The sequence below is a fragment of the Pseudomonas sp. P7779 genome, assembly GCF_013386315.1.
Taxonomy (GTDB): Bacteria; Pseudomonadota; Gammaproteobacteria; order Pseudomonadales; family Pseudomonadaceae; genus Aquipseudomonas.
The window spans coordinates 1-55,963 of sequence record NZ_JACARZ010000058.1; the positions used below are offsets into that span (position 1 = coordinate 1).

Sequence of the window (55,963 nt, forward strand, 5' to 3'; positions counted from 1 at the left end):
GTTCCAGATGTGTTAACTGATACACCGCATTCGCGAGCAAGCCCGCTCCCACATTTGAGCTGCGGTGTCTTGGGAATCGTCGTTTACTGGGCCAGCCAGCCACCGTCGATATTCCACGCCGCGCCCCGCACCTGGCTGCCGGCTTCGCTGCACAGGAACAGCACCAGCTCCCCCAATTGCGGCGGTGTCACGAACTCCAGCGAAGGCTGCTTCTCCGCCAGCAAATCCTGCTGCGCCTGCTGCGGGTCAACCCCGCTGGCAATGCGGTCATCAATCTGCTTCTGCACCAGCGGCGTCAGCACCCAGCCCGGGCAGATGGCATTGCAGGTGACATTACTCTGGGCGGTCTCCAGGCCCACCACCTTGGTCAGCCCGATCACCCCGTGCTTGGCAGCGACGTAAGCCGCCTTGCCCACCGAACCCACCAGCCCATGCACCGAGGCGATATTGACGATCCGCCCCCAACCCTTGGCTTTCATGCCCGGCAGGCTCAACCGCGTGCTGTGGAACACCGACGACAGGTTGATTGCAATGATCGAATCCCAGCGCTCCACCGGGAATTCGTCCACCGGCGCCACATGCTGGATCCCGGCGTTGTTCACCAGAATGTCGATGCCGCCAAACTCGCGCTCGGCGTAGGCGATCATCTCGGCGATCTGCGCCGGGTCGCTGACGTCAGCCGGATGATGCCCGACCTTGCCGCCGAAGGCCTGCACCTGGGCGATCACCGCGCTGGCATCGCCGAAGCCGTTGAGGATCAGGTTGGCGCCGGCCTTGGCCAGGCTCAGGGCGATGCCCAGGCCGATGCCGCTGGTGGAACCGGTGACCAGGGCGGTCTTGCCGTTCAATGTCGTCATATCAACCTCACACAATGCCGGTGGCGTAGAAAGTACCAATCACCACGAACACCGCGAGGGTCTTGATGATCGTGATGCCGAAAATATCTTTATAGGCTTCGCGGTGGGTCAGCCCGGTGACCGCCAGCAGCGTGATCACGGCGCCGTTGTGGGGCAGGGTGTCCATGCCGCCGCTGGCCATCGCCGCGACCCGGTGCAGTACTTCAAGGGGGATATTGGCCGCATGGGCCGCTGAAATAAAGCTCTCCGACATGGCCGCCAGCGCGATGCTCATGCCGCCCGAGGCGGAACCGGTGATGCCGGCCAGCAGGGTCACGGTAATCGCTTCGTTGACCAGTGGGTTGGGAATGCCCTTGAGCCAGTCCGCCAGCACCAGGAAGCCCGGCAGCGAGGCGATCACCGCACCAAAACCGTATTCCGAAGCGGTGTTCATCGCCGCCAGCAGCGCGCCGCTGACCGCGCTCTTGCTGCCCTCGGCGAGCTTGCTGCGAATCGCCGAGAAGCCGAACACCAGCACCACGATAATCCCCACCAGCAACGCCGCCTGCACCGCCCAGATTGCCGTGAGCTTGGCGACTTCGGTCTGCACCGGCGCGCTCATGCCCGGCAGGCTGAGGATGTGGGTCTTGCCGTACCACAGCGGAATCCAGTGGGTGAACAGCAGGTTCATGATGCCCACCAGTAACAGCGGCGACAGCGCGATCCAAGGGTTGGGCAGCTTGATGTCTTCGGCGGTTTCCGGCTCGTTGCGCAGCTCGGTCCCATAGCCTTCACCGGCGCGCTGGGCCTTGTTGCGCTGGCGGGCCAGGTACAGCATGCCGGCGCAGAACACGAAGATCGTGCCGATCAGCCCCAGCCATGGCGCGGCCCAGGCGGTGGTGTTGAAGAAGGTGCTGGGGATGATGTTCTGGATCTGCGGCGTGCCGGGCAGGGCGTCCATGGTGAACGAGAACGCGCCGAGGGCGATGGTCGCCGGCAGCAAGCGCTTGGGGATATTGCTCTGGCGGAACATCTCGGCCGCAAACGGGTACACCGCGAACACCACCACGAACAGCGACACGCCGCCGTAGGTCAGCAGGGCGCACACCAGCACGATCACCAGCATCGCCTGGCGCGTGCCGAGCAACTGGATCGCGGCGGCGACGATGGAGCGCGAGAAGCCGGAGATTTCAATCAGCTTGCCGAACACCGCGCCGAGCAGGAATACCGGGAAATACAGCTTGAGGAAGCCGACCATTTTCTCCATGAACACCCCGGTGAACGCGGGAGCGACGGCGGAAGGGTCGGTGAGCAGCACGGCGCCGAGGGCGGCGATGGGGGCGAACAGGATGACGCTGTAGCCACGGTAGGCGGCCAGCATCAGCAGCGCCAGGGCCGCTAGGGCAATGATCACACTCATGGTGTGTCTCCATCTGATTGTTATTTTTGTGGGGGTGAGGCGGTGGGGAGGGGCTTTAGCGAGATGTGTGCCAAGTTATTAACTTATTGAAATATATAGATAAATTCTTGATTTGTGAGAGCGTTCTCAAGTTTTGTCCCGAATTTGAGACTGTTGGAGATCAAATGTGGGAGCGGGCTTGCTCGCGAATGCGGTGTATCAGGCAGTAATTCAGGCACTGACACACCGCATTCGCGAGTAAGCCCGCTCCCACATTGGATTTTCTCTGTATTTGGAATTGTGTCTCTGTTTTGAGATTATGCGATGCCCAGCGCAACCATTTTCTTGTACAAGGTCGACCGACCCAGCCCAAGCCGCTTCGCCGCCTCCACCACATTCCCCTCACAGTGCTTCAACGCCGCCCCAATCACCTGCCGATCAAACCGCTCCCGGGCCGCGCTGAAACTCTCGCCCTCAACGGTCTCTACCGAACTCTGCTCAACCGGGCTGAATGTACCAATTGCTGCGCGAATTTCACTGGCATCCAGCACCAGGTCATCACTCAACAGTGCCGCCCGCTCCAGCACATTGCGCAGCTCGCGGATATTCCCCGGCCACGCATGCTGCGCCAATAACGCCAAGGCCTCGCGGTCCAGCTCATGCTGGCTGCGCAACTCCTCCAGAATCGCCTCGCTCAACGCCGGCAAATCATCCAGCCGCGCGCGCAGCGGCGGTACCTGGATCGGCAGCACATTCAGCCGGTAATACAGGTCCGCCCGAAACTCGCCGCGCTTGATTGCCGCTTCCAGGTCCATGGACGTGGCCGCAATCACCCGCACATCACTGTGGATCATCTCGTTGGAGCCCACCGGCTCGAACTCTTTCTCCTGCAACACCCGCAGCAATTTGCTTTGCAGTGGTAGCGGCATGTCGCCGATCTCATCCAGAAACAGCGTGCCGCCCTGGGCAATCTGCAACTTGCCGGGTCGGCCCTTGCGGTCGGCACCGGTAAATGCGCCGGGCGCGGTGCCGAAGAATTCCGCCTCCAGCAAATCATGCGGGATGGCTGCGCTGTTGATGCTGACGAAAGCTTTATGGGCGCGAGGCGATGCACCATGAATCGCCTGGGCCAGCAGCTCCTTGCCGGTCCCGGTTTCCCCCAGCAGCAACACTGGCGACTCCGCGCTCGCACTGCGCCGCGCCCGACGTTTGACTTCCAGGCTGGCCGCGCTGGTGCCGATAAAGTGCGCGAAGTTGTATTTACTCTGCCGCGACCTCAGCAGCGACCGAGTGGAAGCCAGTTCCTGCTGCATGCTCAGGTAACGCTCGATCAGCGGCGACAGGTTGCGCAGCTCATCAAACAACGCAAACCCGATGGCGCCGATCACCTTGCCGGCGTCGTCATGGATCGGCAGGCGCATCACCACCAGCGGGCCTTTGGGCGTGTCCTGGATATCCAGCAATATCGGCTGGTCGTTACGCACCACCTGGCGCAACAGGCTGTTGGAAATCACCTGCTCGCAGGGTTGCCCGATGGCTTCGTCGGCGCTTTTCAGGCCGAAGCGCTTCGCGTAGCGCTCGTTCATCCAGACGATGTTCGCGTCACCGTCGACAATCACCGTGCCTTCGCTGGACTGCTCGATGATCTCGAACAGCGACTGGATCGCCAGGCCGCGAACGTATTGGTAATCCTTGAGGCTGCCAGTGGTGCTCATGGGTGCGCCGCCGCGAGGAGTTCCCGGGTGTAAGGGTGTTGAGGCGCGGCAAACACTTCATCGCTGGGCCCGCGTTCCACCACCTTACCGTCCTTGATCACGATCATGTCGTGGGCCAGGGCCCGCACCACCGCGAGGTCATGGCTGATAAACAGGTACGTCAGGCCGTACTTTTCCTGCAGCTCAAGCAGCAGGGCGACCACCTGTTTCTGCACGGTACGGTCCAGTGCAGAAGTGGGTTCGTCCAGCAGGATCAGCGCCGGCTTGAGCACCAGCGCACGGGCGATGGCGATGCGCTGGCGCTGGCCGCCGGAGAATTCATGGGGGTAGCGATGGCGGCTGGCAGGGTCCAGGCCCACGTCTTCCAGCACGCGAATCACTTGGGCTTCGCGGTCCTTGAGGCTGCACGGCGCATGCACTTCCAGGCCTTCGCTGATGATCTGCGCCACCGACATCCGCGGGCTGAGGCTGCCGAACGGGTCCTGGAACACCACCTGCATCTGCTTGCGCCACGGTTGCATCTGCTTTTGCGTCAGGCCGTCGAGGGCCTCGCCCTGGAAGCGAATCGCGCCGCTGGAATCCAGCAGCCGCAGAATCGCCTGGCCCAGGGTGGATTTGCCCGAGCCGGACTCGCCGACAATCCCCAGTGTCTTGCCGCGCTGTACCTCCAGGCTGATGCCATCCACCGCTTGCAGGTACTGCTTGCGCCGGAACAGTCCGCCGCCCAGCGGGAACTGCACACTCAGGTTATCCACCTGCAACACCGTCTCCCGCGCCTCGTGATTCAAGACGATGCCTGCCGGTTCAGCATCCAGCAGCAGGCGGCTGTAAGGGTGCTGCGGGGCGCAGAACAGGGTTTCGCAATCCGCCTGTTCGACAATTTCCCCGGCCTTCATCACGCACACCCGCTGGGCAATGCTGCGCACCAGGTTGAGGTCGTGGCTGATCAGCAGCAGCGACATGCCCAGGCGTTGTTGCAGGGACTTGAGCAGCAGTAGGATCTTGCGCTGCACCGTCACATCCAGTGCAGTCGTCGGCTCATCGGCAATCAGCAGTTCCGGTTCACAGGCCAGGGCCATGGCGATCATCACCCGCTGGCGCTGGCCGCCGGAGAGTTGGTGGGGGTAGGCCTTGAGGCGTTCCCGGGGCTTCTGGATGCCCACCAGTTCGAGCAATTCGAGGATCCGCGCCTGGGCCTGTTTGCCGCCCAGGCCCTTGTGCAACAGCAGGGTTTCGCCGATCTGCTTCTCGATGCTGTGCAGCGGATTCAGGGACGTCATCGGCTCCTGGAAGATCATCGCAATCCGGTTGCCCCGCAGTTTTTGCAGGGTGGCGGGCGAGGCGCCGAGCAGTTCCTGGCCGCGATAGCGCACCGAGCCGGTGGTTTCGGTGCCGGCTTCGGGCAGCAGTTGCAGGATCGAATGGGCGGTCACCGATTTGCCCGAACCCGACTCGCCCACCAGCGCCAGGCACTCGCCGGGGCGCACGTCCAGGCACAGCTTGCGCACCACGGTCTGGCCGTTGAAGGCGACACTCAGGTCGCGAATCTCGATCAGGTTTTCAGTCATCTCAACGGCCTTCATGAGCGTGGGTCGAAGGCGTCACGCAACGCCTCGCCGATAAACACCAGCAACGACAGGATCAGCGCCAGGGTGAAAAACGCGGTCAGTCCCAGCCACGGCGCTTGCAGGTTCTGCTTGCCCTGGGCGATCAGCTCACCCAGTGACGCGCTGCCGGCGGGCATGCCGAAACCGAGGAAATCCAGGGCGCTCAGGGTAGAAATCGCCCCGGTCAAAATGAACGGCAAGTAGCTCAGGGTGGCGGTCATCGCATTCGGCAGGATATGCCGGCGGATGATCTTGCCGTCCCCCAGGCCCAACGCCCGCGCGGCCTTGACGTACTCCAGGTTGCGCCCCCGCAGGAACTCGGCGCGCACCACGTCCACCAGGGCCAGCCAGGAAAACAGCGCCATGATCCCCAGCAGCCACCAGAAATTCGGTTCGACAAAGCCTGACAGGATGATCAACAGATACAGCACCGGCAGCCCGGACCACACTTCCAATATTCGTTGCCCGAGCAAGTCGACCCAGCCGCCGTAATATCCCTGCAAGGCACCGGCGGCGATGCCGATGGCGGCGCTGATGGCGGTGAGGGCCAGGGCAAACAGGATCGACACCCGGGCGCCGAAGATCACCCGCGCCAGCACGTCGCGGGATTGGTCATCGGTGCCCAGCCAGTTCACGCTCGATGGCGGGCTGGGGGCAGGGCGGGTCAGCTCATAGTTGGGGGTGTCGTCGCTGAACGGGATTGGCGGGAACAGCATCCAGCCGCCGTCCTTCTTGATCAGGTTCTGCACGTATTCACTGCGGTAATCCGCCTGGAACGGCAGTTGCCCGCCGAACTCCTGCTCGGTGTAGCGCTTGAACACCGGGAAATACAGTTCGTTCTGGTAGCTGAGCACCAGGGGTTTGTCATTGGCGATCAACTCGCCGCCGAGGGTCAGGATAAACAGGCCGATAAACAGCCACAGCGACCACCAGCCGCGGCGGTTTTTCTTGAAGCGTTCAAAGCGCCGACGGGCCACGGGAGAGAGCTTGAGCATCAGGCGTTCCTCGCGGCGAAGTCGATACGCGGGTCCACCAGGGTGTAGCAGAGGTCACCGATAAGTTTTATCAAGAGGCCAAACAGCGTGAAGATAAACAACGAACCGAACACCACCGGATAATCCCGTGAAACCGCAGCTTCGTAGCTCATGCGACCGAGGCCGTCGAGGGAGAAGATCACCTCGATCAGCAGCGAACCGGCAAAGAACACCGCGATAAATGCCTGGGGAATCCCCGAGATCACCAGCAGCATGGCATTGCGGAACACATGCCCGTAAAGCACCCGGCGTTCACTCAAGCCTTTGGCCCGGGCGGTGACCACGTACTGGCGGGTGATTTCATTGAGGAACGAGTTTTTCGTGAGGATGGTCAAGGTGGCGAAGCCGCCGATCACCAGGGCGCTGACCGGCAGTACCAGGTGCCAGAAGTAATCGGCGATCTTGCCGACGGTGCTCAACTGGTCGAAGTTTTCCGAGACCAGCCCGCGCACCGGAAACCAGTTCAACGAAGTGCCGCCGGCGAACACCACGATCAGGAACATTGCAAACAGGAACGCCGGCATCGCATAGCCAATCACGATCGCGGTGCTGCTCCACACATCAAAACTGCTGCCATGGCGCACCGCCTTGCGAATCCCCAGCGGGATCGACACCAGGTAGGTGATCAAGGTGGCCCACAGGCCGAGGGAAATGGTCACCGGCATCTTTTCGAGGATCAGGTCGGTCACGCTTTTGCCACGGAAGAAACTGTTGCCGAAGTCCAGCTGGGCGTAGCTCTTGAGCATCAGCCACAGGCGTTCCGGCGCGGGCCTGTCGAAGCCGTATTGTTTTTCGATGTCCTTGATCAGTTTCGGGTCCAGGCCACGGCTGGCCCGGGAGCCGCTGCTGAGGCTTTCGGCAGACGAGCCGCCGACGCCACCGCCGCCGATGCCTTGCAGGTGGGCGATGGCCTGTTCCACCGGCCCGCCGGGCGCGGCCTGCACGATAACGAAATTCACCAGCAGGATAATCACCAGGGTGGGAATGATCAGCAGCAAGCGCCGCACGATATAGGCAAACATCAGCGGGCTCCCGGGCGTTTGGTCAGTTCGGCTTTCATCTGCTCGTTAGTGAGCGGTGTGGGGCTGATTTCCCACCAGGTTTCCAGGGCCTCATCGGTCTTGGCTTCCACGGCCGGGCGGCCGAAGCGGTTCCACCACGCGGCGGAGGTGCCCGGCGGGTAGTAGTTGGGGATCCACAGGTAATTCCATTGCAGCACGCGGTCCAGGGCGTGGGCGTAACTGAGCATCAGCGACTGGGTATCGGCCTTGACCAGGCCGTTGATCAGGCTGTCGACGGCCGGGTCTTTCAGCACCATGTAGTTGTTGGCGCCGGTATCAAACGCGGCGGCCGAACCGAAGTAGTTGTACAGCTCCATCCCCGGCGAGGTGGTAACCGGGAAGCCGGTGACGATCATGTCGTAGTCCCGGGCCATCAGGCGGTTGACGTATTGCGAGGAGTCAATGCGGCGGATGTTGAGGGTGATGCCGATCTGCGCCAGGTTGCGCTTGTACGGCAACAACAGGCGCTCAAGGCCGTTCTGGGCGTTGAGGAAGGTGAACTCCAGCGGCTCGCCCTCGGCATTCACCAGCTTGTCACCGTCGGGCTTCCAGCCGGCCTGTTCCAGCAGGGCCAGGGCTTGCAGCTGCTTGTCGCGGATCATCCCGGTACCGTCGGTGGTGGGGGCCTTGAACACCTGGGTGAAGACTTCGTCGGGAATCTGCCCGCGCAAAGGTTCCAGAATCGCCAGTTCCTGGGCATCCGGCAGTTGGGTCGCCGCCAGCGGGCTGTTGGAGAAGAAGCTCTGCTGGCGGATGTACATGTTGCGCATCATCTGCCGGTTGGCCCACTCGAAGTCCCACAGCATGGCCAGGGCCTGGCGCACGCGGCGGTCCTTGAACATCGGTTTTTGCACGTTGAACACGTAGCCCTGGGCCGGCTGCGGTGCCTCTTTGGCCAGGTGCGCGCGTTGCAGGCGGCCATCATCGAGGGCCGGGCCGTTGTAGCCGATGGAGTAGCCGGTGGCAGAGAATTCGCGGTTGAAGTCATAGGCGCCCCCCCGCAGGACCTGGCGCGCCACTTCGGTGTCGCCGAAGTATTCCAGGCTCAGGTGATCGAAGTTGTACAGGCCGCGGCTGATGGGCAGGTCCTTGCCCCACCAGTTCGGGTCACGCTTGAACGTGATGGTGTTGCCGGCATCCACCTTGCTGATGGTGTAGGGGCCGCTGCCGAGGGGAATCTCGTAGCCGCCGCCGTCGGCGAAGTTGCGGGTCTTCCACCAATGCTCGGGGAACACCGGCAGGGTCGCGACATCCAGGGGCAGGGTGCGGTTTTCATTGCTTGCGAAATCGAAGCGCACCTGGCGCGGGCCTTCGACTTCGACGTGTTTGACGTCGGCGAACAGCGTGCGGTAGCGCAGGCTGCCTTGGGTCATCAGCAGGTCAAAGGAGTAACGCACGTCTTCGGCGGTGATCGGTTGGCCATCGGCGAAACGCGCCTTGGGGTTCAGGTAGAAACGCAGGGACAGACCGTCGTCTGACCGCTCCATCTTTTCCGCCACCAGGCCGTAGACCGTGTAGGGCTCGTCCAGCGAACGCAGGGCCAGGGGCGAATACAGCCAGCCGTCGACCTGGCTGACCCCGATGCCTTTGTCGCCATAAGGCAGTACATGGTCGTAGCGCCCGATTTCGATCGCCGAACGCCGCAGGCTGCCGCCCTTGGGGGCATTGGGGTTGGCGTAGTCGAAATGGGTGAAGCCGGGTTGGTATTTGGCCGGCTCGCCGTACACGGTCAATGCCGATTGCGGCGCGGCGATCACGGCGGTGCTGGCCAGCAACAGGGCCAGGGTGGAGCAAAACAGGGTAGAAAAAGCGACTCGCATTATCAGCCTTGGGCGCCGGGTGAAGAGGTAAAGGGATTTGTACGCTATGCGCGTACGCCTCGCCAGTCATCACACTGTCACAGATGCACAACGGCCCACCAAAGGGTGGGCCGTTGTTTAAACATTAGCGCGGACTGATCAGTCCTGACGGCTGGTTACTTCCAGCAGGTGATAACCGAACTGGGTTTTCACTGGGCCTTGCACGGTGTTGACCGGGGCGCTGAATACGACGGTGTCGAATTCCTTGACCATTTGGCCCGGGCCGAACGAACCGAGGTCGCCGCCTTGACGGCTGGACGGGCAGGACGAGTTGGCTTTGGCAACTTCGGCGAAGTCGGCGCCGCCTTCGATTTGCGCTTTCAGTTCGTTGCACTTGTCTTCGGTGGCAACGAGGATGTGACGGGCGGTGGCTTTGGCCATGAGGGATATCTCCTTGGGTAAAAATGCTGAGCGTACCGGATTCAGGTGGTTATTTCCTGGCAAAGTTCCCCTGGGTTGCCTGGACGGTCAGGATCGGGCCATTACGCCGCTGTGGGTCAGCCAATCGATAAACAGCGCAAACAGCTCCGCCTGGGAGTTGATTTCAAGCTTGGTATACAAATGCTTGCGGTGCATGCGCACGGTTTCCGGGGAAATGCCCAGCACCTGCGCGGTGGATTTCACCGAGTGCCCGCGCAATATCAGGTGGGCGATTTCCCGTTCGCGCACGGTCAATACGCCGCTGCCAAAATGCATGAACGCCGCTTCAATCTGCTGATGCACCTGGGTCTGGGTGAAGGCCTCGTCGCTGATCACCTTGCACAGCCCGCCCGTGGTGCCGAAGCGGCGCAGCAGTTCGCGCACGATGGGTTGGGCGGTTCGTTGCAGTGCCAGTTGTTCGTCGCTGAACTGGCCGGCACTCAGCCCCTGGAACATGCACAACGAAATCTTGCTGTTGGGGCACAGGTCGACGATGTAGTAGCTCTCCTGGGCGCCGCCGCTGCGCAGGTAGTAGGTTTTGTAGTACTCGCTGTTGAAGAAATCGTCCGGGGCGATCTGCGCCAGGTGGTAGAAACCTTCGGCCAGGCCCTTGTCTACCGCGAGGCAGAACGGGTCCAGCAGGTAGCCCCGGGAGAAGTAACGGTTGATGATCTCTTCGTAGTGCGGCCGGGGGATGCCTTGCTGGTAGAGCAAGTGTGGCGCCTGGCCCTGGCGCTCCAGGCTGATCATCATCGATTCGATAGGGGTCAGCGCACTGAGGGCGCAGGCCAGGTGTTCAAGGAATGACGCTTCGTCGACGCTGGCGAAGGCGTGGGCCAACGCACCATTCCAGGCGTCAAGCACCTGGAAGGACGGGGCAGGGCAGTGATCGGCATGCTCGTTCATGCCGGCCAGTCTACCCGCCGGCCAGGGCCCCGGCAAAAGCACCGGGGCGCCCAGGCTCATCGGCCTTGATACTCGCCGCTCTGGCGCAGCTCTTCGGCGGTGTCGAGGATGCACTGGCGCAGGATTTCCACCACTTGATCCACCTGGGCATGGGTGATGATCAGCGGCGGCGACATCACATTCAGGTGGCCAATGGGCCGTACCAGCAAGCCTTTGGCCTGGGCCCGCAGGTGGATCTTCTCGCCGATGTTCACCGCGTCCGGCAGCAGCGCCTTGGTGTGTTTGTCGGCGACGAACTCAATGCAGGCCATCAGCCGCTGGCAGCGCACATCGCCCACCAGCGGCAGGTTGGCCAGGGTTTGCAGGCGCTGTTCGAGGTACACACCGACGTCTTCGACATGGGCCAGCAGGTTTTCCCGCTCGATGATCTCGATGTTCTTCAGCGCCGCCACACAACTCACCGGGTGGCCGCTGTAGGTGAACCCGTGGGTAAAGCAGCGGCCCTTGCCCGGCTCGCCGATCACTTGCCAGATGCGCTCCGAGAAAATACACGCGCCCAACGGCAGGTAGCCGGACGTCAGGCCCTTGGCGGTGGTGATGATGTCCGGTTGCATGTCGAACACTTCCTGGGAGGCAAAGAATTTTCCCAGCCGGCCGAAGGACGTCACCACTTCATCCGCCACGTAGAGCAGGTCATAACGTTGGCAGACTTCCCACATGCGCCGGTGGTAACCCTTGGGCGGAATGATCACGCCGCCCGAGCCCATGATCGGTTCGGCAAAGAACGCGGCCACTTTGTCGGCGCCGATGGTCAGGATCTTGTCTTCGAACTCATCCACCAGGAAATCGAGGAACTGCGCCTCGCTCATGCCCTGCGGCGCCCGGTAGTAGTTGGGGCACGAAATGTGGTGGAACAAGTCGCTCATGAAATCGAATTCCGGCGCGCGGTCGGCGGCCTTGTTGCCGATGGACATCGTGAGGAACGTCGAGCCGTGATACGCACTGAAGCGCGAGATGATGTGTTTCTTCTCATGCTTGCCGCGACTGTTCTGATAGAACTGCACCAGACGATAGGCGGTATCGACAGCCGTGGAACCGCCGGTGGTCAGGAACACATGATCAAGATCGCCGGGAGCCAGGCTGGCAAGCTTGGCGCACAGTTCGATGGCGGTGACGTTGGCCATGTCGCAGAACGGGTTGGAATACGCCAGCTGGCGAACCTGGTTGGCGATGGCGTCTGCCATTTCCTCGCGGCCCAGACCAATATTCGTACACCACATGCCGCCGACCGCATCCAGGTAGCGGTTGCCGGCGGTGTCGTAGATGTAGGCGCCGTCACCCGCCGCGATATTCAGTGAGCCTTGTTCACGGTGTTCGTCGAACATATGAAAACCGTGCATGTAATGGGCCTTGTCGGCGGCGTCCAGTTGGTCGTGGTCGAACTGGGCGAAAAAGTCAGGATTTGGCAGGGTCATGGCGTTTACCTTCAATGGCTGGGTTTCACTTGCCGGTCTTCACGGCGTTCCAGGTACGGGTGATCAGGCGCACGGCAGCTTGGGACTGGCTTTTCTGGGTGAACAAGCGCTGCATCGTCGCCGGGTCCGGGTAGATGGCCGGGTTGTCGCGTATATCGGCATTTACGAAGGGCTTGGAGGCCAGGTTGCTGTTGGCGTAGTGAATGGTGTTGCTGACGCCGGCGATAACCTCGGGTTGCAGGAGGAACTCGATGAACTTGTGGGCATTCGCCACATGGGGTGCGTCGGCCGGGATGTAGAAGTTATCGAACCAGATCAGCGAGCCTTCCCTGGGGATGAAGTAACTCAGGTTGACCTTGGCCCCGGCTTCCGCCGCCCGGGCCTGGGACGTGGCGTAGTCGCCGGACCAGGTGGTGGCCATGCACAGCTCGCCATTGGCCAGGCCGTTGATAAAGCCGCTGGAGTCGAATTTGCGGATGTACGGGCGCACGGCCATCAGCACGTCCTGAGCGGCCTTGAGGTCTTTGGGCGCCACGCTGTTGGGGTCCAGGCCGAGGTAGGTCAGGGCCAGCGGGATCATGTCGGTAGGGGAGTCCATGAAGGTGATGCCACAGTCGGCGAAGCGCGAAACGATCTTGGGATCGAAGATCATCGCCAGGGAGCCGATGGGCGCATCCGGCATGCGTTCCTTGATCTTGTCGATGTTGTAGGTCACGCCATTGCTGCCCCAGGTGTAAGGCGCGGAATAGGTCACGCCCGGATCATGGGTTTCCAGGCTTTTCAGCACTTGCGGGTCGAGGTTGTTCCAGTCCGGCAGCAGCGCTTTGTTGAGGGGCTGGAAGGCCTTGGCCTTGATCAGCAGCGGCACCAGGGACGCGTTGAGCACCACCAGGTCATAACCCGAGCGCCCGGAGAGCAGCTTGCCCTGCACGGTTTCGTAGGAGTCGTAGGTGTCGTAGATCACCTTGATACCAGTGGTTTTCTCGAAGTCGGCGAGAGTGTGTTCCCCGATGTAATCGGCCCAGTTGTAGATGCGCAAGGTGTTGCCCGGGTCGTCAGCGGCCTGGCTGACGGACGTTGATGCAAGCAAGACAGCGCTGAACAGGGCGATAACGGCTTTATGCATGGCGAACCCACCTTGATGTTGTGCTTGTTGTCAGGCCGAGGGGCTGATCGCACTTTCAGGCAGGTGGCGGGTGGGGCGCCATACCCCGTTCGGGTAGGAGGCGGTCAGGGCAGTACGATGTAGTCGTTTCGCGTGATGACCGGGCGGTGTACGCCGGGTTCCAGGTGGATGTAGCGCCCGTCTACCAGGTCGATGGGCAGGCAGTCGTCGATATCCAGTACGCCGTCGGTGTGGGATTGCGTCCAGTGCGTGAGCATCTGCTGTTTGCCTTGGGCTGCCGCCTCCCTGGCCGTGCGCGCAACCACCAGCAGGTAGTGGTGTGCCTCGCCAAAGACGTTCGATTCATACCCGCCCAGGTTGATGAAGTACAGGCGCGGCGCCCCGGCGTTCGGCGCCAGGTGGCTGAGCTGGACTTTCCAGCCGTCAACGCCATCCACCGTCATCCAGGAGTCGATATGCACACCTTTCTGGCTGCCAAACCAGCCCTCGCGCAGTTGCGGGTAGGCGGCTTCCAGGGTGTCGGCGACGGCGAACACCACATCATGCACTTCGATTTTCGCCCGGGGGTGCTTACCCCCCAACATGACCACAAACAGCATTGCAGGCCCTTTCTATGGCTGGGATGGAAAGGGCCACCTTCCTTCGATTGAACCCTTTTGTCCAGTCGGTGCCACACTGTTAATTCGCAAATTCATCAGGAGGTTGTCATGCGCACCATTGATCTGGCCGGCGTACCCGTCCCTGTCATCGGCCAGGGGACCTGGCGCATGGGCGAGGATCCCGGCAAGCGCAGCGCCGAAGTGGCCGCGTTGCAACTGGGTATCGATGAGGGCATGACCCTGATCGATACCGCTGAAATGTATGGCGAAGGCGGTGCCGAAGAAGTCGTCGGCGAGGCGATTCGCGGCAAGCGCGACCAGGTGTTCCTGGTCAGCAAGGTGTACCCGCACAATGCCAGCCACAAGGGCATTCCACGTGCATGTGAGGCCAGCCTCCAGCGCCTGGGCACCGACTACATTGATCTGTATCTGTTGCATTGGCGTGGGCAATACCCCCTTGAAGAAACGGTAGAAGCCTTCGAGCGCTTGCGTGAGGCAGGCAAGATCGGTCGTTGGGGTGTGTCCAACTTTGATGTGGCAGACCTGCAGGAGCTGGCTTCCCCGGCCTGTGCCACCAATCAGGTGCTCTACAACATCGAGGAGCGCGGCATCGAGTTCGACCTGCTGCCATGGTGGCAGCAACACAATTTACCGTTGATGGCCTACTGTCCCATCGCCCAGGGTGGCGAGCTGTTGGCCAGCCCGACCCTCAAGCAAATTGCCCGTCGCCACGAGGTCACACCCGCCCAGGTTTCCCTGGCCTGGGTCTTGCGCCAGGACGGTGTGATCGCGATTCCCAAGGCGGTTACGCCAGAGCATGTCCGGCTCAATGCCGCAGCGGCGAAGCTGGTGCTGGATGAACACGACCTGGACGCGATTGACCGGGTTTTTGGGGCGCCGAAGCGCAAGCATCCGCTGGCGATGGTCTAGTGGCCGACAGAAACGGTGCCGTCCATGGCGATGCCGTTTCTGTTTCGGTGGCTGCTTAGCCGGCTACCGGGCTGCGCCAGTCATCAGAGCCAGAGGTACCGGAGACCTCATGGGTCCAGACGATTTTCCGGTAAGTGAAATACACATCCTCCAGGTGCGTGAAGTGTGCGTTGTTCGGGTCCTGGCAATTGGGCATCCGTGACTGGATGTCCACCAGGATCGCGTCTTCCAACTCGATGGTGAAATAGTGTTCCTGGGTGCCGGCTGAAGAGGTTCGGTACCACTCAAGGCGGCACTTGACCATTTCCCCGGAGGTCAATGCGCTGAACAGCAATGGCGACGATTTATCGAATACCTTGCTGATCATCAGGGGCTTGTGCACACGCTGGCCGGTGGGCTGGCCGGATTGCGGGTCACGGGGAATGATCACCTGATGCTGGAATGCTTCCACCAGGATCTGGTCTTCATGGCCTTCCTGGTAAATGTTGCCGACCGAGTCCTGGGTGAACGTGCCTGCCGTGATCAAGCCTTGCTTGGTGCCGGTGATGGATAGATACGCGGGTGTTGGCATGACGGTTTTCCTTGCCTGATAAATGAGGTCGTCCCGGCCGACGGACTTGCCGGCCGGGTAATGCTCGATATCAAGAAGCGTGCCGGAAAGTTCGAGCGTCAATGAAAGCAGGGGGTTAAGGTTTTATTGGTTTTAATTTTGAACGGCATTAAAGGTTTTAATTCGATTTAGTTGTATTTGTTTGCGCAGGGGTGTGCAGTTAGTTGCTCATGTTGATGGGCGTTGTTATTCGCAGAGTTCACCTCATTCATGATGATGCCTGGCGCCTTGGCTGCGCAAATTCTTGCGCGTCGGCGATTTTTCTATTCTTGTAGGAAACTCCTTAACTGCTATTTGGTGGCTTGAACAATGCTTTTTGCATGGATAAGGTTCGTGCTCTTCTCGTAGGGAAGGCAAACTTTAATCAATGTCCTGATGTGCGCTTGAATGGCCATTAGTTCACTGAACATGCTCAGGAAAGTAAAGTGCGGCCCATAATGGTTTACTCAGACAGGCTTTCCGATTATTACCTCGAACTTGCGCAGGCACCCAACTCGAAAACGAGTTATGCGGGGGCCGATATGCGTTTTTCGACCGAGTATGAGGCGCTTGAAACTGAACTGGGCAAGGCGCACTCCATTCACGGAAACAGTCAGCCTGACTGGCAATGGGTCGTGGAAAAAAGCGAGGCGCTGTTACGCCACCAGTCCAAGGACTTGCGGGTCGCTGTCTGGTTGACCTGGGCCTTGCATCAGCGCGAATCCTTCCCCGGGCTACTCGCAGGCCTCGGATTGCTGCGCTACCTCTGTGAGCATCATTGGGCGGTCGTTTATCCGGGCAAGCTGCGTACCCGCAGTGCCGCCTTTGGCTGGCTGGTCCCGCGCCTCGAGCAGGTGCTTGCACAACCTGTTTCGCTCAAGGATCAGCGGCCCTTGTTCCACTGCATGCTCGAACACCTGGCGCGGCTGGACGAGTTGTGGACCGAACACCTTCTCGAAGATGCGCCACTGTTACTGCCGGTTCGCAGGCAGCTGTCGGACCGATTGCAACAGTCCACCGAAAGCGAACCTCCAGCAGGCGGTAGCACAGGGGTGATCGCCCATATCAGACAGGTCGCGATTCAGTTGATGGCGCCCGAGCCCATTGTGGAAAACGAAAAGGACGCCCACAAGCTGCTGCGCACGCTGCAGGAACATGCCCGGCCCTTGTCGGCCTGGTGGCAGCGCCAGAATGCCACTGACCTGCGCGCACTGCGTCTGAACCGAACGTTGACCTGGCTGACGATCACCAGTCTTCCGGACTGTGACAGCGAACAGGTAACGCCTTTGCGCGGGCCGGCGCCCGACAAGCTCAAGCGGTACCAGGAGCGCTTTGCCCAAGGGCAGCATACCGACCTGCTGCTGGAGCTTGAGGGCAGCCTGGCCGGAGCACCTTTCTGGTTCGACGGCTTGTACCGGGTGTGGGAGTGCCTGCAGGCACTCCAGGCCGACCTGGCCATGACCGAGCTGGAAGTGCACTTCGCGCTGTTGCTCCAGCGCTTGCCGGGGCTTGCACAGCTGCGCTTCCACGACGGAACCCCCTTCGCCGACGACGTCACCCGTGGCTGGATCAACACCCAGGTTGCCCGCCATTTGCAAGCCCCGGTTCCACTCAGGTCGGCACCTGATGCCCCGGCTGCGCCTTGGGACAAAGCGTTGCACGACGTCATGCCCGTGCTGCGCAAGGACGGGTTCAAGGTGGCTGTGCGGTCCCTCAAGCAGGGCATGCAAACCGCAACAGGTGATCGTGCCCGGTTTCATTGGCGGCTTGGCCTGGCCAGGTTGTGTTTGCTGGCAGGCAAGCATGACCTGGCCAAAGTCCAGCTCGATCACCTGGACCACGAGCTGCAGCAATCAGGCCTGCAGCGCTGGGAGCCCGAGTTGGCGGTTGAAGTGCTGCAGCTCTTGCATGGCTGCTGTGACGTATTGCCCCAGAGCCATTCCGTGCGTGAGCGCAAGGAAGATGTCCATCGCAGGCTGTGCCACTTCGATCTCGAAGCGGTACTTGAATAGGCTTTCGAGCCCCCCCGAAAAAGGAGAAACACCATGGCGAAAGAAGGTTCGGTAGCCCCCAGGGAACGCATCAATATCACGTTCAAACCCGCCGTCGGCACTGCGCAGGAAGAGGTCGAGCTGCCGTTGAAATTGCTGGTGCTTGGTGACTTCACCCAGCGTGAAGACCTGCGCAAGCTCGAAGACCGCAAGCCCGTCGGCATCGACAAGAACAGCCTCGACGAGGTGCTGGCCAAGCAGGCCTTGGGCCTGGCCTTGAGCGTCCCCAACCGGCTGCAGGATTCAGCCGAACCTGATGAGTTGGCGATCCGGGTCAGGATCAATTCGATGAAGGACTTCAATCCTGCACAGCTGGTTGAGCAGATACCCGAGCTGAAAACGCTCATGGACCTGCGCGATGCACTTGTGGCGCTCAAGGGGCCGCTGGGCAACACGCCGAGCTTTCGAAAGGCCATTGAAAATGCCCTCGCCGATGACGATTCGCGCAAGCGGGTATTGGCTGAATTGGGGCTGGACAGCTCCGCCGTATGACTCTCTCAGTTAAAAGGACACTGACACCATGACTACCAGCCAAAGCCCGTCGCATGCGCCCGTCACGGACGAGTACAGCATTCTCGACAACATCATTGCCCAGACCCGCCTCAGCGCCGACGACGAGGCCTACAGCATTGCAAAGCGTGGAGTCTCGGCATTTATCGAGGAGCTGATCAAGCCGCAAAACAAGGGCGAGCCGGTCAAGAAGCGCCTGGTTGACCGGATGATTGCCGAGATTGACGCAAGGCTCAGCCAGCAAATGGATGAAATCCTGCACCATCCCGACTTCCAGGCGCTGGAGTCTTCCTGGCGTGGCCTGCAGTTGCTGGTTGATCGCACCAATTTTCGTGAAAACATCAAGATCGAACTGCTCAGCGTCTCCCGCCAGGATCTGCTGGATGACTTCGAGGACTCACCGGAGGTGACTCAGTCCGGACTCTACAAGCACATCTACAGTGCCGAATACGGTCAGTTCGGCGGCCAGCCCGTAGGGGCAATCATCGCCAATTATTTCCTTTCCCCCAGTGCTCCCGATGTCAGGCTGATGCAGTACGTTTCCAGCGTGGCCTGCATGGCTCATGCACCGTTCATTGCGGCGGCCGGCCCTGGCTTCTTCGGCCTGGAGAGCTTTACCGGCCTGCCTGACCTCAAGGACCTGAAGGACCATTTTGAAGGGCCGCAGTTTGCCAAATGGCAGAGTTTTCGCCAGAGCGAAGATGCCCGCTACATCGGCCTCACCGTACCGCGCTTTCTATTGCGTGTGCCGTACGATCCCGTTGATTGTCCGGTCAAGACGTTCGCCTACCAGGAACATGTGGCCAGCAGCCACGAACACTATCTGTGGGGTAATACGGCCTATGCCTTTGCTACCCGCTTGACGGACAGTTTCGCCCGGTATCGCTGGTGCCCGAACATTATCGGCCCGCAGAGTGGTGGTGCAGTGGAGGACTTGCCGCTGCATCACTTTCACAGCATGGGCGAGATCGAAACCAAGATTCCTACCGAGGTGCTGGTATCCGACCGACGCGAATACGAGCTGGCGCAAGAGGGCTTCATTGCCCTGACCATGCGCAAGGGCAGTGACAATGCAGCGTTCTTTTCCGCCAGTTCGGTGCAAAAACCCAAGTCTTTTGGAATCAGTGCCGAAGGCAAGGCTGCCGAGCTGAATTACCGGCTCGGTACCCAATTGCCGTACATGATGATCGTCAATCGCCTGGCCCACTATCTCAAGGTCCTGCAGCGAGAACAGCTGGGGTCGTGGAAGGAGCGCACCGACCTTGAGCTGGAACTCAACAAATGGATTCGCCAATACGTAGCCGACCAGGACAACCCCAGCACTGAAGTGCGTGGACGGCGCCCGCTTCGGGCTGCGCGCATTGTTGTCAGTGATGTCGACGGGGAGCCCGGCTGGTATCGCGTCAACCTGAGCGTTCGCCCGCACTTCAAGTACATGGGGGCAGACTTCACTCTGTCGCTCGTCGGCAAGCTCGATAAAGAATGAGCCGCCGCCACGTGATTACCCAAAACCGCAGCCTTTTCGAGCGCCTGGAGTCCGGCGTGGGGCGCAGCCCGCAAGGTTGCGTCGTGGAATCCGTGGCGGGGCATCTGGCGAAAATGCTCAGCACCCGTGCGGGCAGTGTCCAGACGCTACCTGATTACGGGTTACCTGATCTGAATGACATGCGCCTCAGCCTGCATGACGCGTTGAGCCAGGCTCGGTTCCTGATTGAGCGCTTTATCCAGGCCTACGAACCCCGTCTGAAGGATGTCCGTGTCAGGGCATTGCCACAGGGCCGTGACCCGATGGTGCTGGCTTTTTCCATCGAGGGGGCCATGGAAGTCAATGGCATGACGCAAGCGGTCGCCTTTTGCGCCAGCCTGGCTCACGGTGCACGGGTCGAGGTCAAACCGAATGTCGTTTAACCGCTACTACCAGGGCGAGCTGAGCGCACTGCGACAGTTGGGGCGACGCTTCTGCGAGCGCAACCCGGCACTCGCGCCATTTCTCGGGGACGCTGGCCAGGACCCGGACGTAGAACGGTTGCTTGAGGGTTTTGCATTCCTCACCGGTCGCCTGCGGCAGAAGCTTGATGATCAATTGCCGGAGTTGAGTCACTCGTTGATGCATCTGCTGTGGCCCAACTATATGCGGCCGCTGCCGTCGTTCAGCATGCTGCAGTTTGATCCGCTCAAGCGCACAGGGCCGGCCATCAGGGTCGAGCGGGATACACCGGTGGAAAGCATTGCGATCGACGGTGAACGCTGCCGTTTTCGTACCTGTTACCCGACGCAGGTCTTGCCGCTGCAACTGGCCGCCATGGAGTACTCGGTACAGGGTGAGGGCGCTTTGCTCTGCCTGCGTCTGGAGATGACGGCCGAGGGCAACTTCAGTGAGCTGGAACTGAACTGCCTGCGTTTGCATCTCGCGGGGGAGCAGCCCGTCAGCCAGGCGCTTTACCTGGGGCTTTTGCGTCACCTGGACGGGTTCGAGTTGCAGCCTTTCGGGCGCGACGGGCTGCCGGTCATCGGCGCCGACGGCGAGCCTGTTTCATTGCGTCTGTCCAGCAACGATATCAGTCCTGTGGGCTTTTCCGAGGATGAGGCACTGATCCCTTATCCGTTGAATACCTTTCGTGGCTATCGCCATTTGCAGGAGTACTTCGCCTTTCCCGACAAATACCTGTTTGTCGATGTGAGTGGCCTTGGCGCGCTGAGCAGGTTGCCTATTGACGTACTCAAGCAGGTACATGGCGTGACGTTACGCTTCGACATGCGTGGTCGCGGTATTGAGCGAATGGCGCCTACCCTGGACAACGTGAAGCTGTACTGCACGCCCATCGTCAATCTGTTCAAGCACGACGGCGTACCGATTCGCCTGGACGGCAAGCAGGACGAATACCTGTTGTTGCCTGGCGAATACGCCAGGGGGAACTGCGGTGTATTTTCCGTCGACAAGGTCACGGGATGGCGGCCGGGAGGCCTCGGGTACCAGGAATATGTTCCGTTCGAATCGTTTGAGCACGATTTTGGCAGCGCCGCGCCCAGCTATGGCGTTCGCCAGCGGCCATCCCTGCAACATGCCGGCCTGGATACCTGGCTGAGTTTCGACCGGTGTCCAGTGCATGAACAGGAAACCCTGTCGATTGAACTGACCTGCACCAACCACAACCTGCCATGCCTGCTGCAGGTGGGCGATATCAATCAGGCGTGCGAACAGACGCCCGAGTTTCTCTCGTTTCGCAACATCACCGCGGCAACCCCCAGCTTTGCGCCACCCCTGGACAGTGACTTCCTGTGGCGACTGATCAGCAATATGTCGCTCAACTATCTGTCATTGACCGATATCAACGCCTTGAGGGTGATCCTCGAAACCTACGACCTGCCGCGTTATCACGACCGCCAGGTGGAAAAGGTCAGCAGGCGAAGGCTGGGCGCCCTCCGTTCGATCAGTCACCAGCCCGTAGACCGGCTGCACCGAGGCCTGCCATTTCGCGGCTTACGGGTTGACCTCACCATCGATCCTGAAGGCTACCTGGGGGAGGGCGACGTGTTCGTCTTTGCCTCGGTGCTCAACGAGTTCTTCGCGCTTTACGCCAGCCTCAACTCGTACCACGAACTGCGAGTCATCAGCACACAAGGAGACGTGTACCTATGGCCACCCCGGATGGGCCAGCAGCCCCTGCTTTAACCGCACTGTCCCGAGTGATTCGCGAGTACTCGGTGTTTCAGGCGGTTGCGCAGATTATCGAGCGCCTGCGCGAGGCGCATCCCTCGCTGGACGATGATGCGCTCTACGATCAATTGGAGTTCCAGGCCAACCCAGGCTTTGGCTTTCCCGGCAACGACATTGATCGTGTGGAGTTTTTTGTCGAGCACGGCCATTTGCGGGCACGGCTTCGCCTCAATGTGCTGGGCCTGTTTGGTACAGGGTCACCGCTGCCGGCGTTCTATGGCGAGCAAGCCTTTGCCGAGGTAGCGGGCGGTAATCCGACGCGGGAATTTCTTGATCTTTTTCACCATCGCCTGCACCGGCTGATAGTGCCGATCTGGCGAAAATATCGTTATCAGGCGAGTTTTCAAACGGGCGCCCGCGATCCCTTTTCCGAGCAGATGTTTGCATGGGTGGGCCTGGGTGGCAGCGCGATTCGCAGCGCGGCTCAACTGAACTGGAAACGCCTGTTGCCCTACCTGGGGCTGCTGAGCCTGCGCGTGCACTCCGCCGCGCTGATCGAGACCGTGCTGCGTTATTACTTCAAGCACAACCGGCTGGTCATCGAGCAGTGGGTCGAGCGCAGGGTAGTGATCGACCAGGAGCAGCGCAATGACCTTGGTCGCGCCTATAGCTCGTTGGGGTCGGACCTGGTGCTGGGGGAGTGCCTTATCGACCGCAGTGGCATGTTCAGGGTTCATGTATTGGCACTCGATTGGCAGCGTTTTCACGAGTTTTTGCCCACCGGGGCGGGTTACGAGCCGCTGTGTGCGCTGGTGCGTTTTGCCGCCCGGGACCCCTTGGAATACGACGTGCGACTGGTGTTGGCGGCGGGCGAGGTCCGGCCGTTGCACCTTGGCGAGCACAACGTCTGCCGCCTGGGCTGGACCAGTTGGCTGGGGCATGAGCGGGCAGACGGCGTGGTCATCCTGGCCAGTAAAAATCATTAGGGATTGATGGATATGATGAATGTGGATCTGCAACAACTTATCCAGGCATTGACGGCGTCCACACGGCGCGACCTGGAACGCAGCGCCGAGCGTTGTGTCACCCGGGGCGGCGGCGAGGTCCTGGTGGAAGACTTGCTGCTGACGCTCCTGGAGCATCCCGAGGGTGTGCTGATGCGAGCGCTGCAGGATGCGGGCGTGGATGCCGGGGAATTGCAGGCCGTGCTGCAACCTCGGGTCGACCAGAGTGCGTCCCGCAATCCGGTGTTTTCGCCCGCCCTGGTGCAATGGCTGCAGCAGGCGTTGCTGGTTGCCCATCTGGAGCTGGGCCGACGGGAAGTGGACCATGGCGCCTTGCTGCTCGCCTTGTTGCGCAACCCGATGCAGCACGCTGGCAGCCGTTACCAGGCGGTGATGAGCACGCTTGATGCACCGCGTGTGCTCGGATTTCTCTTGAGTGAAAACGCGCAGGCGGCTCCCGCTGAGGCGGGGAGTTCCTTGCTGGAGCGCTTTACCCATGACCTGACTCGCCAGGCCCGGGACGGGAAACTCGACCCCGTGCTCTGTCGCGATAACGAAGTCCGGCAAATGATCGATACGCTCGCGCGGCGGCGCAAGAACAACCCCATTCTGGTGGGCGAGGCGGGTGTCGGGAAAACCGCGATAGTCGAGGGCCTGGCCCTGCAGATCGTCAGCGCGCAAGTGCCAGAGGTGCTCAGGAAGGTGCGCCTGCTGACCCTGGACATGGGCCTGCTGCAAGCCGGTGCCAGTATCAAGGGTGAGTTCGAGCGCCGCCTCAAAGGCTTGATCGATGAGGTCAACGCCTCGCCGCAACCGGTCATCCTGTTCATCGATGAGGCCCATACCCTGGTCGGCGCAGGCGGCTCGGCCGGCAGCTCCGATGCCGCCAACCTGCTCAAGCCAGCGCTGGCACGAGGTGAGTCGCGTACCATCGCCGCGACGACCTGGTCGGAGTACAAGAAGTACTTCGAGAAAGACCCGGCGTTGGCGCGGCGTTTCCAGCCGGTGCAAGTGCACGAGCCGACGGTTGACGATGCCGTGACGATTTTGCGTGGGTTGGTCCCGGTGTATGAGGCCAGCCACGGAGTCTACGTGCGCGATGACGCCGTGGTCGCCGCCGCGCAGTTGAGTGCCCGCTACCTGGCCGGCCGCCAGTTGCCGGACAAGGCTGTGGACGTGCTGGACACCGCTTGTGCCCGGGTGCGGATCAGCCTGGTCACGGCGCCGGACGAACTGCAGCAGTTGCGCGCCGAACTGGCCGAGGGCACGCGCCAGCAACGTGCCGTGCGCAGGGATGCCGACGCGGGGTTGGCCATCGATGAACAGGTGCTGCAGCACCTCACCCGGAGACTGGAAGAAGTAGAAGTCGCACAGTTACAGCTTGAACAACGCTGGACCCACCAGCGCGAACTGGCCGAGAAGGTGCTCTCGCTGCGCCAGCAACTGGCCGACGCCGGTAACCTTGGCGAAAGCACTGAGGCTCTCGCTCCGCTCCTGGCCCAGAACCATCAGGCGTTGCAGGCCATACAGCACGAACAGCGATTGCTCAGCTTCGAAGTATGCCCACGGTTGGTGGCACAGGTTATCAGCGCCTGGACGGGTATTCCCCTGGAGCAGCTTGCCCGCGAACACAGCGCGAAGGTCCTGAACTTTGCGGATGATCTGCGTGGTCGCATCCTCGGCCAGGAAGGTGCCGTGCAGGTCCTGGACCGTTGCCTGCGGGCTGTCGCGGCCGGCGTGAACAAGCCTGATGCCCCCGTGGGGGTATTTCTGTTGGTGGGCCCCAGTGGTGTCGGCAAAACTGAAACAGCCCACGCCCTGGCCGACCTGTTGTATGGCGGCGAGCGCTTTGTCACCACGATCAACATGTCTGAATACCAGGAGAAACACTCACTGTCCCGGCTGATCGGCGCACCACCGGGTTATGTCGGTTACGGGGAGGGCGGGGTGCTGACTGAGGCGGTGCGGCAAAAGCCCTATTCAGTGGTGCTGCTCGATGAGGTGGAAAAGGCCGATCCGGATGTCCTGAACCTGTTTTACCAGGTGTTCGACAAAGGGGTAGCCAATGATGGAGAAGGGCGTGAAATCGACTTTCGCAATACCCTGATCCTGATGACTTCCAACCTGGGCAGCGATCTTGTCACCGGGCTGTGCGCCGACAGTCAACGACCGGCTGTCGAAGTACTGCACGCCGCAATCCGGCCGGTACTGACAGCTCATTTCAAGCCGGCGCTGCTGGCCCGTATGCGAGTCGTGCCGTATTACCCGGTGGCAGGCGCGGTGCTGCACCAACTGATTGAACACAAACTTCAGCGCCTGGGCCAGCGTCTGCTTCAGCGCAAGCTCGCATTCAGTCACGCAGGGGATCTTGTCGCACACATGGCCGAGCACTGTAGCCACAGTGGGAGTGGCGCGCGGTTTGTCGACCAATGGATCGAGGAAAACCTGTTGCCGCAGGTGGTGGATCGCCTGCTGGATGCGATGGCCGTTGGCAAGTCCCTGCAGTTCGTCCATGCCAGGCTGGATGCCAACGGCACCGTAATCTGTGAGTTCAGCTGATGGCGGACAATCCGTTTACCCAGTTGCCAAGCCCGCTGGACTACGCCGCTGCCTTGTTGGGATGGTTTACCCGGTTGGGCATCAATAGTGACGAATCGACATTGGCCGATGACTTTGCGGCAGGCGCCGCGCAATTGAGCGGCTGCGAGCTTGGCCAGTTGTACTTGCTCGACCAGGCCACCGGCCGCCTCGAACTGGCTGCCCAGTATTTGCCGGGCCTGTCGCCGCCAGGGGCGGTTGTGAGCTCGGGCGCGGATTTTCGGAACGAGCAACTGTTGCAGTACGTGCTGCAACAGAACCGGGTGTTTAACCTCACCGAGGCAGGCAGCAGTGTGTATGACACGGGGTTTCTGCCAGCGGGCCCGGCGTCCTGGCAATCACTCCTGTGCGTGCCGTTACCGGGGCCGAGCAAGCAGGTATCCGGGATGGTGTTGTGTGCCAGCCTGCGAGCGACGGAGCTGGCTGGCTACGGTGCGTCCCTGGGCCAATTGGGCAGTTTTGTCTTGAGCCAGTTGGCCCTGTTGCGGCGAATGCGCCGGGCTCCCGGTGCGTTGAAGGTGGTTCGCAGCACCCGCAGCACCAGCGCCTACGGCTTGATCGGAAACAGCACGGCCATGGACGAGACGTGCCGCCTGATCGGCAAGGTGGTGCATAGCCCCTACACCGTGCTGCTCCGGGGCGAGACCGGCACCGGTAAAGAGGTGGTCGCCCGGGCCATTCATGCTGCCGGCCCGCGCAGCAGCAAGGCATTTGTGGTGCAAAACTGCGCAGCGTTTCCCGAAGGCTTGCTCGAAAGTGAGTTGTTCGGTTACCGCAAAGGCGCGTTCACCGGGGCCGAAAGAGACCACGCCGGCCTGTTTGACACCGCCCACGGCGGCACGCTGCTGCTCGACGAAATCGGTGATATGCCGCTGTCACTGCAGGCCAAGTTGTTGCGGGTCCTGCAGGAGGGCGAGATTCGGCCGTTGGGTGCCAACACGTCCCACAAGGTCGACGTGCGAATCGTCGCGGCGACCCACCGGGACCTCACCAGCATGGTGGCTGAAGGAAGCTTTCGCGAGGACCTTTATTACCGGCTGGCGCAGTTTCCTATCGAGTTGCCGGCGCTGCGCCAGCGGGACGGGGACGTGCTGCAACTGGCCCGGCATTTCGCCGACAAGGCCTGTGCACTGTTGGGGCGAGCCACGGTGGGCTGGTCGAGTGCGGCCCTGGATCAACTGTCCAGCCACCACTTTCCCGGCAACGTTCGTGAGCTCAAATGCATGGTGGAGCGGGCGGTGCTGCTGTGCGACGACGAGGTGATCCTGCCTGCGCATTTATCGCTGCCATCAACCCTGTCCGCGCCCGCTGTCGACGCAACGCTGCGCCAGCGCATGGAGCGAGTCGAGCGGGTAGTGCTGATCGACTGCCTGCGCAAGAACCGTGGCAATCGAACCCGCACCGCCCGTGAACTGGGCCTCGCCCGGCGCACGTTGTTGTACCGCCTTGCTCGCCTGGACATTCCGTTTGGCGAAGTCCAGGGAGAGTGCTGAATGGCACACCCTTTCAATTCCGGGAGATACCTGATGCCTGTTAGTCAGTGGCAAGCCCTGGTGCTTGTGTTGTTTTTGCTGAGTGGCTGTAACACCAATCATGTCTTTGACGACGATGACTACCGTCCGCTGGGTGATCCACGGTCCACCGGTCGTGGCCTGTGAGCGCGGAGGAGTCCTGCCATGCAGCTAGTGTTTGAGGTGTGCCCTGCGGGGCCAGCAGAGTCCGCGCCGGCGCTGCGCAAAGTCTTTGACGGAGTGGGGGGCGTCATCGGCCGGGGGGCCGGTTGCGACTGGACCCTGCCTGACACCAGTCGCCAGGTTTCCGGTCGTCACGCGGTGATCAGTTATCGTGACGGCCGGTATTTCCTGATGGATATCAGCAGCAATGGAACCCGCCTGGCAGGCCGCAGTGAGCGTCTGCATGAGGGGCAGCAGCAACCGATAGATGACGGCGCGGTATTTCAGCTGGGGCCGCTGAGTATTCGCGCACGACTGGTCAGCCCACCGCAGGGACAGGGCCAGGACGGATTACACAGGCTGATTCCCGATGATGCATTCCTTGAGCTGGACCCACTGCGGGCACTGGCCAGCGAACTGCAGCGCGAGGACGGGTCGCAAGAGCTGGCGGCCCTGAACATGACCACCTACGAGACATTGCGCTGGACGGACCACGCGGCGGCGGACCGGGATCACCTGACGGTTCCCGAACTTGTGAAGCCTGCGCGCCAGGTTGCCCTAAGTCCGCAATCGCCCGTTCCAGGTCACGGCTCAGGGCCATTCTGGTTGGGGTTTGCGCAGGCACTCGGTGTTGATCTGGGCGACCTCGATGAGTCGGCAAGAGAAGTCCTGGCGATCAAGGCCGCGAGCTTGCTCCGGCAAATGACTGAAGGGTTGCAACAGAGCCTGGGCACCCGTAACGAGCTCAGGCAAGAGCTGAAACTGGCACTCAACCAGACACCGCTCCAAAGCCCCAACCCACTTAGAGACAGCGCAGACGCCAGTGCGGCCTTGGGGTCGCTGCTGGGTGTCGGGCAGTTGGGGCAGGTTTCCGCCGAGATGCTTGTCATGCGGGCGTACCGCGACATGCAGGCTCACGAGGTGGCCTTGCTGGCGGCCTGCCGCGCGGCAGTACGCGGCGCTCTGGCAGCCTTTGCGCCCGGCCATTTGCTGCTGTGCTTCGAACGCCAGGCAAGGCCGCCGCTGATCCCCCGGTGTGGCGCCCGCTGGCGCGCGTATCAGCGCCATTACCAGACACTGATCGAGGACGAGCACTTGAGCGAGCGCCTGCTGGGCAGCGACTTCGCCAAGGCGTACGAGGAACAGATTCGTCTGATCTCAACCCTTCACCGTTATCCAGGATGATCTTCATGTCCCGAGTCACCGTTGCATTGTTGTGCGCTGTAATGGGTTTGCTGGGTGGTTGCTCCCTGTCGCCCTTTTCGAAGTTGACCAAGCTGGACCTGACACTGACCGCCAGCGAACGGGTCAACCCTGATCTCCATGGTCGCCCGTCGCCGATCGTGGTGCACCTGATGGAGCTTCGACACCCCGTGGCTTTTGAAAATGCGGACTTTTTCAGCCTTTATGCTCATGCCGAGCACACGTTGCCCAAGGACCTGGTGAACCTCGAAGAGCTGGAGTTGCGCCCCGGCGATCACTCCGCGCTCAAACTCAGTCTCGAGCCAGGCAGTCGTTATGTCGGCGTGCTGGCGGCGTACCGTGATTTGCATCACTCGCAATGGCGCTATGTGTTGCCGGTGACCGCGCAGCGATTGACCGGCGCTGAACTGATCCTTGATCAGGCCGGCATTCGGTTGGTCAACCCGCAACCCGCGAAGGTGGGCGACTGACATGTACAGCCAAAAAGTCATCTGGCAGGAAGGCATGTTGCTGCGCCCTCAGCATTTCCAGCAAAACGATCGGTACCACGATCAGCAACTCACGCGCCGCACCCAGCTGTTGTGCCGTCACGCCTGGGGCTTCCTGGCCCTGGAAATCGATGTGCAATACCTCAATATGGGCAAGGTCGTTATCAGCCAGGCCAGCGGCATATTGCCGGATGGCAGCCTGTTCGAGCTGGGCGGCGCGATGGAGTCGCTGGTGCTGGAGGTTCCGGTAAATACCGGGAAGCAGTCGATCTACCTGGCCTTGCCGCTGGCCACAGGTAACTGTGTTGAAGCCCGTCGACCCGAGCAGATTGATGTGTTGGCGCGCTACAAGACTCTTGCGGTAGACGTCAGCGACTCCAACGCCGGGGAAGAAGCTCGTCGTCAGGTCAATTGCGGGCAGCTGGATTTTCGCCTGTTGCTGGGGGAGCAACACAGCGACCCGCATTACGTGAAGCTCAAGGTTGCCCAGGTGCTCAGTTGCACCGAGGAGGGCGTCAGCCTGGACCCCGATTTTATCCCGAGCTTCATTCACCTGCATGGCTCCGGTTACCTGCTGTCTTGCCTCAAGGAAGTGATCAGCCTGCTCGCTTACCGGGGGGATGCCATCGCCGAGCGGATTCGCGCCAACGGTACCGCCGCCGGCGCGGAGGTTGGCGACTTCCTGATGTTGCAATTGATCAATCGCACCGAACTGGTCTTGCGTCACTACCTGGGCCTGAGCCAGGTCAGCCCTGAAACGCTGTATCGAACATTGCTGTCGATCCTGGGTGAACTCGCGACGTTTGCCAGCGACAGCAAGCGTGCGCACTTCGAGGGGCATTACCGGCACAGCGACCAGGGCGCCAGCTTTCGTGGATTGATGGAGCCGATTCGCAGCCTGCTGTCGATGGTGCTTGAGCAGCATGCCATTGAGCTGGCGCTGCAGCCTCGCCAGTACGGGGTGCTGGTGTGCCCGGTGAGCGATCTCAACCTGCTGGGTTCGGCGACCTTCATTCTGGCCGCCAGCGCCCATTGTGACGCCGAGGAGCTTCGACACCGGCTTCCGGCGCACCTCAAGGTCGGCCCCGTGGAGCGGATTCGCGAGTTGGTCAACCTGCAGTTGGCGGGCATCAAGGTCAAGCCGCTGCCGGTGGCTCCCCGGCAGATACCGTTTCATGCCGCCAACACCTATTTCATGCTTGAACTCGGTGCCCGGGACATTGAGCAGTTGAAGCAGTCGGGAGGATTTGCCTTCCACGTCAGCGGTGAATTTGCCGAACTGGAACTGAAATTCTGGGCCATCAGGAACTGAGACCATGGACAGGGAATACCCGCAGGACGAGAAAACCGTCCTGCTTGATCGACAGGGACGCGGACCGGCGCAGGGACCGATGACCGACTTCGCATCGCCGCCGCGTTTCGAACAACTGGAAGACCGGATGATCTACGCGGCCCGCTTGCAGGGCGCGGAGCATTTCGACATTGGCCTGAACAGTTTGGTGGCGCCTGCCTGGGAGCTGTTGTCCGAGGTGGTCCGCCTCAAGCGCAGTACCGCCGAGGAAAGCCTGCGCGCCCTGAATGAACGACTCTCGGCTGCAGTCACGCTGTTCGAGACGCGGGCCCGGCATGACGGGGCCCAAGGCAGCGAGGTCATGGCGGCGCGGTATGTGCTGTGCAGCGTGATCGACGAGGCAGTGGTCACCACCTCATGGGGCAGCCAGAGCGATTGGTCGAAGATGAGCCTGCTGAGCAGTTTTCACAACGAAACCTTCGGCGGCGAGAAGTTTTTCCAGTTGCTTGAGCGCATGTCGAGGGACCCCTTCAAGCACCTGGCGATGCTGGAGTTGATGTACCTGTGCCTGTCCCTCGGGTTTGAGGGCAAGTACCGGGTCATGGAGCGTGGGTTGTTGCAGCTTGAACAGGTTCGGGACGCGCTGTATCGGCAGATCCGGCATGTGCGGGGTGATACGCCTGCGGCGTGCGCGCCGTCGCCCAGGCCGGAACAGCCGCGCCGGAAACGGCTGAGGGTCGTGTCGCTCACCTGGATTGCAGTGTTTGTCGCCGCCAGCCTGTTGAGCCTGTATGCAGGATTTGCCTGGGTGCTGGGCCAGCAGCGTGAAGCGGTGTTGCAACCGTATCAACTCGTGGCGCCGGATATGTTCCGGGCGCCGCTCTAACGCAGGGAGCAACGCATGAACGCATTCTTCAGGAGCGCGGGCGCCGTGCTGGGCAGGGTTTGGGTCTGGAGCCTGCTGCTGGTGCTCGCGGTCGCAATGGCCGTGTGGTTCTTCGGGCCACTGCTGGCTGTCGACGACTATCGATTCTGGCAAGCGGCGGCATCGCGCTTGCTGACAATCAGCGGGCTGTTTTTGTTGTGGGGCCTGGCGATGGTGTATGCCAATTGGCGCAGTATGGCCCGGCAATCAACCGTCGATGACGGCGAACCACGCCCGCGCAAAGGCCAGGTTGAAAACGAGCAGCGGCACCTGCGCGGTCGCTTCAAGGACGCTTTGTACACCCTGAAACACTCCCGGATTTATGGTGAGCGCAGCCCGCGTTGGCGTAATGCATTGCCCTGGTATTTGCTGATCGGCAAGGAAGGCAGTGGCAAGTCCCGGATGTTGGCCGCCAGTGGCTTGCAGTTGCTCCAGGATCAGGGCGCGTCGGTAGCGACGCAGGGCGGTGCCACGCGGGACTGTGACTGGCATTTCGCCGAGGACGGCGTGTTGCTCGACATCGCCGGCCGCTACCTTACCCAGCCTGACAGCCAGGTGGATGGCGCGGGTTGGTCGACGCTGCTGGAGCTGCTCAAGGTGCGGCGCCGGACACGCCCGCTCAATGGTGTGGTGGTGGCGCTGTCCACGGACACATTGCTCCATGGCAGCGAGCGTCAGCTGGAGAATGAGGCGCGGGCAGTCCAGAGTCGGTTGCTGGAGATCCGCCAGACGTTGCATGTGGAGGTGCCGGTCTACCTGGTGGTGACCCAGGCCGACCGCCTGCCGGGGTTTGCGGAGTTCTTCGAGCGGCCGTTGGGCGAAGGCAGTGATGCGGTGTTGGGCGAATCTATCGTCCCAGGCAAAGCGGGTATTGGCATTGCCCAGGTACGACAGGCGTTTGAAGCACTGCTGCAGCGCTTGAGCGGTGAGCTTGTGCAGCGCCTGCACCAGGAACGCAACAGTGATCTGCGCGGACGGATGCTCGACTTCCCCCATCAGGCGGCCCGGATTGGCGAGCGCCTGAGCCTCTATATCGACGTTGCTTTTTGCGGCCCGCGTTATCAGCACACCAACGGCTTTCGTGGTTTCTACTTGACCAGCGCCGACGGTGGCCCACAGGCACTTGAACCACGTGCGTACTTTATCCAGGGCTTGTTCAGCCGGGTGATTCTGGCGCAAGCCGACCTGGCGGACCTCGATAGCCAGGAACGCCGTCGAATCCGCCGGCACCAGGGGGGGCTGGCCCTGGGCGCGCTAGTGGTCGTCGTGGCGGCGGGCTTGCTGTGGACCCACAGTTACTCCTCCAATCATCAACGTCTGGAGCAACTGCAGGCGCTGGCACGACAGCCCGCACCCGTGCAGCCTGGGTCAGACGCTACCCAGGCACTCCTGCCGCTGCTGGACAGCCGCCTGGCGGCCACGCGGATTTTCCCCTTGCCGGGCGAAGCCAGGCTGGTTGAGCGGATGGGGTTGTATCAGGGCAGTATCAGCCGTCCGGTGCTGGAGCAGGCCTACGAGCGTGCCTTGGGGCGGCTGTTGCTGTCCCAGGTCAGCGAGATGCTGCAGGAGCAGGTTCGCGGCAGCCTGGAAGATCGTGAACGGCTGCTGGATAACCTCCGGGCATACCTGATGCTCAACCTGCGGGAGCGGCGGGATGTCGGCTGGCTGCGTGAGCGGGTGGCGGGGCATTGGTCTGTACGGTTTGCCGGTGAGCCCTCCGTGCAAAACCGGTTGAATGAACATTTCGCGCGCTTGCTTGAGCAACCGTTCGTGCAGCCGCTCGATGACGAGCTGGTGGCCCGCGCGCGCCACGTGTTGCGCGGCGAATCGCTGGTTGACGTGGTGTACCGGGTGCTGCGCGAACAAGCTCGCGGCCTTGAACCGTTGCGCCTTGCACACGGGCGGGTGTTTGAGGGGGGCGAGCGTTCCATTCCGGGGTTTTATACCCGCACGTACCAGCGGCATTTTGAAGCGCAGGGCGCGCGGCTGGTGAACACCATCGTCCAGGACAACTGGGTGCTGGGAGAGGGCGCCGACCTGAGCGCCATGGATTTGCAACGGTTGATGGTGGAGCTTGAACAACGCTACTTCAGCGAGTATGCCGATGCCTGGAGCGAGGCGCTTGGGCAGGTTGGCCTGCGTGAAACTGAAAACTCCAGGCAAGGCGCCGAGCAGCTCGCCAGCTTGACGTCGGCCCAGTCGCCGTTGTTGCAGTTGTTGCAGCAGGTTCGTGACCACACGCGCCTGCCGTCGGCCAGTGAGCGCCTCGACGAGCTGGCTGCCAAGCTGCCTGGGCCTGCGGCAGAGCGGTTGCCGACCGCCGCCGGGCTGGTCAATGCCTTGCCCGACAGCGCACGGCGAGCCATGCAGCGCCGCTTCGAGCCCTTGCACCAGTTGCTGGACAACCATGAGAACCCGGGAGTCGAGTTGACCGGCGTGTTACAGGCGCTCAACGACTTGCACCTGCAGTTGGCGAGCTTGAATCGCGAAGGCGCGCCGGAGCCGGTCGCGTTCGAGATGGTCAAGCGGCGGATCCAGGGGCAACAGGATGCGCTGAGTAACCTGCGCAACGTGGCCGCTCGTTTGCCGCTGCCGCTGGCGGGCTGGTTCGAAAGCCTGGCCGACGAGCATTGGCGCCGCCTGCTCGACCAGGCCTATCGGCATGTGAACCAGCGTTATCAGAGCGAGGTATATGGTTTCTACAGCAGGGCGATCAAGCTGCGTTTCCCGTTCAATGCCCACGCCAGCAGCGACGTTTCCCTCAACGACTTCCAGGAGTTTTTCAAGCCTGAGGGGATCATGGCGCGATTCTTTGACAGCTATCTGAAGCCTTTTGTCAGCGGTGATTCCGGGCGCTACAGGCTGCGTAGCCTGGATGGGCGCAGCTTGCCGATGTCTCGGGCGTTGCTCGACCAGCAGGCGAAGGTGCAGGTGATCAGGCGCGGTTTTTTTGCGGATGAGCCGGGGGACTTGCAGGTTCGTTTCACGCTCGCACCCTATAGCCTGGACCCGTCGGTGAGTCGCGCGGTCTTGCGTTTGGGTGGCCAGCAGATGGAGTACCGGCACGGGCCGATTGTCCCCATGGCGATGCAATGGCCAGCCGAGGCTGAGAATGGTCGCAGCAGCCTGGTACTGGAGCGTGGCAGCGAGCGGGCGCTGGGGCTCGAAAAAAATACCGGGGCCTGGTCCCTGTTTCGCTTGTTCGACTTGATGCAGAGCGAACCCTCCAGCGGGCAGGATGAGCTGATCCTCAAGGCTGACCTGGCAGGCTTGCGCGCCAACTACCTGCTGACCAGCCGACGCACCCCCAATCCATTCCAGATGGCGCAGTGGCGAACTTTTCGCCTGCCGGAGCAGTTGTGAGCCAACCTCGCGACCGCTGGCACAGCGCCGGTCGCACAGACCGTGGAAAGGTCCGTTTACGCAACGAGGATGCCTTTCTCGATTGCCCCGGGACGGGCTGCTGGGCCGTGGCGGACGGGATGGGCGGGCATCAGGCGGGGGATATCGCCAGCCAGCTGGTGGTCGATGGCCTGGCGTCATTGCCCGGCCAGGGCAGCCTGGATGAACGCGTCGAGGCGACCCGTCGTTGCCTGCAATGGCTCAACCGGCGGCTGGGCGATGAATTGACGCTGGCCTCCCATGGCGCCGAGGCCATCATGGGAAGCACGGTCGTGGCGTTGTTGCTTCAGGGCGATCGCGCTGCGTGTGTCTGGGCCGGTGACAGTCGTTGCTATCTGTGGCGCGGGCAGACGCTGTACCAGCTGTCGCGAGACCATTCGCTGTGTGAGCAATTGATTGACCAGCAGGTGAGCCCGGAACAGGCCAGGGCCCATCCAGACGCACGGGCCTTGACCCGGGCCATCGGCTCGCGGGCACCACTGAGCCCGCAGGTCCTGGAACTCGGTACCTTGGCAGGGGATGTGTTTCTGTTGTGCAGCGACGGCCTGTACCAGGCGCTTAGCCACTCTGAGTTGGGCCAGGCCTTGAGCCAGGGAAACCCGCAACGTGTCCTGGACCAGCTGTTTGCAGGTGTCTTGCGCGGCACGGCCGGCGACAACCTGACCGCTGTGGTGGTGCAGTCATGCGTGACCTGACCCACTTTGCCTTTGCCAAGGCCCCGGTAAACCCACCGCGCGACGGAGCCCCCGAGTTGCTGGCCGGGCGATACCTGATCGAGCGCGTGTTGGGCGCAGGCGGCATGGGCGTGGTCTATCGTGCGCGGGACCTGCTGCACGAACAGTTTGGCGAGCCCTGTTCCAGTGTCGCGATCAAGGTGTTGGGCGAAGCCATTCGCGAATCTGCGGATGCCCACGTGTTGCTGTACAACGAGTTTGCCCTGACCCGCAGCCTGCGGCATGAGCAGGTGGTGCGTGTGTATTCATTTGAAGTGGATGCTCCCGGCCAGATCGCATTCTTTACCATGGAACTGCTCCAGGGCATGACCCTGGACCGGTTGCTGCTGGAGTGCCCCGGCGGTTTACCCTGGCAAGCGCTGCAAGGCATCGCCGTGCAATTGCTCGACGCGTTGCGCCATAGCCATCAGCAGGGTGTGCTGCACGGGGATGTGAAACCCGCCAATGTCATGGTGGGAGACGACGGCTTGCGCTTGTTCGATTTCGGTCTGGGCGAGGCTTGCGGACAGGCCCCGGCGGGTTCTCCAGGCTTGAGTCGCAGCCGCTTCAATGCCTGGACGCCCGCGTACGCCGCGCCGGAGTTGTTGGCTGGCGGAGCACTGTCGGCCAGCGCCGACCTGTATGCAGTGGCCTGTGTGTTGTACGAATTGGCACAAGGCCGGCGCCACGCCAGTGACAGGCCGGCCCGGCCCCGGCAACTGCCTCGCCATTGCTGGCCTGTATTGCGTACGGCGTTGACGGCTGACCCTGAACGCAGGGCCGTTACTCTTGATGAATTACGCGCGGTGCTCGCTGATCGCAGGAAGGGCCTGGGCCGCTGGTTCTAGACGGGCAAGTCGTGCAGCTGGCAATACTCGAACCAACTCAGGCCTGCCATTTGCGCCACCTCCTTGTGCACCTCAAGGCGTTGCGCCTCGAACTCCGCCGGGGAATGCGCCGTCAATTTCAGCGTCAGTTCCCAGGCGAACAAGCCCTGTTGCTCGGCTTCTGCCTCGAAGGCTTCATGCAGGCGCTCGGCGCGGTACTGCTCCATGGTTTCCCCTTTGGCCTGGGCCGCCAGGGGGTTCAATGTATTCAGTTCCGCGGCCAGGGCCGGGTGTTCACTCAAGAATCGGTCCAGGGCTAGCTGGTGGTTTTCGCCGGGTTGGGACAAAGGTTTACTCCACGGTAAGAGAGACGGTCAGTCTGGCTTGGACATTAAAAAAGCCGCCATGGCTGCATAGGCGGGCAAGGTCACCCCATCATTGGCGGCGTTGCCGGCCACCGGGTGGGAGGCATAGCGAACAATCACCATTTCAGCCTTGGGGTCGATGTAGATGCTCTGGCCATGCACCCCACGCGCCATGAACGCCCCGTCGGGATTGTGGGTTACCCACCACATGTTGCGATAGCTCCAGCCTTTCAATTGAGCGTAGCCGGCCTGGGCGAACGCCTGCTTGTCGCCGCCCTGGCGAATATCCGTCACCACGCTTTCGGGCACGATCTGCTGGCCATTGAAGCGCCCGCCGTTGCGCAGCATCTCGGCAAACCGGGCCAGGTCCCGCAGCCCGGTGTTCAGGCCGCCACCGGCGAAGGGTGTGCCGATGGAGTCGACGGTGAAGTAGGCGTCCTGTTCGGCGCCAAGCCGACTCCAGATGCGTTCGCTGAGCAGTTGCGCGACATTGCGTCCGGTCGCGCGGGCAATCACCCAGCCGAGTACGTCGGTATTGACGGTCTTGTAGCCGAAGGCACGCCCGTGTTCGCCACGCTGCTTAACCGTTTGCAGGAACTCGTAGTAGCTGCGCGGCCCGGTGTAGTCCTTGGGTTTGGGCAGCGGGTTGCCGGCCTGGGCGTGGGCCCAGACTTCGGCGTTGGGGTCGGCATAGTCTTCGCTGTAGTCTAGGGCGGTGGTCATGTCCAGCACCTGGCGCAAGGTGGCGCTGCCAAAGGCCGAGCGGCCGAGTTCGGGCACATAGTCGACGATCTTTTTCTGTGGGTCCAGGGTGCCATCGGCCACCAGCATCGCGCCCAGGGTACCGATCACCGATTTGGTGACCGACATGGCCGCGTGTTGCCCATCCTCCTTGAGCACCCCGAAATAACGCTCATAAACCACCGTGCCGCGATGCATCACCACGATGCCATCGGTGTAGGTGGCGTCCAGGGCCTGGCGCCAGGTCAGCGGCTGGGCTGCACCCACTGGCTGCACGGGGATTGCATCGAGTGCCGGGTCGAGTTTGCGTGGCAATGCCAGCGGTGCGCCAAGCCCGCGGGAGACCTTAACCGTGGGCATCAATTGGCGAAAGTTGGCGACACTCCAGCGCATGGCCGGGAAGCGGAAATAGCTGCCGTCTTCAAAGCGTACGGTGCGGTCGGCCGGCGGCGGTGCGCCGACCATCCATTGCAGCCTGGCCGGGTCGCTGGCCTGGGCATCGGCGAAGGTCGGGGTGGCGGCGCCGGCCAACGGGCTGGTCAGCCCAAGCAGCGCACAGGCCATGAGGGGAGTGAATCGCAGCATCAGTCGAGTCCGTTCGAGGGGTGCGTCGTTTTTTACGACAACCAGTGCGCCAAAGGATGGGCCAACCCGAGCCAATCGACAAGCAGCAAGCCCCTGCGGTGATTCTGAATAAATGCGCCAGGGGCGGCAAAAGCCTTTCGCTTGCGGTGTCAGGGCGTGTAGCGTTACCCCGTGATAAGGCGACAGCCAGGTGTTATTTTGCGACCCTGGCATCAGGGACCGAGGGACAGGTGATGGCGCAAACGCTGTTCAAGCTTTTCTTCACCCAGCGGCTGGCGGCCCTCGCCAGTACCGAGTCGTTGCGGGCCATACGCGAGGGGCTGTTGTGGATCCTGCCGTGCCTGCTGGTATCGGCCGGTTTCCTGATCCTGTCCGAATGCGCCCGAGTGCTGGGTTTCGACCCTCAGGTGGTGGCCTTCCTGGCGGGGTTGCACAACCAGATCAGCTCGGTGATCCCGCTGCTGGTGGCAGCCTCCATCGGTTACATGCTCGCGATCCAGCACCGCCTGCCGCAACTCCCGGTAGCGTTCCTGTGCCTGGCCCATGTAGTGATCGCCACGTTTGTGCTGCGGGATTTTCCCCGAGCCTCGGCGACCTTCGTGTTGTTCATCGCCATCGCCTCACCGCTGATCAATGTGCCCGCCATCGCCTGGCTGCATCGGCGTCGCTGGACGCGGTTGATCAACGAAGACCTGGTGGGGCACAACCTCAAGGGCACCCTCAATATGGTGGTGCCGGGGGCAATCACGGCGCTCGGGCTGGTGCTCGTGCTGTCGTTGCTGTTGCAGATTCCGCAGGTGGCACAGCTTCAGGGGCCGCAGGTACTCGATGCATTGGAGACGCCCTATGGCAGCGGCCTGTTTGTGACCCTGATGAATTCGCTGCTGTGGTTTTTCGGGATCCATGGGGTCTACGCCATGCAGCCGTTTTTTGATGTGCTGGACCAGGCGGTCGGGCTCAATAATGCGGCGGTGGCCGCGGGCGAGCCGGTCAAATATCTACTGAATGGCGGCTTGCTGGGCAGTTTCGCGTTTATCGGCGGTTCGGGTGGTGCCCTGTGCCTGCTGCTGGCGATCCTGCTGTTTTCCAAAAGCCGGTCCATGCGATTGGTGGCGATGGCGAGCCTGCCGTTGTCATTGTTCAATGTCAGTGAAGTGCTGTTGTTTGGCTTGCCGATCATTCTTAACCCGCGGCTGTTCATTCCCTTTCTGGTGGTCCCGGCGTTCAACGTGATACTGGCGTTGATGGTGGTGCAGATTGGCTGGGTGTCGCCTGCGGTGGTGAGCGTGCCATTTACCGCGCCGGTGTTGCTCAACGCCTACCTGAGCACCCACGGCGATCTCGCGGCAGTGTTGCTGCAGGTGGTGTTGCTGGGGGTTGGCATGCTGATCTATGCGCCCTATGTGCGCGCGATCAACCGCCAGGCCACGGAGGGCGGCACGGTGTATTTGAAGTCGCTGGACATGACCTTTCGCGGCCTGGAAGAAAAAGGCCGCTTGCTGGAGCTGGACCCGGTGATGGCGTCCCACAAGGCCCAGGCGCGACAGGTCAGCGAGTTGAGTCATATCCAGCAGATCAGCGACTACGAGTTCTACCTCGAATTCCAGCCGCAGATTTCCACCCGGACCGGGCTATGCACCGGTTGCGAAGCGTTGATGCGGGCCCGGGACGCCGAAGGTACGGTGCATTCACCCTGGGAGTTCCTGCAATGGCTGGCCCATGCCAGGTTGATGCCCGACGTGGATGTGTGGGTGGCATCCCAGGCTGTGCGCCAGTACCAGAAGTGGCAGAAGGTCGGGTTTACGTTGCCGATGACGATCAATATCTCCAGTGCCACGCTGACTACCCCGGCGTATGGTGATCGGCTGGTGGAGATACTGGCCCAGGCCCACGGGCAGGTTTCGGTGGAGATCACCGAGGATGCGCTGGTGGGCGATATCCAGGGCACGCGGCAGATGATCGAGAAGCTCCAGGCGATTGGTGCCAAGGTGTATATCGACGACTTCGGCACCGGATTTTCAGCGCTGAGTTACCTGCACCAGTTCCCCGTGGATTTCATCAAGATCGATCGCAGTTTCGTGGTCGCCCAGCATGATCCAAAGGGCGCCCAGGTGTTGACCGGGATGCTGCGGTTCTGTGAGGCGTTGAACCTCGGGGTGGTGGTGGAGGGCGTGGAAACCGCCGAGCAACTGGCGTTTTTGCAGTCGGGCTCGGAGCTGATCATCCAGGGCTGGTATTTCAGCAAGGCGCTGCCGGGCGATGAACTGGAGCGGTTCGTGCGCGGGCGGTATACCCAGATGCGATCTAACGCTCCAGAACCCCTCTGAAGGTTGCGCTCAACGCCCGCAATGTCTCGCGGGAGCGGCCGTCGCTGATGCGGCTGTGCAGCACGATTTCACTGACGGGCAATGCCGGTAATCCGTACTGTTCGCTGACGTCTACGGCGCCCGCCGGCGCCACTCGCCGGGCCAGCGCCGCCACACCCAGGCCGGCGCTGACTGCCGCACCTACCGCCATTACGCCGCCGCCGACAAACACTTCGGTCCAGTCAATCCGCGCCTCATCCAGCGCGCGCACCGCCAGGTATCGCACGCCGCAGGGCGAGGCCATGGTTGCCATGCGCAGGGGCGTGCCGGGCGTGTGCTGCCAGGTAGGCGCGGCGAACCAGCCAAAGCGCTCCACCACCAATACCTCACCGTCCTGGCGATCGCCTTCGTTGCGCACGATCACCGCGTCCAGCTCGTTGCGGTCGAACGCCGCCACCAGGTCGCGGGACGAAGCAATCCGCACCTCCAGGATCACCAGCGGGTCATAGGCGGCCAGGCGGCTGAGCCACAGTGGCAGGTCCGGCCCGGCCACGTGGTCGCTGATGCCGATCACCAACCGTCGCGGGGCGCCATTGCCCATGTCACCCAACGCCCGTTCGTGGGCATTGAGCAATGTGCGGGCTGCGACGATGAACTGCTCGCCCTGGGGCGACAGACGTACATGCCGCGGTGTACGCACCAGCAGGCGATAACCGAGGCGTTCTTCCAGGCGCTTGAGCTTGAGGCTGATGGCTGCCTGCGAGGTGTCCAGTGCCTGGGCCGCGCGGGTGAAACTGGCGAAATCGGCGACCAGGACAAAGGCGTGCACGGTGTCGATATCCAGCGGCTTGAGTGCGTCGGTCATTTCAGTTCCTTATCACACCTATATCCGGTGATATCTTGCTGAAATCATGGGCGCTGCGCAAGCTGGACACTCATCTGAACAGGAGCGCCATGATGTTTGCCAAACAGTATTCACACCGCTTGCCAGCCGATTACGACATGGGTGTCATCCGTGAGCGGGCCGCTCGCCTGGGGCCGTTGTGGGATCATGCCGAGGGTTTGCTGTTCAAGGCGTTTATCGCCCAGGAGAGAGGGCAGGGGCCGGGGGGGGGTAACCTGTATTCGTCGGTTTATCTGTGGTCGGATCCTTTGCAGGCTGCGGATTTCTTGCTCGGCGAGCGCTTCCAGAAGGTCCTCGACAGTTTTGGCCAGCCGCACATTGAGTCCTGGTTACCGCTGGACGTGCAGCGAGGTCCGGCGCAAGACGCCTTGAGCCTGTATCGGGAGGAGTGGGCGCTGACGCCGGGGGCGGACCGCGGGCAAATCCTCGCCGCAGAAAAGGCCCGCAACCAGCAGCTCGCGGACAGCAGCGATAACTTCGCGGTGTTTCTGGCGCTGGATGTGCAGGCGTGGAAGCTGGTGCGAATTACCTTGTCGGGCAAGGCGCTGGATGTGAACCATCCGGGCAATGGCTACGAGGTGTATTACCTGGCGCGGCCCGGGGTGTGAATGCAGGTAGCCGCCGATTCGTCGGCGGCTACCTGTACCGTCAGGAATTGAGACGCGCCTGAGGCTGGCTCAGCTTGCGCTCGGCCACGGCGCCGAACACCAGGCCCAGAGTGGTCCACAGCACCAGTTGAATCCCCAGGGAGGCCACCCGGAATTTCCACAGCAACACTGCCGAGAATTGTTCCGGCACTTCGTTGATGGCCGGGAACAAGCTGCCGGCCACCGACACGATCACGATGTACAGCGCCACACCGAGGATCGCGCCTGCCCATAGGCCACGGCTGGCAATCAGCTTGCGCGCCGCGTTGATCGCAATCACCGCAGCCGCCACCGACACCAGCAGCATCAGGAAGAACAGCTTGGTGCGTTGCGCGATGGTGGCCGGGTCGCCCACCGATGGCGGGTTGGCCGGATACTTCAGCCCCGGCACCACGATGATCGTCACAAACGCCGCCAATGCCAGCAGCGCTGCCAAGCCACGGGGGCCGACCTTGCCGATGCGGCCTAGGGAGTAGGCGAACACCAAGGCGAAAATGCCACCCAGGGAGACGCTGTACACCACCACGCCGGTGAACAGGCCGAAGGTACTTTGTACTTCGCGGCTCACCAGTTCTTCTTCCGGCGCGTCGCCGTGCATCTGTGCCATCTGATCTTCGAAGGCGATGGCCTTGTCGATCTGCGGCTCACCAAAAGTCTTGGCGAAGCCGAAGGCCAGGATGCCGGCGAGCAGGCCCACCAGCATCCCGCGAACGAGTAAATGCCCTGTCATGTCGTCACGCTCCAATCAATGGCAGGGGAAACCCAGCAGGTGGCGACCGTCATGCACAAACTCATGCACGTACATGCCTTTGAACACGGCCGTCGCGCCTTGCTCGGCGCCGACGAAGTAAATCGCGAGCAACAGCAGCAGGCCGCCGAAGATCGCCCAGGGCAGGATTTCGCCCAGGGGAATGGACGGTATTGAAACGTCGGAGCCAGTTGCAGCGGTATAAGCCATGAGAACCTCCAGGGATGACGCGTCCCGAAATGGATAGCGAGTTGGCTGAAACAGGGTCTGGCTTACGGCTAGAAGGCCGAATACAGTGGCGCGACCGCGCCGGCATTGAACCGGCTTCCTGTTGCAGAATAGTTGAAACATGTTGAAACAACTTCGCAAGTCTACGCTGACTGCACCTTAAAACCAGAGCGATTTGTCATGCAGGCCACCCGTTTGACCCTTGTTGCCCACGCCAGCACCCGTGCCCAGAAACAGGCACGCTTTGCGCTGGATGAGTCGGTGGAGATGGACTGGCAGCAGGCGGCGCTTTCCCAGGGGCAACGCTTCAAGCGTGCACCCCGGGTGCTGTGCGGCCCGGAGGCGCGGACCCGGCAGACGGCGGCGCTGTTTGCCGACGATGCTTTGGTTGAAACAGCCCTGCGCGATTGTGATTTTGGCCGCTGGCAAGGGTTGGCGATCGAGGAGGTTCAGAAGGCCGAACCCGAAGCGCTTCAGGCCTGGTTGACCGACAGCACCTCGGCGCCCCACGGCGGCGAGTCGGTAGTGCAACTGTGTGAGCGGATAGGACAGTGGTTGCAGTCCCTCGAGCAATCCCCGGGGCATGTCGTGGCGGTGACGCATCCATTTGTGATCCGCGCAGCGCTGCTGCATGTCATGCAATGCCCACCCGCCATGTTCAACCTGATCGACGTGGAACCGCTGTCATCCACCGAGTTGCGATTCAATGGGCGTTGGCGCCTGCGCCTGGAAACTCACGCCTGACGTCCCGAACATGGCAAAATCCGTTCCCCGCACCGAGACCACCCATGAAGACTTTCCCATGAAACGCATCCTGATCATCGGCATTGGCGCCGGCAACCCTGACTACATCACGATGCAGGCGGTCAAGGCGCTCAACCGCACCGACGTGTTTTTCCTGATGGACAAGGGCCAGAGCAAGGACAAGCTGATCGACCTGCGCCGGGAAATCTGCGAGACCTACATCACCGATCACGCCTACCGCTTTGTCGAGGCCGATTGCCCCGAGCGGGTGCGTGGCGATATCGACTACACCACCGCCGTGAAGGACCTGAACCGCGACAAGCAGCAGACCTTCGAACGGATGATCAATGAAGAAATGGCCGACGGCGAAGTGGGCGCATTCCTGGCCTGGGGCGACCCCGCACTGTACGACAGCACCATTCGTATCCTGCAGGCGATCCTCGCCAGCGGCAGCTGCGAATTCGAATTTGAAGTGATCCCCGGGATCACCAGCGTCCAGGCGTTGGCGGCGCAGCACAAAGTGCCGCTGAACCGCATCGGTCGCTCCATCGAAATCACCACCGGGCGCCGGTTGGCGGCGGGGCAGGCGAGTGATGCCGACACCCTGGTTGTCATGCTCGATGCCGAAGATTCCTACCGCACCGTGGCCGATCAGGACCTGGATATCTACTGGGGCGCCTACCTGGGCACACCGGATGAAATCCTGATCAGCGGCAAAGTGGCCGAGGTTGCCGAAGAGATTGAACGTGTGCGCAAGGCGGCGCGCCAGGCCAATGGCTGGATCATGGATACCTATTTGTTGCGCAAACCCTAGAGGTTGATGCTCATGCTCAAACTGATTGCCCTGACGGTAGCGCTGTTTACCGGCGCCGCACAGGCCGAAGACGTATTGCACACCGACCTGCCGCTGCCTTACCTGGAACAGACTCAAAGTGATGCCCGCAACGAGCCGCTGGTGATCTTCCTGCACGGTTATGGCAGTGACGAGGCCGACCTGTTCGGGCTCAAGGACCGCTTGCCGTCGACCTGGACCTACCTGTCTGCACGGGCACCGATGCCGGTGGAGGGCGGTGGTTATCGCTGGTTTCGCAAGAAGCCGGGCGATGGCGATTTTGATGGCGAGACCGCCGACCTGCAGAGCAGCGCCAAGCTGATCGAGGCCTTCGTCGCCCAGGCCACCACCAGGTACCACACCCAACCTGAGCGGGTGTTTCTGGTGGGGTTCAGCCAGGGTGCGATCATGTCGTATGAAGTCGGGTTAAGACATCCCGAAACCCTGCGCGGGATTGCGGCGTTGAGCGGCAGCCTGCTGCCGGTACTCAAGGCCGAACTCAAGCCGGATGCGCCACTGGGCAAGCTGGCGATTTTCATCGGTCACGGGACGCTGGACCAGGCGCTGCCGTACTACTCGGCAACGCGGGCCAACGAGGTATTGCAGGGGATTGGCCTCACGCCGGAATTCCACGGCTACCCGGGGATGATTCATACCGTCGGTGAGGCGGAGTTGCTGGACTTGAAGCAGTGGCTGGAAAAGAGCCTGCGTTGAATCCTGCGATGTGAACGCGATAAAAAATGTGGGAGCGGGCTTGCTCGCGAAGACGGTGTTGCAGTCAGCACATGTATTAACTGACCCACCGCTTTCGCGAGCAAGCCCGCTCCCACATTGGATTTTCATTGCCAGATTAAAACCGGTTATTTACCGCCAATAATCTGTTTCACCAACAGTGCATGGCCTTTCTCGTCATCCGCCCGGGAAATGGCCTGCACCACCAATTGGTGGCTGCCGGAGCCCGTCAGGAAGGTGGAACTCAGTGTCTTGCCACCGCCCATGGTCGCGGTGCTGTCGACCTGGCGCAGGGCCAGGCCTTTCACGGTGAGTTTCTTCTCGGCGCCTTTCTTGAAGTCCGGCAGGGCGGCGCTTTGTTCCTTGACGAAATCCGCCACGGCACCGTCGAGGAACTGCGGGTCGTTGTCCTTGATCAGGCCGGCGACACTCGGTTTTTCGACGACGAAGATCACGCTTTTGGTGGCCTGGTCACTGTACATCGTGCCGCTGGCGCCTGCGGTGCCGTGCTCGGCATCACCGGCCGGCAGTGGGTCGGCCAGGTAGGACTTGGGCAGGTTGAAGCTGAACTTGCCATCCAGGGTGGAGATGGTCTGGGTGGCGGTCTTCTGCGCCGCTGGCTTGCTGGCGGCGAGGACTTGGCTGGCGCCGAACCCGGCGGCCAGCGCGAGGGCCAAGAGGGCTGCGGTCTTGCTGAGGGTGGCCATGAAGCTCTCCAGGGATGAACGAAATTGCGCCGTATTCTGTCAGAAAATTCGCAAGATCGTTCATCTCCATCCCTACACCTTGTCGGACTCTTCCTCGATCCGGTCCATCTCAAACAGCCGTGCCAGTTCCGTCCGGGCTTCCTGGGCAGACTGCATCACCTTGGCCGCGTCGTCATACACGGCGTGTTGGGCCGCCAGCAATTGCAGGTCATGGTTTTTGAAGCGGCTGATGCGCGCGTCGGCCTGGGCCTGGGTCAAGCCAAGGCCCACCAGGGTGCGGCGGCTCATTTCCAGGCTGGAGTAAAACGTCTCGCGCACCGGTGACGCGTCGAGGTCCACCAGGCGGTGCACATGCTGGCGGTTACGGGCGCGGGCGATGATCTTCATGTGCGGGTAGAGGCTGCGCACCAGCGCGGCGGTCTTGATGTTGATCTCGGGGTCGTCCATGGCGATCACGAAAAACTCGGCCTGGTCGACTTTCGCTGCGTGAAGGATTTCCGGGCGCTGCGGGTCGCCGTAGAACACCGGCATGCCGCCGAAACTGCGGGTCAGTTCGATGGTTTCCACCGAGGTGTCGAGGGCAATGAACGATATGTTCTGTGCCCGCAGGATCCGCGCCACGATCTGCCCCATGCGGCCCATCCCGGCGATCACCACCCGTGGCGCATCGCTTTCGATGGCACGGTATTCCTCGGGCACTTCCACCGGTTTGGCCTTGGGCTTGAACAGCTTCGGGCAGAGCAACAGCAGCAATGGCGTCACGGCCATGGACAGGGTGATGGTCAACACCAGGATGTCGTAGAGGTGCGGCTCGAACAGGCCTTGGTCGCGGCCGATCTTGAACACCACGAATGCGAACTCACCACCGGCTGCCAGCACCACGCCCAGGCGCAGCGCGCTTTCAGGGTTCAGGCCGCCTGCCAGGCGACCCACGCAAAACAGCAGCGGCAACTTGATGGCGATCAGCAGCAGGGTCAGCCCCAGCACGATCACCGGCGCGCTGAACAGCAGGCTGATATTGGCGCCCATGCCCACGCTGATAAAAAACAGACCCAGCAGCAGGCCCTTGAACGGTTCGATCTGCGATTCCAGCTCATGCCGGTATTCGGAGTCTGCCAGCAGCAACCCGGCGAGGAAGGCGCCGAGGGCCATGGACACGCCCACCAATTCCATCAGCCATGCGGTGCCGATCACCACCAGCAACGCGGTGGCGGTGGAGACCTCCCGCAGGCCGGTCTTGGCGACGATGCGAAACACCGGCCGCAACAGATAGCGCCCGCCGATGATCACCACGGCGATGCTGCCCAGTACTTCCAGGCCGTGTCGCAGGCCCTGGGAGGTGGTGGCGGGATGATCGCTGCCCGCGAGCAGCGGCACCATGGCGATCAACGGGATGGCGGCGATGTCCTGGAACAACAGAATCGCAAAGGCCAGTCGCCCGTGGGGCTGGTTGAGTTCCTTGCGCTCGGCGAGGCTTTGCAGGCCAAACGCGGTGGAGGAGAGCGCCAGGCCAAGGCCCAGCACAATCGCGCTGTTCCATGATTGGCCAAACACGAACAGCGCGACCACGCCGATCACGGTGCCCGTCAGTAACACCTGCGCCAGGCCTACACCGAACACTGCCTTGCGCATCACCCACAGACGCTTCGGTGACAACTCCAGGCCAATGATGAACAGCAGCAATACCACCCCAAGTTCGGAAAACTGGCTGACGCTTTGCGGGTTGCCCACCAGGCCCAGCACCGATGGGCCGATGATCACTCCGGCCAGCAAGTAACCCAGCACGGCACCCAGTTGCAGGCGCTTGGCCAGGGGCACGGTCAGGACGGCAGCGAGCAGGAATACAACGGCCGCTTGTAACAGGTTGCCTTCATGGGGCATTGGGAACTCCGGGATCGTTTTGCTGAATCAACAGGTTTTACTGTAGGAGCGAGCTTGCTTTGCAGGTCCCAAGGCCTTCGCCTCCGGGTTCATTGGATGTCGTCCGGTTCTTTCGCGGCACTCTCCAAACTATTAATACCATTTATTTCAATGAGTTTTATGCACGTGGCGGTCGGGATCATCCGTGGTGCCGGCGCTGTGGTCGTGTCTTCAGCCGCGCGAAAGGGTGGTTTTTTATGGGCTGAGCATTGTGCGGGAATAATCTACAAACACTTTTCCGGGACAAACGGAAGCCTGTACAAGCCAGGAACTCCTACAGTTATGCCCTTGAGTTTATATTCCATGGATGGCATATTTGCATGAGTTGGGACGTTGAATACACGGACGAGTTTGGAATCTGGTGGGGCGGTCTGGATGCAAAGGAGCAATCCTCAGTATCGGCCAGTGTGGATTTACTGGGCCTTCTGGGGCCAGGCCTTGGCTTCCCCCCGCAGCAGCGATATCAAGGGCTCCAGGCATGGCTGCCTGCGAGAGTTGCGGGTGCAGCATGCCGGGCGGCCTTACCGCGTTCTGTATGCATTTGATCCGCGCCGGTGTGCCTTGTTGCTGATTGGCGGGGATAAAACCGGTCGAGGCCGGTGGTATGACGAATACGTCCCGCTGGCTGAGAAGTTGTATGACGAACATTTGGAAACACTGCTTAAAGAGGGCCGTCACCATGGCTAAAAAATTCAGTGAGCTGCAGGCTCGCATGACACCGCAAGCCCGGGCCGATGCAGAGCGCATCTTCCAGCAACACCTGAAAGAAATGCCCCTGCATGAACTGCGCAAGGCGCAACAGATGAGCCAGGATACGCTGGCCAAGGCGCTGAATATCAATCAGGCGGCAGTGTCCAAAATGGAGCGGCGTACCGACATGTATATCAGCACGCTGCGTAACTATATCCGCGCCATGGGAGGAGAACTGGAGATTGTCGCTACGTTTCCTGATGGCCAGGTAAAGATCGAGAACTTTGCCCACTGAGTCATCCGCTCCGTCAAAGCCCGGCCATGCGCCGGGTTTTCTGTTCGCTGAATACCTGTCGTCATTGTGCAGATTAATGGACAATACTCGCCATTCTCGCCCCATCGGACATCAACGTGAACCAACTTCTCGCCATGCGTGCCTTCGTCCGTGTCGTCGAAACCGGCTCCTTCAGCCGCGCGTCCGACCAGTTGGCACTGCCGCGTTCTACCGTCAGTAAACTCATAACGGACCTGGAGAAGCACCTTGGCGTCAAGTTGATGCATCGCACCACCCGTGCGCTGGCGGCGACGCCGGAGGGGTTGGAGTACTACAGCCACGCGCTGTGCCTGGTGGCGGAACTCGATGAACTGGACAATGCCCTGCGCGGGCAGAAGCTCAAGCCCGGCGGCCACCTGAAAGTGGATGCGCCGGCGTCCTTTGCCAATTGCCTGCTGATCCCGGCGCTGGTGGATTTTCATCGTGAGTACCCTGAGATCACCATCGCCCTGGGCATCAGCGACCGCGCCGTGAATATCGTGGGGGAGGGTGTGGATTGCGTGCTGCGCGCTGGCAAGCTCGATGACATGGCGATGATCGCCCGCAAGGTTGTCGACCTCGAGTACGTCACTTGTGCGGCCCCCGGCTACCTGGAGCGCATGGGTACGCCCGTGTCTCCCGAGGACCTCGAGAAGAACCACCTCAAGGCGGGGTATTTCTTTGCCGGGTCGGGTAAGCCGGAGCCGTTGATTTTCGAGAAGGGCGCGACTCGGTATGAGGTAGGCAACTGCGCGTTTTCCACCAACGAAGGCAACGGCCTCAAGGAAATGCTGCTCGCCGGCCTGGGCGTCGGGCAGCATTTCAAGACCATCGTTGACTACTACGTAGAGGCAGGCCATTTAGTCCCGGTACTCGAAGACTGGACCCGGCCCGCCACGCCGTTGCACATCATCTATCCACCCAATCGCCATCAGAACGCCCGGCTGAAGGTATTTATCGACTGGGTGATCGAGCGGTTCGGCGTCAGGCAATAATCGCTGTCACGCGGATTTCAATGCGCATTGCCGGCAGCCCCAGGGCTTCTACTCCCAGCTCAGTCCAGATGGGGGCGTGATTGGGCATGTAATGGCGGTACCACTTGACCATCTGCTCGTTCACCTCCGGCGGGAAACCTCCCACGTGGTAGGAATTGACGTGTACCACATGCTCCCAGCCGGCGCCGGCTGCCGCCAGGGTGCGTTCGAGGTTTTGAAAGGCCAGGGCGATCTCGTCGGTGAGGGATTCGGGAATCTGGAACTCGTCATCCCAGCCGCCCTGGCCCGAGGTTTCGACGCGGTTGCCGATTTTGACCGCCTGGGTGTAATGCAGGGTTTCGCGTGCAATGTCGCCGTAACCGGGTGTGATGAAAAACTCGGGCTTGCTCATGGTGTTCCTCGGTTTCAGTGGTTGACCCGACAAAGGTTAATGGACTGAATCTGCGAACAAAATCCGCGTTTCTTGTCATCACTGTGCAGGGATGTGGATAGTCCGAGTATCAGTTTTTCACATTCCCGTAGCCCGCCCTTTGTTACTATCGCCCTCCGTCGTCGCCAGGAGTCACCGTCACATGCAACACCAGTGGGATGAAATGCACCGCACCCGCAAGCCCACGTTTGTGTTGTGTGGCGAGCCCCAGGGGGATGTGCTCAATCTCTACGTGCATGGTTATTCGGCGTTCTTCAGCCAGCAACAACTGGGTAGTTTCTCCCGGCAACTGGCAACCATCGAAGGCTCCACCAACCTGATGCTGTTCTGGCCGGCAGGGCATTTCCTGGAAAACCTGTTTGCGCCGTTCAAGGATGTGATTACCTCGATGTTGGGTGGCGGCAGCCTGGGTGCCGCAACCATCGGGGTGGGCAAGGCGATTACCTATTTCCTCGACCACTACAAAAGCGTCGAGGCGCGGGTGGATGAGGTCGCCAAAAGCCTGCTGCCCGAATTGGCCAACTACCTCCATGGCGAGTCGATCAAGGTGCGGCAGATCAACCTGATCGGCCACTCCCTGGGCGCGCGGATCCTGGTCAAGAGCCTGCTGGCCAGCCCTGAGGTGGCCCGTGAGTTGCCGCTGAACAACCTGCTGCTGATGGGCGGTGCGATTTGTACCTCCAGCCCCTGGGACCTGGTCTCGGCGCCGCTCAGCGGTCGGGTGATCAACTGCCACTCGAGCAAGGATTGGGCGCTGGCGCTCAAGCCGGACACCGAGCGCTGCATCGGTCGTTATGCGATCCCGCTGACACCGGCGCTCAAGGCCAAGGTCGCCAACGTGCACCTGGCCACGTTCGACCACGCCGCGTATTGGCCGCAACTGAAGACGGTGGTGCAGTACACCGACCTGCTGCAGGAACGCCGGGGCATGATCCGCGCCGATCAACGCAGCAGCGAAGTGCGCTTTGCCGAAGAGGATGTCGAGCTGTTCCCGCTGCTGGTGCAGGCGCGGCCGGAGGAGTTGCAGTTTTTCGCCGAGCTGATGGCGCAAAAGCGCAGTGCCTCTATCGACGCCACCGTGCGCGAGCCCTTGAAGCTGGCCATCGAGTTGCAGCGCATGGGCGGCGACACCTTTATGAACCTGGCCCGTGGTCATGGCGTGAGCTATCGCGAAATCGCCCAGGACGTGGCGCAGCGGGTGGGTATCAAGTTTGATCAACCGATCGAGAAAGTGGCCCTGGCGGATCTGGAGTTACAGGTTGCCGAACGGCTGATCGAGCAATACAAGGACAAGCTCAGCCAGGCTGATCGCCAAGTGTTCGAGGCAGAGTTGAAGGCTGCGGCACAAAAGGAACAGGGTTTTTTCAATCGTTTCGATGTCGGGCGCTCAGCCACCACTGCCCTCAGCGGGACCGCGCTGGCCGGGTTGACCGGGTTTATCCTGCGCCGGGGCGCGGCCACGGCCATTCCGGTGGTGGGGCAGGCGCTCGCGGCGGCGATGCTGCTGGTGACCGGCGTGCGGGCGTTTTCCGGCCCCGCGTATTCCATCACCACCCTGGCGGTGCTGGTGATCGGGGTGATTCGCGAGCGCCTGGAGCGTGAAGCACTGAACCAGGAGATGGATCTGGTGGTCCAGGTGGTAGAGGCATTTGATCTGCCCCGGGAGACGGTGATGCGTACCGTTGCGTCTGACTGATAAGCTGCGTTCACGTCTTGTGTGAAAGCCTGGTACCCCGCGTGAAATTCAGCCTGCCCAAAATCGCTACCGCCCCGTTCTGCCCGCCGGAAGTCGCCGGCTCCATCGTCGTTGATCCCCGTGCCTCGTTTTTCAAACGTGCGCTGATGTTTGCCGGCCCTGGCTTGCTGATCTCCATCGGCTATATGGACCCGGGCAACTGGGCAACGGCCATCGAGGCCGGTTCGCGCTACGGCTACAACCTGTTGTTCGTGGTGCTGCTGGCGAGCCTGGCGGGGATGGCGGTGCAGTGCCTGTGCTCACGGCTGGGCATCGCCACCGGCAAGGACCTGGCGCAACTGAGCCGCGAGCGCTACAGCAGGCGCTCGTCGTTCGTGCAGTGGATCCTTGCGGAAATCTCGATCATCGCCACCGACCTCGCCGAAGTCCTCGGCTGCGCCCTGGCGTTTCACCTGTTGCTGGGCGTGTCACTGACCACCGGGATTGTCATCACTGCCTTCGATACCTTGCTGATCCTGGCCCTGCAAAATCGAGGTTTCCGCCGGCTGGAAGCGATCATGCTGGCACTGGTGGCGACCATCGGCGTGTGTTTCTTCATCGAGCTGGTGCTGATCAAGCCTTACTGGCCCGACGTGTTTCGTGGTTTCACCCCGTCGTTGTCCGCCATCAGTGATGCCGCACCGTTGTACCTGGCCATTGGCATACTGGGGGCCACGGTGATGCCCCATAACCTCTACCTGCACAGCTCCATTGTGCAAACCCGGCTGGTCGGCAAGGACCTGGCCAGCCGCCAGGACGCGGTGAAACTGGCGCGTATCGATACCATCGGTTCCCTGTCCCTGGCACTGCTGGTCAACGCGGCAATCCTGATACTGGCCGCCGCCGCGTTCCACCAGACCGGCCACACTGATGTGGTGGAAATCCAGGACGCCTATCACTTGCTCGACCCGCTGGTGGGTGGCGCGTTCGCCAGCGTGCTGTTCGGTGTTGCGCTGTTGGCTTCGGGCCAGAGCTCCACGTTCACCGGCACCATTGCCGGGCAAGTGATCATGGAAGGCTACCTCAACCTGCGCATTCCCTGCTGGCAGCGACGCCTGATCACCCGTGGCCTGGCGCTGATCCCGGCGTTCCTCGGGGTGTGGCTGATGGGGGATGATGCCATCGGCAAGCTGCTGATCCTCAGCCAGGTGGTGTTGAGCCTGCAGTTGCCGTTTGCGTTGTTTCCGCTGATCCGCATGACGGGTGACAAGCGCCTGATGGGGCCGTTCGTCAACAGCTTGCCTACGCGGCTGCTGGCCTGGAGCTTGTTTGTGGTGATCAGCGGGGCGAATGCCTGGCTGATCGGGCAGTGGTTGTTTTGAGCGAAGTGAATTAAGTCAAAACGGCCAATGATGTGTATTTCGCCACCATCGGGTCGGCTGTCACTAACTTCATCGGCTCAATGATAGCCGTTGCAATGATGAGCCGATCAAACGGGTCCCTGTGATGGTGTTCAAGGTCCTTGACCGCGATGGCGTGCTCCGAGGTGATGGGCAGTTCCACGTAGCCGCTTTCCAGGCAGTATTCGCGAATTTCGTCCAGGTTTACGTTGAGCTTCCCGAGCCCGACCTTTATCGCCAGCTCCCAGAACGTGGCGGCACTGACGTAAATTTCAGCCGCGTTCTCGATCAGCTTTCTGGCCTTCGCTGGCAGTTTTGGATCATCGCTCAGGGCCCAAAGCAGGATGTGGGTATCCAGCAGTATTCTCATGGGTGGTTTCCCTCAAACGCATCCAGCATGTCGTCTGGCAATGGCGCATCGAAGTCATCCGGCACCACCAGTTTGCCCTTCATTGCGCCGATTCGCCGGCCTGTCGGTTTCCCGACAGGAACAAGGCGAGCCATCGCGCGCCCATGCTTGGCTATGGTGATGATTTGGCCGGCGGCGGCATCATCGACCAGTTTTGATAAATTATTTTTTGCTTCACCCAACGGTACGGTAATCATTTGGTCTTCTCGAGGTTTTGGCCAAATATAGCCAAAATTTCGTAAGCAGGCAAAGATCAACCGACTGCTGGCGGAGGGTGATTTTTGCGGGGACGATTGCAGGTTTCCGAACGGGTAATGACTGGCATCCATGACGTCTCTCCTGAAGGAATTCCTCGGAGTCTGCCCGAGTGCAAGCGGTTTTTGACCCGTGTTGTGGAAAATCAGATCGGACTTACTTGAAGGGGGATTTTTCCCGACAGTGCGGGCCGAATAGTTTCCCACAGTTGCTCAACGGTCCCAGTAAGGCACTGCCCCAAAACACTCGACGAAGTAATCAATCACGGTCCGTACCTTCAACGACAGCCGCCGGCTACCCGGCCACAGCGCAGCAATCTGTTGCGGCTCCAGGGTCGTCGCCACTTCATAGTCGCTGAGCACCGCCTGCAACGTGCCGGCGCGCAGGCCTTCACCGATCAACCATGACGGGAACACCACCAGCCCCAGGCCTTGTTCGGCAGCGTGGGTCAGGGTGTCGGCGTGGTTGCCGGTGATCGGGCCCTTGACGCTGTAGGACGTCCAGTCGCCCTGGTCCCGGCGGAAGAACCAGCGCTGCTGGCCGGTGACGCCCTTGTAGGCCAGGCACTGGTGGTTCACCAGTTCGTCCGGATGCCGGGGCGTACCGAAACGCTCCAGATAGCCGGGGCTGGCAGCGAGACGAAAGCGCTGGGGGGCGAAGATTCGCGCCTGCATGCCGGAATCGTTCAGCACACCGATGCGAAACAGCAGGTCTGTGCCGTCTTGCAACGGGTCGACGTAGGTGTCGGTTTGCTGGATATCCAGTTGCAGCTTCGGGTAACGCCGACACAGCTCCCCAAGCCACGGCGAGAGGTGGCGTTGGCCAAACACCATCGGCGCATTGATGCGCACCAGGCCGCTGGGTTCGCTTTCCTGTTCCTGCAACGCCTGGCCGGCGGCTTCCAGTTGCTCCAGCATCAATCGCGCATGCCGGCCCAGCAGGCGACCGGCTTCGGTAGGGCTGACCGCACGGGTATGGCGGTACAGCAACTGTTGGCCCAGGGCCTGCTCCATCAACTGGATCTGCCGGGAAATGGAGGAGGGCGCCAGGCCTTCGCGGCGTGCGACTTCGGAAAAGCTGCCGTAGTCCAGTACCGCGACAAACAGGCGAAGCGCCTTGAAGCTCAGTTCGTTCAAACCCTGCATCATCACTCCATGCTGTGCGTATTGCGCAAAGGTGTTATCGGCATGCTCCCATTTATCGCACAGCAGTGCCACCGGATAATACGCGCCATTGTTCCTCTCTCTAACGCGCAGGTGATGTATGCAGGCTTCTTCAGTGGCGGGTGTGGCTCAGGCCAAGCCCAAGACGTTTCTTCGGTTGTTGCTATTGCCGCTGGTGATCTTCGCCGGCATGGGCTTGTCGGTGGAGGCCGGCTTGCTGGGCCCGCTGGGTGTGCAGGTCGGCCACTTGTGGGCGACCTTGAGCATCTTCGGCGTCGGCTCGGCGATCCTGTTCCTGCTGTTGCTGTTCAGCGGCCCGCAAAAGGGCCCGGCGTTGACCGACCTGCCGCGCTGGCAATTGATCGGTGGCTTCCTGGGGCCGATGTACGTGGTGGTGTTAACCCTGGCTACGCCACATATCGGCATCGCGATGACCATGATTGCGATCTTGTCGGGCCAGGTAGGCAAGAGCGTGCTGATCGACCACTTCGGCTGGTTTGGCACTGCCCGCAAGCGGGTCAACGTGGAGCGCTGGATTGCATTGGCGTTGATCGTGGTAGCACTTGTTCTGATTGCGCGAGGTTAAGGTGATGAACCTGATTCTGTTGTTGGTATTGGTAGTGGCCGCCGGTGCGGTATTGAGTGTGCAGGCCGCCATCAATGGCCGCCTCGGGCAGGCGGTGGGCGTATTGCGCAGCAGCCTGCTGACCTTTGTCGTGGGCGCGATCAGTACCGGGTTGCTGATTCTGTTCTTTGAGCCCGCCCACGCGGTCAGCCTGCTGGACGTGCCGAAGTGGCAACTGACCGGGGCGTTGTTCGGGGTGGTGTACATGATGGTGATGGTCGGCGCGGTCCCGATTGTCGGCACGGCAGTGGCGACGGTGGCGGTGATTGTCGGGCAACTGGGCATGGGCATGCTGATCGATAACTTCGGCTGGCTCGGCAACCCGGCGATCGAACTGTCCGGCAGCCGCATCGTGGCGATGCTGTGCCTTGCGCTGGCCCTGGTGTTCATGTACCGCAGCAACGCTCGTCGGGCTGACTGACGGGCCTTTGAACCTTGAATCGTTGCCTATAGTCATTGCTTGAGGTGTCGGCGTTCGCCGCACCTGGACGACCACGAAAAAGGAGTCTGACCATGCAAGACATGCAAGAAAAAAAATGCGCCTGCCAGGACTGCAACTGCCAGTTGGGGGAAACTGCGGTGATGAAGGATGGCAAGGGGTATTGCTGCCAAGGCTGCGCCGAGCATCATGCCCATGGCGAGCCTTGTGC

Annotated in this window: 53 protein-coding genes, 1 pseudogene and 1 riboswitch (1 of these 55 cut by a window edge); of the genes and pseudogenes, 30 read left to right on the forward strand and 24 right to left on the reverse strand. The window is 61.5% G+C overall.

Features of this window, described 5'->3' with window-relative positions; genetic code table 11:
• Positions 1-83: 83 nt before the first annotated feature.
• The 12 genes from HX869_RS17270 to HX869_RS17325 all read right to left on the reverse strand — a co-directional run bounded on the left by HX869_RS17270 (position 84) and on the right by HX869_RS17325 (position 14,037).
• Positions 84-857: a 3-hydroxybutyrate dehydrogenase gene (locus tag HX869_RS17270; protein ID WP_008436986.1), complete on the reverse strand. Its 774-nt coding sequence runs from the start codon at positions 855-857 to the stop codon at positions 84-86.
• A 7-nt stretch (positions 858-864) separates the two neighbouring features.
• Entirely contained in the window at positions 865-2,256 is a 1,392-nt protein-coding gene (locus HX869_RS17275; RefSeq protein ID WP_178903391.1) for a GntP family permease, read from the reverse strand.
• 296 nt (positions 2,257-2,552) lie between these two features.
• Positions 2,553-3,950: a sigma-54-dependent Fis family transcriptional regulator gene (locus HX869_RS17280; protein WP_003208015.1), complete on the reverse strand. Its 1,398-nt coding sequence runs from the start codon at positions 3,948-3,950 to the stop codon at positions 2,553-2,555.
• Positions 3,947-5,518 carry an ABC transporter ATP-binding protein gene (locus HX869_RS17285; RefSeq protein ID WP_008436992.1) on the reverse strand — a complete coding sequence of 524 codons (1,572 nt, stop codon included), beginning with the start codon at positions 5,516-5,518 and terminating at the stop codon, positions 3,947-3,949. The genes HX869_RS17280 and HX869_RS17285 overlap by 4 nt, the downstream gene beginning before the upstream one ends.
• 11 nt (positions 5,519-5,529) lie before the next feature.
• Positions 5,530-6,552, reverse strand: coding sequence for an ABC transporter permease (locus HX869_RS17290; protein ID WP_003208019.1), 1,023 nt, complete (start codon positions 6,550-6,552; stop codon positions 5,530-5,532).
• On the reverse strand, positions 6,552-7,613 hold the full coding sequence (locus tag HX869_RS17295) for a microcin C ABC transporter permease YejB (RefSeq protein WP_178903392.1): 1,062 nt from the start codon (positions 7,611-7,613) through the stop codon (positions 6,552-6,554). The genes HX869_RS17290 and HX869_RS17295 overlap by 1 nt, the downstream gene beginning before the upstream one ends.
• Positions 7,613-9,472, reverse strand: coding sequence for an extracellular solute-binding protein (locus tag HX869_RS17300; protein ID WP_003208022.1), 1,860 nt, complete (start codon positions 9,470-9,472; stop codon positions 7,613-7,615). The genes HX869_RS17295 and HX869_RS17300 overlap by 1 nt, the downstream gene beginning before the upstream one ends.
• Positions 9,473-9,610: 138 nt before the next feature.
• A complete protein-coding gene (locus tag HX869_RS17305; protein ID WP_003208024.1) occupies positions 9,611-9,892 on the reverse strand; it encodes a peptidylprolyl isomerase in 282 nt (93 codons plus the stop codon).
• A gap of 87 nt (positions 9,893-9,979) precedes the next feature.
• Positions 9,980-10,897, reverse strand: coding sequence for a response regulator transcription factor (locus HX869_RS17310; RefSeq protein WP_250884643.1), 918 nt, complete (start codon positions 10,895-10,897; stop codon positions 9,980-9,982).
• Complete coding sequence (locus HX869_RS17315) at positions 10,894-12,312, reverse strand: aminotransferase (protein ID WP_003208028.1); 1,419 nt, start codon at positions 12,310-12,312, stop codon at positions 10,894-10,896. Before HX869_RS17315 ends, HX869_RS17310 begins: the two co-directional genes overlap by 4 nt.
• A gap of 25 nt (positions 12,313-12,337) precedes the next feature.
• Complete coding sequence (locus tag HX869_RS17320; protein ID WP_178903393.1) at positions 12,338-13,438, reverse strand: polyamine ABC transporter substrate-binding protein; 1,101 nt, start codon at positions 13,436-13,438, stop codon at positions 12,338-12,340.
• 104 nt (positions 13,439-13,542) lie between these two features.
• Positions 13,543-14,037: a DUF1543 domain-containing protein gene (locus HX869_RS17325; RefSeq protein WP_003208031.1), complete on the reverse strand. Its 495-nt coding sequence runs from the start codon at positions 14,035-14,037 to the stop codon at positions 13,543-13,545.
• A gap of 108 nt (positions 14,038-14,145) precedes the next feature.
• Here HX869_RS17325 and HX869_RS17330 point away from each other — a divergent pair, with 108 nt between their 5' ends.
• Entirely contained in the window at positions 14,146-14,967 is an 822-nt protein-coding gene (locus HX869_RS17330) for an aldo/keto reductase (protein WP_003208032.1), read from the forward strand.
• A 55-nt stretch (positions 14,968-15,022) separates the two neighbouring features.
• Here HX869_RS17330 and HX869_RS17335 read toward each other — a convergent pair whose 3' ends face one another.
• Complete coding sequence (locus tag HX869_RS17335) at positions 15,023-15,538, reverse strand: Hcp family type VI secretion system effector (RefSeq protein ID WP_003208034.1); 516 nt, start codon at positions 15,536-15,538, stop codon at positions 15,023-15,025.
• A 476-nt stretch (positions 15,539-16,014) separates the two neighbouring features.
• Here HX869_RS17335 and tssA point away from each other — a divergent pair, with 476 nt between their 5' ends.
• Genes tssA through HX869_RS17415 form a run of 16 tightly spaced genes read left to right on the forward strand, consistent with a single transcriptional unit; the run spans position 16,015 to position 35,920 of the window.
• Positions 16,015-17,568 carry a type VI secretion system protein TssA gene (tssA, locus tag HX869_RS17340; protein ID WP_178903394.1) on the forward strand — a complete coding sequence of 518 codons (1,554 nt, stop codon included), beginning with the start codon at positions 16,015-16,017 and terminating at the stop codon, positions 17,566-17,568.
• 33 nt (positions 17,569-17,601) lie between these two features.
• Positions 17,602-18,099 (forward strand): type VI secretion system contractile sheath small subunit, encoded by a 498-nt coding sequence (gene tssB / locus HX869_RS17345; protein ID WP_177008256.1) that lies wholly within the window; start codon positions 17,602-17,604, stop codon positions 18,097-18,099.
• 28 nt (positions 18,100-18,127) lie between these two features.
• Entirely contained in the window at positions 18,128-19,603 is a 1,476-nt protein-coding gene (tssC, locus tag HX869_RS17350; RefSeq protein WP_178903395.1) for a type VI secretion system contractile sheath large subunit, read from the forward strand.
• Positions 19,600-20,025, forward strand: a complete 426-nt coding sequence (tssE, locus tag HX869_RS17355) for a type VI secretion system baseplate subunit TssE (RefSeq protein WP_008437008.1) — start codon at positions 19,600-19,602, stop codon at positions 20,023-20,025. Before tssC ends, tssE begins: the two co-directional genes overlap by 4 nt.
• Positions 20,015-21,790 carry a type VI secretion system baseplate subunit TssF gene (gene tssF / locus HX869_RS17360; protein ID WP_177041644.1) on the forward strand — a complete coding sequence of 592 codons (1,776 nt, stop codon included), beginning with the start codon at positions 20,015-20,017 and terminating at the stop codon, positions 21,788-21,790. The genes tssE and tssF overlap by 11 nt, the downstream gene beginning before the upstream one ends.
• Positions 21,754-22,761 carry a type VI secretion system baseplate subunit TssG gene (tssG, locus tag HX869_RS17365; protein ID WP_177041646.1) on the forward strand — a complete coding sequence of 336 codons (1,008 nt, stop codon included), beginning with the start codon at positions 21,754-21,756 and terminating at the stop codon, positions 22,759-22,761. Before tssF ends, tssG begins: the two co-directional genes overlap by 37 nt.
• Before the next feature lie 12 nt (positions 22,762-22,773).
• The gene (gene tssH, locus HX869_RS17370; protein ID WP_178903396.1) at positions 22,774-25,338 is read left to right on the forward strand and encodes a type VI secretion system ATPase TssH; all 2,565 of its coding nucleotides are present in this window, start codon (positions 22,774-22,776) and stop codon (positions 25,336-25,338) included.
• Positions 25,338-26,870: a sigma-54-dependent Fis family transcriptional regulator gene (locus HX869_RS17375; RefSeq protein ID WP_178903397.1), complete on the forward strand. Its 1,533-nt coding sequence runs from the start codon at positions 25,338-25,340 to the stop codon at positions 26,868-26,870. Before tssH ends, HX869_RS17375 begins: the two co-directional genes overlap by 1 nt.
• Positions 26,871-26,903: 33 nt before the next feature.
• Positions 26,904-27,035, forward strand: a complete 132-nt coding sequence (locus HX869_RS17380; RefSeq protein WP_003208049.1) for a hypothetical protein — start codon at positions 26,904-26,906, stop codon at positions 27,033-27,035.
• Between the two features lie 18 nt (positions 27,036-27,053).
• Positions 27,054-28,235, forward strand: a complete 1,182-nt coding sequence (tagH, locus tag HX869_RS17385) for a type VI secretion system-associated FHA domain protein TagH (protein WP_178903398.1) — start codon at positions 27,054-27,056, stop codon at positions 28,233-28,235.
• A gap of 5 nt (positions 28,236-28,240) precedes the next feature.
• On the forward strand, positions 28,241-28,723 hold the full coding sequence (gene tssJ, locus HX869_RS17390; protein WP_178903399.1) for a type VI secretion system lipoprotein TssJ: 483 nt from the start codon (positions 28,241-28,243) through the stop codon (positions 28,721-28,723).
• A 1-nt stretch (position 28,724) separates the two neighbouring features.
• Positions 28,725-30,053 carry a type VI secretion system baseplate subunit TssK gene (tssK, locus tag HX869_RS17395; protein WP_134326852.1) on the forward strand — a complete coding sequence of 443 codons (1,329 nt, stop codon included), beginning with the start codon at positions 28,725-28,727 and terminating at the stop codon, positions 30,051-30,053.
• A gap of 4 nt (positions 30,054-30,057) precedes the next feature.
• Positions 30,058-30,918 (forward strand): type IVB secretion system protein IcmH/DotU, encoded by an 861-nt coding sequence (gene icmH, locus HX869_RS17400; protein WP_102369323.1) that lies wholly within the window; start codon positions 30,058-30,060, stop codon positions 30,916-30,918.
• Between the two features lie 15 nt (positions 30,919-30,933).
• On the forward strand, positions 30,934-34,320 hold the full coding sequence (gene tssM / locus HX869_RS17405) for a type VI secretion system membrane subunit TssM (protein WP_178903400.1): 3,387 nt from the start codon (positions 30,934-30,936) through the stop codon (positions 34,318-34,320).
• A complete protein-coding gene (locus HX869_RS17410) occupies positions 34,317-35,054 on the forward strand; it encodes a PP2C family serine/threonine-protein phosphatase (RefSeq protein ID WP_177036005.1) in 738 nt (245 codons plus the stop codon). The genes tssM and HX869_RS17410 overlap by 4 nt, the downstream gene beginning before the upstream one ends.
• A complete protein-coding gene (locus HX869_RS17415; RefSeq protein WP_177036004.1) occupies positions 35,042-35,920 on the forward strand; it encodes a serine/threonine-protein kinase in 879 nt (292 codons plus the stop codon). Before HX869_RS17410 ends, HX869_RS17415 begins: the two co-directional genes overlap by 13 nt.
• On the opposite strand, the gene HX869_RS17420 is transcribed toward HX869_RS17415, so the two are convergent.
• Both HX869_RS17420 and HX869_RS17425 read right to left on the reverse strand, forming a co-directional pair.
• Positions 35,917-36,246: a DUF6388 family protein gene (locus HX869_RS17420; protein ID WP_087694170.1), complete on the reverse strand. Its 330-nt coding sequence runs from the start codon at positions 36,244-36,246 to the stop codon at positions 35,917-35,919. The two genes, HX869_RS17415 and HX869_RS17420, sit on opposite strands and share 4 nt — an antisense overlap.
• A gap of 27 nt (positions 36,247-36,273) precedes the next feature.
• Positions 36,274-37,569 carry a serine hydrolase domain-containing protein gene (locus HX869_RS17425; protein ID WP_372865437.1) on the reverse strand — a complete coding sequence of 432 codons (1,296 nt, stop codon included), beginning with the start codon at positions 37,567-37,569 and terminating at the stop codon, positions 36,274-36,276.
• 254 nt (positions 37,570-37,823) lie between these two features.
• Between HX869_RS17425 and HX869_RS17430 the strand changes: the two genes are divergently transcribed.
• Positions 37,824-39,917, forward strand: a complete 2,094-nt coding sequence (locus HX869_RS17430; RefSeq protein ID WP_178903402.1) for an EAL domain-containing protein — start codon at positions 37,824-37,826, stop codon at positions 39,915-39,917.
• Here HX869_RS17430 and HX869_RS17435 read toward each other — a convergent pair.
• Positions 39,895-40,761 (reverse strand): LysR family transcriptional regulator, encoded by an 867-nt coding sequence (locus tag HX869_RS17435; RefSeq protein ID WP_178903403.1) that lies wholly within the window; start codon positions 40,759-40,761, stop codon positions 39,895-39,897. The genes HX869_RS17430 and HX869_RS17435 overlap by 23 nt on opposite strands.
• Positions 40,762-40,853: 92 nt before the next feature.
• On the opposite strand from HX869_RS17435, the gene HX869_RS17440 reads away from it, so the two are divergent.
• The gene (locus tag HX869_RS17440) at positions 40,854-41,408 is read left to right on the forward strand and encodes a DUF4865 family protein (RefSeq protein WP_178903404.1); all 555 of its coding nucleotides are present in this window, start codon (positions 40,854-40,856) and stop codon (positions 41,406-41,408) included.
• A 40-nt stretch (positions 41,409-41,448) separates the two neighbouring features.
• Here HX869_RS17440 and HX869_RS17445 read toward each other — a convergent pair whose 3' ends face one another.
• Positions 41,449-42,177 carry a CbtA family protein gene (locus HX869_RS17445; RefSeq protein WP_023658925.1) on the reverse strand — a complete coding sequence of 243 codons (729 nt, stop codon included), beginning with the start codon at positions 42,175-42,177 and terminating at the stop codon, positions 41,449-41,451.
• Between the two features lie 15 nt (positions 42,178-42,192).
• Positions 42,193-42,405 carry a CbtB domain-containing protein gene (locus HX869_RS17450; RefSeq protein ID WP_003208073.1) on the reverse strand — a complete coding sequence of 71 codons (213 nt, stop codon included), beginning with the start codon at positions 42,403-42,405 and terminating at the stop codon, positions 42,193-42,195.
• A 31-nt stretch (positions 42,406-42,436) separates the two neighbouring features.
• Positions 42,437-42,576, reverse strand: a riboswitch (cobalamin riboswitch).
• A 27-nt stretch (positions 42,577-42,603) separates the two neighbouring features.
• Between HX869_RS17450 and HX869_RS17455 the strand changes: the two genes are divergently transcribed.
• The 3 genes from HX869_RS17455 to HX869_RS17465 are packed head-to-tail and all read left to right on the forward strand — an operon-like array spanning position 42,604 to position 44,713.
• Positions 42,604-43,167 carry a histidine phosphatase family protein gene (locus tag HX869_RS17455; RefSeq protein WP_008437053.1) on the forward strand — a complete coding sequence of 188 codons (564 nt, stop codon included), beginning with the start codon at positions 42,604-42,606 and terminating at the stop codon, positions 43,165-43,167.
• A 58-nt stretch (positions 43,168-43,225) separates the two neighbouring features.
• Positions 43,226-43,981 carry a precorrin-6A synthase (deacetylating) gene (gene cobF, locus HX869_RS17460; protein ID WP_003208076.1) on the forward strand — a complete coding sequence of 252 codons (756 nt, stop codon included), beginning with the start codon at positions 43,226-43,228 and terminating at the stop codon, positions 43,979-43,981.
• A gap of 12 nt (positions 43,982-43,993) precedes the next feature.
• Positions 43,994-44,713, forward strand: a complete 720-nt coding sequence (locus HX869_RS17465; RefSeq protein WP_178903405.1) for an alpha/beta hydrolase — start codon at positions 43,994-43,996, stop codon at positions 44,711-44,713.
• 146 nt (positions 44,714-44,859) lie between these two features.
• Here HX869_RS17465 and HX869_RS17470 read toward each other — a convergent pair whose 3' ends face one another.
• Both HX869_RS17470 and HX869_RS17475 read right to left on the reverse strand, forming a co-directional pair.
• On the reverse strand, positions 44,860-45,438 hold the full coding sequence (locus tag HX869_RS17470; protein WP_177069037.1) for a hypothetical protein: 579 nt from the start codon (positions 45,436-45,438) through the stop codon (positions 44,860-44,862).
• Positions 45,439-45,510: 72 nt separating this feature from the next.
• Positions 45,511-47,319 carry a monovalent cation:proton antiporter-2 (CPA2) family protein gene (locus tag HX869_RS17475; protein WP_102604789.1) on the reverse strand — a complete coding sequence of 603 codons (1,809 nt, stop codon included), beginning with the start codon at positions 47,317-47,319 and terminating at the stop codon, positions 45,511-45,513.
• A gap of 359 nt (positions 47,320-47,678) precedes the next feature.
• Here HX869_RS17475 and HX869_RS17480 point away from each other — a divergent pair.
• The 3 genes and pseudogenes from HX869_RS17480 (at position 47,679) to HX869_RS17490 (ending at position 49,356) form a co-directional block, all read left to right on the forward strand.
• A pseudogene (locus HX869_RS17480) lies at positions 47,679-48,045 on the forward strand (type II toxin-antitoxin system RelE/ParE family toxin).
• Entirely contained in the window at positions 48,038-48,343 is a 306-nt protein-coding gene (locus HX869_RS17485; protein ID WP_003208085.1) for an XRE family transcriptional regulator, read from the forward strand. Before HX869_RS17480 ends, HX869_RS17485 begins: the two are co-directional and overlap by 8 nt.
• 116 nt (positions 48,344-48,459) lie before the next feature.
• Positions 48,460-49,356, forward strand: coding sequence for a LysR family transcriptional regulator (locus HX869_RS17490; protein ID WP_236260825.1), 897 nt, complete (start codon positions 48,460-48,462; stop codon positions 49,354-49,356).
• Here HX869_RS17490 and HX869_RS17495 read toward each other — a convergent pair.
• Entirely contained in the window at positions 49,346-49,747 is a 402-nt protein-coding gene (locus HX869_RS17495) for a RidA family protein (RefSeq protein ID WP_003208087.1), read from the reverse strand. The two genes, HX869_RS17490 and HX869_RS17495, sit on opposite strands and share 11 nt — an antisense overlap.
• A 181-nt stretch (positions 49,748-49,928) precedes the next feature.
• On the opposite strand from HX869_RS17495, the gene HX869_RS17500 reads away from it, so the two are divergent.
• Together HX869_RS17500 and HX869_RS17505 are read left to right on the forward strand one after the other, a co-directional pair.
• Entirely contained in the window at positions 49,929-51,482 is a 1,554-nt protein-coding gene (locus HX869_RS17500) for a DUF726 domain-containing protein (protein WP_178903406.1), read from the forward strand.
• A 41-nt stretch (positions 51,483-51,523) separates the two neighbouring features.
• Positions 51,524-52,843 (forward strand): Nramp family divalent metal transporter, encoded by a 1,320-nt coding sequence (locus HX869_RS17505; RefSeq protein ID WP_087694160.1) that lies wholly within the window; start codon positions 51,524-51,526, stop codon positions 52,841-52,843.
• Positions 52,844-52,853: 10 nt separating this feature from the next.
• On the opposite strand, the gene HX869_RS17510 is transcribed toward HX869_RS17505, so the two are convergent.
• The 3 genes from HX869_RS17510 to HX869_RS17520 all read right to left on the reverse strand — a co-directional run bounded on the left by HX869_RS17510 (position 52,854) and on the right by HX869_RS17520 (position 54,670).
• Positions 52,854-53,231 carry a type II toxin-antitoxin system VapC family toxin gene (locus HX869_RS17510; protein WP_003208092.1) on the reverse strand — a complete coding sequence of 126 codons (378 nt, stop codon included), beginning with the start codon at positions 53,229-53,231 and terminating at the stop codon, positions 52,854-52,856.
• Positions 53,228-53,599, reverse strand: coding sequence for a type II toxin-antitoxin system Phd/YefM family antitoxin (locus HX869_RS31580; RefSeq protein WP_003208094.1), 372 nt, complete (start codon positions 53,597-53,599; stop codon positions 53,228-53,230). Before HX869_RS31580 ends, HX869_RS17510 begins: the two co-directional genes overlap by 4 nt.
• A gap of 138 nt (positions 53,600-53,737) precedes the next feature.
• Positions 53,738-54,670, reverse strand: coding sequence for a LysR family transcriptional regulator (locus HX869_RS17520; protein ID WP_102604793.1), 933 nt, complete (start codon positions 54,668-54,670; stop codon positions 53,738-53,740).
• A 118-nt stretch (positions 54,671-54,788) separates the two neighbouring features.
• On the opposite strand from HX869_RS17520, the gene HX869_RS17525 reads away from it, so the two are divergent.
• The 3 genes from HX869_RS17525 to HX869_RS17535 form a co-directional block, all read left to right on the forward strand.
• Positions 54,789-55,274 carry a DMT family transporter gene (locus HX869_RS17525; RefSeq protein WP_008437061.1) on the forward strand — a complete coding sequence of 162 codons (486 nt, stop codon included), beginning with the start codon at positions 54,789-54,791 and terminating at the stop codon, positions 55,272-55,274.
• A gap of 4 nt (positions 55,275-55,278) precedes the next feature.
• Entirely contained in the window at positions 55,279-55,734 is a 456-nt protein-coding gene (locus tag HX869_RS17530; protein WP_003208100.1) for a DMT family transporter, read from the forward strand.
• 101 nt (positions 55,735-55,835) lie between these two features.
• Positions 55,836-55,963: the 5' portion of a metallothionein gene (locus HX869_RS17535; RefSeq protein ID WP_043224890.1), read on the forward strand. The gene runs 43 nt beyond the window's last position; 128 of the gene's 171 nt are visible here — the first part of the coding sequence; its start codon is at positions 55,836-55,838; its stop codon lies beyond the right edge, outside the window.

Coding starts and splice junctions, on each gene's coding strand:
- HX869_RS17270 (WP_008436986.1), bottom strand. CDS start 857: ATGACGACATTGAACGGCAAGACCGCCCTGGTCACCGGTTCCACCAGC.
- HX869_RS17275 (WP_178903391.1), bottom strand. CDS start 2,256: ATGAGTGTGATCATTGCCCTAGCGGCCCTGGCGCTGCTGATGCTGGCC.
- HX869_RS17280 (WP_003208015.1), bottom strand. CDS start 3,950: ATGAGCACCACTGGCAGCCTCAAGGATTACCAATACGTTCGCGGCCTG.
- HX869_RS17285 (WP_008436992.1), bottom strand. CDS start 5,518: ATGACTGAAAACCTGATCGAGATTCGCGACCTGAGTGTCGCCTTCAAC.
- HX869_RS17290 (WP_003208019.1), bottom strand. CDS start 6,552: ATGCTCAAGCTCTCTCCCGTGGCCCGTCGGCGCTTTGAACGCTTCAAG.
- HX869_RS17295 (WP_178903392.1), bottom strand. CDS start 7,613: ATGTTTGCCTATATCGTGCGGCGCTTGCTGCTGATCATTCCCACCCTG.
- HX869_RS17300 (WP_003208022.1), bottom strand. CDS start 9,472: ATGCGAGTCGCTTTTTCTACCCTGTTTTGCTCCACCCTGGCCCTGTTG.
- HX869_RS17305 (WP_003208024.1), bottom strand. CDS start 9,892: ATGGCCAAAGCCACCGCCCGTCACATCCTCGTTGCCACCGAAGACAAG.
- HX869_RS17310 (WP_250884643.1), bottom strand. CDS start 10,897: ATGAGCCTGGGCGCCCCGGTGCTTTTGCCGGGGCCCTGGCCGGCGGGT.
- HX869_RS17315 (WP_003208028.1), bottom strand. CDS start 12,312: ATGACCCTGCCAAATCCTGACTTTTTCGCCCAGTTCGACCACGACCAA.
- HX869_RS17320 (WP_178903393.1), bottom strand. CDS start 13,438: ATGCATAAAGCCGTTATCGCCCTGTTCAGCGCTGTCTTGCTTGCATCA.
- HX869_RS17325 (WP_003208031.1), bottom strand. CDS start 14,037: ATGCTGTTTGTGGTCATGTTGGGGGGTAAGCACCCCCGGGCGAAAATC.
- HX869_RS17330 (WP_003208032.1), top strand. CDS start 14,146: ATGCGCACCATTGATCTGGCCGGCGTACCCGTCCCTGTCATCGGCCAG.
- HX869_RS17335 (WP_003208034.1), bottom strand. CDS start 15,538: ATGCCAACACCCGCGTATCTATCCATCACCGGCACCAAGCAAGGCTTG.
- tssA (WP_178903394.1), top strand. CDS start 16,015: ATGGTTTACTCAGACAGGCTTTCCGATTATTACCTCGAACTTGCGCAG.
- tssB (WP_177008256.1), top strand. CDS start 17,602: ATGGCGAAAGAAGGTTCGGTAGCCCCCAGGGAACGCATCAATATCACG.
- tssC (WP_178903395.1), top strand. CDS start 18,128: ATGACTACCAGCCAAAGCCCGTCGCATGCGCCCGTCACGGACGAGTAC.
- tssE (WP_008437008.1), top strand. CDS start 19,600: ATGAGCCGCCGCCACGTGATTACCCAAAACCGCAGCCTTTTCGAGCGC.
- tssF (WP_177041644.1), top strand. CDS start 20,015: ATGTCGTTTAACCGCTACTACCAGGGCGAGCTGAGCGCACTGCGACAG.
- tssG (WP_177041646.1), top strand. CDS start 21,754: ATGGCCACCCCGGATGGGCCAGCAGCCCCTGCTTTAACCGCACTGTCC.
- tssH (WP_178903396.1), top strand. CDS start 22,774: ATGATGAATGTGGATCTGCAACAACTTATCCAGGCATTGACGGCGTCC.
- HX869_RS17375 (WP_178903397.1), top strand. CDS start 25,338: ATGGCGGACAATCCGTTTACCCAGTTGCCAAGCCCGCTGGACTACGCC.
- HX869_RS17380 (WP_003208049.1), top strand. CDS start 26,904: ATGCCTGTTAGTCAGTGGCAAGCCCTGGTGCTTGTGTTGTTTTTGCTG.
- tagH (WP_178903398.1), top strand. CDS start 27,054: ATGCAGCTAGTGTTTGAGGTGTGCCCTGCGGGGCCAGCAGAGTCCGCG.
- tssJ (WP_178903399.1), top strand. CDS start 28,241: ATGTCCCGAGTCACCGTTGCATTGTTGTGCGCTGTAATGGGTTTGCTG.
- tssK (WP_134326852.1), top strand. CDS start 28,725: ATGTACAGCCAAAAAGTCATCTGGCAGGAAGGCATGTTGCTGCGCCCT.
- icmH (WP_102369323.1), top strand. CDS start 30,058: ATGGACAGGGAATACCCGCAGGACGAGAAAACCGTCCTGCTTGATCGA.
- tssM (WP_178903400.1), top strand. CDS start 30,934: ATGAACGCATTCTTCAGGAGCGCGGGCGCCGTGCTGGGCAGGGTTTGG.
- HX869_RS17415 (WP_177036004.1), top strand. CDS start 35,042: ATGCGTGACCTGACCCACTTTGCCTTTGCCAAGGCCCCGGTAAACCCA.
- HX869_RS17425 (WP_372865437.1), bottom strand. CDS start 37,569: ATGGCCTGTGCGCTGCTTGGGCTGACCAGCCCGTTGGCCGGCGCCGCC.
- HX869_RS17430 (WP_178903402.1), top strand. CDS start 37,824: ATGGCGCAAACGCTGTTCAAGCTTTTCTTCACCCAGCGGCTGGCGGCC.
- HX869_RS17435 (WP_178903403.1), bottom strand. CDS start 40,761: ATGACCGACGCACTCAAGCCGCTGGATATCGACACCGTGCACGCCTTT.
- HX869_RS17440 (WP_178903404.1), top strand. CDS start 40,854: ATGTTTGCCAAACAGTATTCACACCGCTTGCCAGCCGATTACGACATG.
- HX869_RS17445 (WP_023658925.1), bottom strand. CDS start 42,177: ATGACAGGGCATTTACTCGTTCGCGGGATGCTGGTGGGCCTGCTCGCC.
- HX869_RS17450 (WP_003208073.1), bottom strand. CDS start 42,405: ATGGCTTATACCGCTGCAACTGGCTCCGACGTTTCAATACCGTCCATT.
- HX869_RS17455 (WP_008437053.1), top strand. CDS start 42,604: ATGCAGGCCACCCGTTTGACCCTTGTTGCCCACGCCAGCACCCGTGCC.
- cobF (WP_003208076.1), top strand. CDS start 43,226: ATGAAACGCATCCTGATCATCGGCATTGGCGCCGGCAACCCTGACTAC.
- HX869_RS17465 (WP_178903405.1), top strand. CDS start 43,994: ATGCTCAAACTGATTGCCCTGACGGTAGCGCTGTTTACCGGCGCCGCA.
- HX869_RS17470 (WP_177069037.1), bottom strand. CDS start 45,438: ATGGCCACCCTCAGCAAGACCGCAGCCCTCTTGGCCCTCGCGCTGGCC.
- HX869_RS17475 (WP_102604789.1), bottom strand. CDS start 47,319: ATGCCCCATGAAGGCAACCTGTTACAAGCGGCCGTTGTATTCCTGCTC.
- HX869_RS17485 (WP_003208085.1), top strand. CDS start 48,038: ATGGCTAAAAAATTCAGTGAGCTGCAGGCTCGCATGACACCGCAAGCC.
- HX869_RS17495 (WP_003208087.1), bottom strand. CDS start 49,747: ATGAGCAAGCCCGAGTTTTTCATCACACCCGGTTACGGCGACATTGCA.
- HX869_RS17500 (WP_178903406.1), top strand. CDS start 49,929: ATGCAACACCAGTGGGATGAAATGCACCGCACCCGCAAGCCCACGTTT.
- HX869_RS17510 (WP_003208092.1), bottom strand. CDS start 53,231: ATGAGAATACTGCTGGATACCCACATCCTGCTTTGGGCCCTGAGCGAT.
- HX869_RS31580 (WP_003208094.1), bottom strand. CDS start 53,599: ATGGATGCCAGTCATTACCCGTTCGGAAACCTGCAATCGTCCCCGCAA.
- HX869_RS17520 (WP_102604793.1), bottom strand. CDS start 54,670: ATGCAGGGTTTGAACGAACTGAGCTTCAAGGCGCTTCGCCTGTTTGTC.
- HX869_RS17525 (WP_008437061.1), top strand. CDS start 54,789: ATGCAGGCTTCTTCAGTGGCGGGTGTGGCTCAGGCCAAGCCCAAGACG.
- HX869_RS17530 (WP_003208100.1), top strand. CDS start 55,279: ATGAACCTGATTCTGTTGTTGGTATTGGTAGTGGCCGCCGGTGCGGTA.